The 57,671-nt window shown below is 63.2% G+C and carries 45 protein-coding genes and 2 pseudogenes (2 of these 47 cut by a window edge); 30 read left to right on the top strand and 17 right to left on the bottom strand.

Annotation, left to right across the window (positions count from 1 at the left end; genetic code table 11):
* On the bottom strand, positions 1-413 hold the 5' portion of the coding sequence (locus P3T21_RS16695) for a DJ-1/PfpI family protein (protein ID WP_429257031.1). It extends 169 nt beyond the left edge of the window; 413 of the gene's 582 nt are visible here — the first part of the coding sequence; its start codon is at positions 411-413; its stop codon lies beyond the left edge, outside the window.
* A gap of 211 nt (positions 414-624) precedes the next feature.
* Here P3T21_RS16695 and P3T21_RS16690 point away from each other — a divergent pair, with 211 nt between their 5' ends.
* From P3T21_RS16690 to P3T21_RS16675, 4 genes are all read left to right on the top strand, one after another.
* Positions 625-1,104, top strand: a complete 480-nt coding sequence (locus P3T21_RS16690) for a hypothetical protein (protein WP_429257222.1) — start codon at positions 625-627, stop codon at positions 1,102-1,104.
* A 66-nt stretch (positions 1,105-1,170) separates the two neighbouring features.
* Positions 1,171-1,626 carry an Rrf2 family transcriptional regulator gene (locus P3T21_RS16685; protein ID WP_429257030.1) on the top strand — a complete coding sequence of 152 codons (456 nt, stop codon included), beginning with the start codon at positions 1,171-1,173 and terminating at the stop codon, positions 1,624-1,626.
* Between the two features lie 161 nt (positions 1,627-1,787).
* Entirely contained in the window at positions 1,788-2,435 is a 648-nt protein-coding gene (locus tag P3T21_RS16680) for an NAD(P)-dependent oxidoreductase (protein WP_429257029.1), read from the top strand.
* Between the two features lie 373 nt (positions 2,436-2,808).
* Entirely contained in the window at positions 2,809-5,247 is a 2,439-nt protein-coding gene (locus tag P3T21_RS16675) for a mechanosensitive ion channel family protein (protein WP_429257221.1), read from the top strand.
* Positions 5,248-5,249: 2 nt separating this feature from the next.
* Here P3T21_RS16675 and P3T21_RS16670 read toward each other — a convergent pair whose 3' ends face one another.
* Positions 5,250-5,939 (bottom strand): cysteine dioxygenase, encoded by a 690-nt coding sequence (locus P3T21_RS16670; RefSeq protein ID WP_429257028.1) that lies wholly within the window; start codon positions 5,937-5,939, stop codon positions 5,250-5,252.
* A gap of 131 nt (positions 5,940-6,070) precedes the next feature.
* Between P3T21_RS16670 and P3T21_RS16665 the strand changes: the two genes are divergently transcribed.
* Both P3T21_RS16665 and P3T21_RS16660 read left to right on the top strand, forming a co-directional pair.
* A complete protein-coding gene (locus P3T21_RS16665) occupies positions 6,071-6,544 on the top strand; it encodes an Lrp/AsnC family transcriptional regulator (RefSeq protein ID WP_429257027.1) in 474 nt (157 codons plus the stop codon).
* A gap of 175 nt (positions 6,545-6,719) precedes the next feature.
* Positions 6,720-6,920, top strand: coding sequence for a hypothetical protein (locus P3T21_RS16660; protein ID WP_429257026.1), 201 nt, complete (start codon positions 6,720-6,722; stop codon positions 6,918-6,920).
* A 115-nt stretch (positions 6,921-7,035) separates the two neighbouring features.
* On the opposite strand, the gene P3T21_RS16655 is transcribed toward P3T21_RS16660, so the two are convergent.
* Positions 7,036-9,516 carry an FUSC family protein gene (locus tag P3T21_RS16655; RefSeq protein WP_429257025.1) on the bottom strand — a complete coding sequence of 827 codons (2,481 nt, stop codon included), beginning with the start codon at positions 9,514-9,516 and terminating at the stop codon, positions 7,036-7,038.
* Between the two features lie 207 nt (positions 9,517-9,723).
* Between P3T21_RS16655 and recC the strand changes: the two genes are divergently transcribed.
* From recC to P3T21_RS16640, 3 genes are read left to right on the top strand one after another with little or no spacing between them, the layout of a single operon-like run.
* Positions 9,724-13,092, top strand: coding sequence for an exodeoxyribonuclease V subunit gamma (recC, locus tag P3T21_RS16650; RefSeq protein ID WP_429257024.1), 3,369 nt, complete (start codon positions 9,724-9,726; stop codon positions 13,090-13,092).
* Positions 13,089-16,793, top strand: a complete 3,705-nt coding sequence (gene recB / locus P3T21_RS16645) for an exodeoxyribonuclease V subunit beta (RefSeq protein WP_429257023.1) — start codon at positions 13,089-13,091, stop codon at positions 16,791-16,793. Before recC ends, recB begins: the two co-directional genes overlap by 4 nt.
* Positions 16,790-18,829: an AAA family ATPase gene (locus P3T21_RS16640; RefSeq protein ID WP_429257022.1), complete on the top strand. Its 2,040-nt coding sequence runs from the start codon at positions 16,790-16,792 to the stop codon at positions 18,827-18,829. Before recB ends, P3T21_RS16640 begins: the two co-directional genes overlap by 4 nt.
* A gap of 83 nt (positions 18,830-18,912) precedes the next feature.
* Here the strand turns inward: P3T21_RS16640 and P3T21_RS16635 are convergent, their stop codons facing one another.
* On the bottom strand, positions 18,913-19,554 hold the full coding sequence (locus P3T21_RS16635) for a VC0807 family protein (protein WP_429257021.1): 642 nt from the start codon (positions 19,552-19,554) through the stop codon (positions 18,913-18,915).
* Between the two features lie 251 nt (positions 19,555-19,805).
* On the opposite strand from P3T21_RS16635, the gene arfB reads away from it, so the two are divergent.
* Complete coding sequence (gene arfB / locus P3T21_RS16630; protein WP_429257020.1) at positions 19,806-20,210, top strand: alternative ribosome rescue aminoacyl-tRNA hydrolase ArfB; 405 nt, start codon at positions 19,806-19,808, stop codon at positions 20,208-20,210.
* Between the two features lie 84 nt (positions 20,211-20,294).
* On the opposite strand, the gene P3T21_RS16625 is transcribed toward arfB, so the two are convergent.
* Positions 20,295-21,578: an EAL domain-containing protein gene (locus tag P3T21_RS16625; protein ID WP_429257019.1), complete on the bottom strand. Its 1,284-nt coding sequence runs from the start codon at positions 21,576-21,578 to the stop codon at positions 20,295-20,297.
* 275 nt (positions 21,579-21,853) lie between these two features.
* Between P3T21_RS16625 and P3T21_RS16620 the strand changes: the two genes are divergently transcribed.
* Positions 21,854-22,144: a putative quinol monooxygenase gene (locus P3T21_RS16620; protein WP_429257018.1), complete on the top strand. Its 291-nt coding sequence runs from the start codon at positions 21,854-21,856 to the stop codon at positions 22,142-22,144.
* A gap of 120 nt (positions 22,145-22,264) precedes the next feature.
* On the opposite strand, the gene P3T21_RS16615 is transcribed toward P3T21_RS16620, so the two are convergent.
* The 3 genes from P3T21_RS16615 to P3T21_RS16605 form a co-directional block, all read right to left on the bottom strand.
* Positions 22,265-22,522, bottom strand: a complete 258-nt coding sequence (locus tag P3T21_RS16615; protein WP_228878138.1) for a DNA-binding protein — start codon at positions 22,520-22,522, stop codon at positions 22,265-22,267.
* Positions 22,523-22,684: 162 nt separating this feature from the next.
* Complete coding sequence (locus tag P3T21_RS16610) at positions 22,685-22,915, bottom strand: hypothetical protein (protein ID WP_429257017.1); 231 nt, start codon at positions 22,913-22,915, stop codon at positions 22,685-22,687.
* A 225-nt stretch (positions 22,916-23,140) separates the two neighbouring features.
* Complete coding sequence (locus P3T21_RS16605; protein ID WP_429257016.1) at positions 23,141-23,860, bottom strand: YdcF family protein; 720 nt, start codon at positions 23,858-23,860, stop codon at positions 23,141-23,143.
* Positions 23,861-24,105: 245 nt separating this feature from the next.
* On the opposite strand from P3T21_RS16605, the gene P3T21_RS16600 reads away from it, so the two are divergent.
* Positions 24,106-24,429 (top strand): hypothetical protein, encoded by a 324-nt coding sequence (locus P3T21_RS16600; protein WP_429257015.1) that lies wholly within the window; start codon positions 24,106-24,108, stop codon positions 24,427-24,429.
* A gap of 283 nt (positions 24,430-24,712) precedes the next feature.
* On the opposite strand, the gene P3T21_RS16595 is transcribed toward P3T21_RS16600, so the two are convergent.
* Together P3T21_RS16595 and P3T21_RS16590 are read right to left on the bottom strand one after the other, a co-directional pair.
* Positions 24,713-24,964 carry a hypothetical protein gene (locus tag P3T21_RS16595; RefSeq protein WP_429257014.1) on the bottom strand — a complete coding sequence of 84 codons (252 nt, stop codon included), beginning with the start codon at positions 24,962-24,964 and terminating at the stop codon, positions 24,713-24,715.
* Positions 24,965-25,256: 292 nt separating this feature from the next.
* Positions 25,257-25,652, bottom strand: a pseudogene (locus P3T21_RS16590) (transposase); the annotation flags it as partial.
* Positions 25,653-26,064: 412 nt separating this feature from the next.
* Here P3T21_RS16590 and P3T21_RS16585 point away from each other — a divergent pair.
* The 9 genes from P3T21_RS16585 to truB all read left to right on the top strand — a co-directional run bounded on the left by P3T21_RS16585 (position 26,065) and on the right by truB (position 38,414).
* On the top strand, positions 26,065-26,967 hold the full coding sequence (locus P3T21_RS16585; protein ID WP_429257013.1) for a LysR substrate-binding domain-containing protein: 903 nt from the start codon (positions 26,065-26,067) through the stop codon (positions 26,965-26,967).
* Positions 26,968-27,057: 90 nt separating this feature from the next.
* The gene (locus P3T21_RS16580) at positions 27,058-28,266 is read left to right on the top strand and encodes a pyridoxal phosphate-dependent aminotransferase (RefSeq protein WP_429257220.1); all 1,209 of its coding nucleotides are present in this window, start codon (positions 27,058-27,060) and stop codon (positions 28,264-28,266) included.
* A 285-nt stretch (positions 28,267-28,551) separates the two neighbouring features.
* Positions 28,552-29,613, top strand: coding sequence for an SMC-Scp complex subunit ScpB (gene scpB / locus P3T21_RS16575; protein WP_429257012.1), 1,062 nt, complete (start codon positions 28,552-28,554; stop codon positions 29,611-29,613).
* 61 nt (positions 29,614-29,674) lie between these two features.
* On the top strand, positions 29,675-31,570 hold the full coding sequence (rluB, locus tag P3T21_RS16570) for a 23S rRNA pseudouridine(2605) synthase RluB (RefSeq protein ID WP_429257011.1): 1,896 nt from the start codon (positions 29,675-29,677) through the stop codon (positions 31,568-31,570).
* 419 nt (positions 31,571-31,989) lie between these two features.
* Positions 31,990-32,448 (top strand): ribosome maturation factor RimP, encoded by a 459-nt coding sequence (gene rimP / locus P3T21_RS16565; RefSeq protein WP_133663653.1) that lies wholly within the window; start codon positions 31,990-31,992, stop codon positions 32,446-32,448.
* Positions 32,445-33,920: a transcription termination factor NusA gene (gene nusA / locus P3T21_RS16560; protein ID WP_429257010.1), complete on the top strand. Its 1,476-nt coding sequence runs from the start codon at positions 32,445-32,447 to the stop codon at positions 33,918-33,920. The genes rimP and nusA overlap by 4 nt, the downstream gene beginning before the upstream one ends.
* Before the next feature lie 93 nt (positions 33,921-34,013).
* Positions 34,014-36,917, top strand: a complete 2,904-nt coding sequence (infB, locus tag P3T21_RS16555) for a translation initiation factor IF-2 (RefSeq protein WP_429257009.1) — start codon at positions 34,014-34,016, stop codon at positions 36,915-36,917.
* 159 nt (positions 36,918-37,076) lie between these two features.
* Positions 37,077-37,442, top strand: a complete 366-nt coding sequence (gene rbfA, locus P3T21_RS16550) for a 30S ribosome-binding factor RbfA (RefSeq protein ID WP_429257008.1) — start codon at positions 37,077-37,079, stop codon at positions 37,440-37,442.
* Between the two features lie 36 nt (positions 37,443-37,478).
* Positions 37,479-38,414, top strand: a complete 936-nt coding sequence (gene truB, locus P3T21_RS16545) for a tRNA pseudouridine(55) synthase TruB (RefSeq protein ID WP_429257007.1) — start codon at positions 37,479-37,481, stop codon at positions 38,412-38,414.
* Between the two features lie 105 nt (positions 38,415-38,519).
* Here the strand turns inward: truB and P3T21_RS16540 are convergent, their stop codons facing one another.
* Genes P3T21_RS16540 through P3T21_RS16525 form a run of 4 tightly spaced genes read right to left on the bottom strand, consistent with a single transcriptional unit; the run spans position 38,520 to position 43,494 of the window.
* Positions 38,520-40,076 (bottom strand): DHA2 family efflux MFS transporter permease subunit, encoded by a 1,557-nt coding sequence (locus tag P3T21_RS16540; RefSeq protein WP_429257006.1) that lies wholly within the window; start codon positions 40,074-40,076, stop codon positions 38,520-38,522.
* A 50-nt stretch (positions 40,077-40,126) separates the two neighbouring features.
* Positions 40,127-41,362, bottom strand: coding sequence for an efflux RND transporter periplasmic adaptor subunit (locus P3T21_RS16535; protein WP_429257005.1), 1,236 nt, complete (start codon positions 41,360-41,362; stop codon positions 40,127-40,129).
* Between the two features lie 59 nt (positions 41,363-41,421).
* Positions 41,422-42,921 carry an efflux transporter outer membrane subunit gene (locus P3T21_RS16530; RefSeq protein WP_429257004.1) on the bottom strand — a complete coding sequence of 500 codons (1,500 nt, stop codon included), beginning with the start codon at positions 42,919-42,921 and terminating at the stop codon, positions 41,422-41,424.
* Positions 42,922-42,969: 48 nt separating this feature from the next.
* Positions 42,970-43,494 (bottom strand): MarR family winged helix-turn-helix transcriptional regulator, encoded by a 525-nt coding sequence (locus tag P3T21_RS16525; protein WP_429257003.1) that lies wholly within the window; start codon positions 43,492-43,494, stop codon positions 42,970-42,972.
* Between the two features lie 371 nt (positions 43,495-43,865).
* On the opposite strand from P3T21_RS16525, the gene typA reads away from it, so the two are divergent.
* The 6 genes from typA (at position 43,866) to P3T21_RS16495 (ending at position 53,714) form a co-directional block, all read left to right on the top strand.
* A complete protein-coding gene (typA, locus tag P3T21_RS16520) occupies positions 43,866-45,692 on the top strand; it encodes a translational GTPase TypA (protein ID WP_429257002.1) in 1,827 nt (608 codons plus the stop codon).
* Positions 45,693-46,049: 357 nt separating this feature from the next.
* Complete coding sequence (locus P3T21_RS16515) at positions 46,050-48,911, top strand: 2-oxoglutarate dehydrogenase E1 component (protein ID WP_429257001.1); 2,862 nt, start codon at positions 46,050-46,052, stop codon at positions 48,909-48,911.
* Between the two features lie 136 nt (positions 48,912-49,047).
* Positions 49,048-50,340, top strand: a complete 1,293-nt coding sequence (gene odhB, locus P3T21_RS16510; RefSeq protein WP_429257000.1) for a 2-oxoglutarate dehydrogenase complex dihydrolipoyllysine-residue succinyltransferase — start codon at positions 49,048-49,050, stop codon at positions 50,338-50,340.
* Between the two features lie 123 nt (positions 50,341-50,463).
* Positions 50,464-51,894, top strand: a complete 1,431-nt coding sequence (gene lpdA, locus P3T21_RS16505) for a dihydrolipoyl dehydrogenase (RefSeq protein WP_429256999.1) — start codon at positions 50,464-50,466, stop codon at positions 51,892-51,894.
* An 88-nt stretch (positions 51,895-51,982) separates the two neighbouring features.
* Positions 51,983-53,080 carry a cell division protein ZapE gene (gene zapE / locus P3T21_RS16500; RefSeq protein WP_429256998.1) on the top strand — a complete coding sequence of 366 codons (1,098 nt, stop codon included), beginning with the start codon at positions 51,983-51,985 and terminating at the stop codon, positions 53,078-53,080.
* Between the two features lie 154 nt (positions 53,081-53,234).
* The gene (locus tag P3T21_RS16495) at positions 53,235-53,714 is read left to right on the top strand and encodes a transposase (protein WP_429256997.1); all 480 of its coding nucleotides are present in this window, start codon (positions 53,235-53,237) and stop codon (positions 53,712-53,714) included.
* 105 nt (positions 53,715-53,819) lie between these two features.
* Here the strand turns inward: P3T21_RS16495 and P3T21_RS16490 are convergent, their stop codons facing one another.
* On the bottom strand, positions 53,820-54,275 hold the full coding sequence (locus tag P3T21_RS16490) for a DUF2147 domain-containing protein (RefSeq protein WP_429257219.1): 456 nt from the start codon (positions 54,273-54,275) through the stop codon (positions 53,820-53,822).
* Positions 54,276-54,611: 336 nt separating this feature from the next.
* On the opposite strand from P3T21_RS16490, the pseudogene P3T21_RS16485 reads away from it, so the two are divergent.
* Together P3T21_RS16485 and P3T21_RS16480 are read left to right on the top strand one after the other, a co-directional pair.
* Positions 54,612-54,701 (top strand): annotated as a pseudogene (locus tag P3T21_RS16485) (helix-turn-helix domain-containing protein); the annotation flags it as partial.
* A gap of 104 nt (positions 54,702-54,805) precedes the next feature.
* On the top strand, positions 54,806-55,546 hold the full coding sequence (locus P3T21_RS16480) for a DUF2968 domain-containing protein (RefSeq protein ID WP_429256996.1): 741 nt from the start codon (positions 54,806-54,808) through the stop codon (positions 55,544-55,546).
* 267 nt (positions 55,547-55,813) lie between these two features.
* On the opposite strand, the gene P3T21_RS16475 is transcribed toward P3T21_RS16480, so the two are convergent.
* Positions 55,814-57,004, bottom strand: coding sequence for a low temperature requirement protein A (locus P3T21_RS16475; protein ID WP_429256995.1), 1,191 nt, complete (start codon positions 57,002-57,004; stop codon positions 55,814-55,816).
* Positions 57,005-57,098: 94 nt separating this feature from the next.
* Entirely contained in the window at positions 57,099-57,260 is a 162-nt protein-coding gene (locus P3T21_RS16470; protein WP_429256994.1) for a hypothetical protein, read from the bottom strand.
* A 219-nt stretch (positions 57,261-57,479) separates the two neighbouring features.
* Here P3T21_RS16470 and P3T21_RS16465 point away from each other — a divergent pair, with 219 nt between their 5' ends.
* Positions 57,480-57,671, top strand: partial view of a hypothetical protein gene (locus P3T21_RS16465; RefSeq protein WP_429256993.1) — the 5' portion only. The gene runs 57 nt beyond the window's last position; the window shows 192 of its 249 coding nt (coding positions 1-192); it begins with the start codon at positions 57,480-57,482; its stop codon lies off the right edge, out of view.

Genomic DNA, 57,671 nt, shown 5'->3' with positions numbered 1-57,671 from the left:
GCCGAGATCCGCTTGCCGCGGATCACATCGGCGGCGGCGAGCAACTGGGCCGCGTGACAGACTGCCGCGATCGGCTTTTTTGCTTCGGCGAACTGGCGCACGATGTCGATCACTTTCGGATTCATCCGCAGATATTCCGGCGCACGGCCTCCGGCGATCGCGAGCGCGTCGTACTGGGTCGGATCGACGTCGTCGAAGGTGGCGTTGAGTGCGAACTGGTGGCCTGGCTTCTCGGTGTACGTCTGATCACCTTCGAAATCGTGAATCGCGGTCTTGATGCGGTCGCCGGCTTTCTTGCCGGGGCACACCGCATCAACGACATGGCCAATTGCCTGCAGCGCCTGGAACGGCACCATCGTTTCGTAATCCTCGGCGAAATCACCGGTCAGAAAAAGGATCTTCTTCGCTGCCATCGCATGCCTCCAGTTGTGGGTGGAACACATCGAACGTTCACGCAGTCTACTCCATCGTCCTTGACAGAACCACGACGGACGAGCGCAATGAACAGCGGGAAAAGCCTGCGAAAAGCGGGGCGAAAAGCGCGTGTAACAGGCCGTTCGCGCTACGGCGTATCATTACGGCGTTTCCGTATACCGAAGCCGCGCCACGCGGCTCACTCCTGTGATGATCTCTATTTACACCCACCCTGTGATTCGCCGCACGGCCTTTGCACTGGCGCTGCTCGGCGCGCTTGCCGCGTGTCAGAAAAACGATGCGTCGGCGGGGCAGGTCGGCGGCAAGCTCGACGACGCAGCGCAGGCCGCGGGCCAGAAACTCGACCAGGCCGCGAGCTATGTCGGCCAGCAGGTCGACGCCACGCGCGCGACCGCCGAGCAGAATCTCAATTCCGCCGCGTCGGCACCGACAATCAGGATCGATCCTGCCGGTCTCGCTTCGTCGGCGCAGGCCAACCTGCAGGGCGCCGCCAGCGCTACGGGCGCGGCGATCGATCACGCGGCTTCGATGACGGGGGAAGGCCTGCAGACGGCGGGACGCAAGCTTCAGCAATGGTCGAATCAGAGCGCGGGCACTTCGTCGTCGGCTTCGACGTCGACGTCCACCTCGACGGATTCGACCGACGCCCAGAAGCAGATGGACAAGTGAGTGTGATTTGACGCAGCCGTTAAATGTAATTACCATGGTTACACATCGTCGTCGGATACGGTCGCTGTGAATACGAGTAGCCGGTTTGCCTTTGCTGTGCACGTGCTGGCGCTGCTGTCGCTACAGGAAGGCGTGCCGCTGTCGTCGGACATCATCGCGGGTAGCGTGAACACGAATCCGGTGCTGATTCGCCGGTTGCTGTCGATGCTGTCCGAGGCCGGGCTCACCACGTCGCAACTCGGCGCGGGCGGCGGCGCGCTGCTGGCGCGCGCGCCGGAAGACATCACGCTGCTGGAGATTTATCGAGCCGTCGATGACGCGCAGCTGTTCGCGCTGCATCGCGAGGAGCCGAACCCGGCGTGCATGGTCGGGCGCAATATCCAGGTTGTGCTGCGCGACATCATCGACGACGCGCAGCAGGCGATGGAAGCCTCACTCGCGTCACGCACGCTCGCGGACGCGACGGCGGACGTCGAGCGGGCAGAGCGGCAACGCGAACGCAAAAAGCGTGTGCGCGGCTGAGGCGCCGGGTCGCTGGGGCGGATAGCGCGAGGCGATGTTCAAAGCGAAGTTCAAAGCGAAGTTCGAAGACACACGATTCAGACGGGGGGCGAAGCCCCTCTTTTTTCCGCGTTATATGTAATCGACATGGTTACATATAAGCATTTCAAAGGAGTATCACGATGAGCAAGGCACTGAAAATCGCACTCTTTGGCGCGACGGGCATGGTCGGTTCGCGGATCGCGGCGGAAGCGGCGCGTCGCGGGCACGCGGTGACGGCGCTGTCGCGCAATCCGGAGCGCGTCCCGACGGGTGTGGCGAACCTGAAGGCGGCGTCTGCCGATGTGCTTGACGCGGCGAGTGTTGCGGATGCGGTCCGCGGCGTCGATGTCGTCGCGAGCGCCTATGCACCGCCGCAGTCGGATCTGGGCGCGATCGTGACGGCGTCGAAGGCGCTGGTCGAGGGCGTGCGCAAGGCGGGGTTGAAGCGCCTCGTGGTCGTGGGCGGCGCCGGTTCGCTCGAAGTCGCGCCCGGCAAGCAACTGGTGGACACGGACGGCTTCCCGGACGCGTACAAGGCGATCGCCCTCGCGCACCGCGACGCCCTCGCGTACTTCCGCACCGTCAGCGACCTGGACTGGACGTTCTTCGCGCCGGCCGCGCTGATCGCACCGGGCGAGCGGAAGGGCACGTTCCGCACGGCCGCGAACGTACTGGTCGTCGATCAGGATGGCAACAGCCAGATTTCCGCCGAAGACTACGCGATCGCATTCGTCGACGAACTCGAACAGGGCGGCTTCGTCCGGCAGATCGCGACGGTGGCTTACTGACAGGCCGCTTGTCTGACTGGGCTGACGGTGGGCTGACAGTGGGCTGACAGGCGTGATCTGGCGGGTTTGAGGCGAACGCCAGATCGCGCCGACATGTGCAAGTGTCCTAACATCCGGTTACGCATGTAAATGGGGTTGCGCCGCAACTACGGCTACACTGACGTGTCCCGTTTTGTCACTGAATCTCATGAAGTCATGCCCGTCGCGGCGTGAACCCAGGGCCGCGCCGTCAGGCGACGCGCGACCGGCCGCTCACGCCGCACTTCCGCTATTTCCGGCATTTCCGGCACGTCCTTCCTCCCGCCGCCATTCCGACTCCGGGCGCACCGCATCGTGGCGTGCCGCGTGGTCCGCGTACATGTGGCTGGCCGTGATGCTGTGCGCCGTAGTGCTGACGGCCGCGCCCGGCACGGCGCGGGCGGCCGGTACGCCGGTGATCCCCGCGTTGCAGAGCCTGATCAACAGTGCGACGGCGTCGTCGGCGTCCGCGGGTTCGGCGCCCGCAGCGGCGTCTGCGCCCTCGGCGGCGAGCCAGGCCGAACTGTCGCATTCGCTCGACAATGTCATCTCGACGCTCGATAACGACCGCCAGCGCGCCGCACTCGTTACCCAGCTCAAAAAGCTGCGCGACGTATCGCAGACCGTCGGCCCCGCCGCGCCCGCGCAGCCGGGCCCGGGTCTGCTCGGCGCGATCGCCTCGGGCATCGCATCGGTCGAAACCGACGTGAACAATGGCCGCACGCCGCTGCGTTACTGGGCGGGGCGCTTCAATGCGGCCGGCAACGAGTTTTATACGATCGTCGCCAGTCAGGGGCGCGAGTCGTTCGGCCGTGTGCTGCTCGATATGGTTGCGATGCTGGCGGGCTGGGGCGCATGCGCGGGAGGCCTGATTTTCGTGCAGAGGCGGTTGTATGCGCGCTTTGGCATCGTCTACGAACTGAAGCCGAATCCCACTACGCGCCAGTTGCTGGTTTTCGCGCTACGGCGCGTCGGGCCCTGGATCGTTGCTTTCGTTGCCGCGCTGCTGTTTGCGCGCGCGATGCCCAATGCACTGGGGCGCACGCTCGGCATGGTGATCGCGTATGCGATCGTCGCCGGTGCGGTGTTTTCGTCGATCTGTCTGATCATGTTTTCGCTGTTCGGCTCCGGGCACCGGCGTGTCGCAGTGCGGCTGCTGCTGGAGCGTGGGCGCCGGTTGCTGTTCGTGATCGGCATCTGCAGCGCGCTTGGCGACGCGGCCGTGAATTACGACGTCGCGCATGAGCTTGGCTCGAATCTCGCGGCGCTGGTCTCGACCGCCGCGAACATGACGGCCGCGGTGCTCACGGGCTATTTCGCGCTCGCATTCCGCCGTCCGGTTGCGCATTTGATCCGTAACCGCTCGTATGAGCAGCGGCACAGCCATAAAGCCGCCACCGATGCGTTCGACGTGCTCGCATCGCTCTGGCATCTACCGATGCTGATGCTCGCCGCCGTTTCGGTGGTCGCGACGATCGCGGGCATCGGCACCAGCGAGAACGTGCTGCAGATTTCGGTGTTGACGGCGCTCCTGCTGGTGCTGGCATTCTTCCTGAGCGCGATTGTGATGCGCATCACACGTCCCGGCGACGCGCGGCGCCGGCGTCGCTCACCCTATGTGACGCGGCTGCTGCGCTTCGTCGGCACGCTGATGGTGCTCTTCATCTGGCTCGCGTTCCTCGAATTCGCCGCGCGATTGTGGGACGTTTCGCTCGCGCAAATCGTCGAGGAAAGCGTCGCTGTACGGGGCGTCGCGCACGCGGCGACGGCGATCATCACGACGGTGTTTGTCGCGTGGCTGATCTGGATTCTGGTCGATACGGCGATTCTCGACGCGCTCAACCCGAGCAGCCCGCGCACGAAGGGGCGCAACCCGAGCACGCGTGCGCGCACGATGTTGCCGCTCGTACGCAACGCGCTGCTGGTCTCGATCCTGACGATCGCCGGGATCGTGACGGCCGCGAATCTCGGCATCAACGTGACGCCGCTGCTAGCCGGCGCGGGCGTGATCGGGCTTGCGATCGGTTTTGGCGCACAGTCGCTCGTGACCGACCTGATCACGGGCCTCTTCATCATCCTCGAAGACACGGTTTCAGTGGGCGACTGGATCGACGTCGACGGTGGTCACGCGGGCACGGTGGAGCATCTGACAATCCGCACCGTCCGTCTGCGCGACGGGCAGGGCGCGATTCACGCCATTCCGTTCTCGCAGATCAAGATCGTGAAGAATCTGTCGCGCGATTTCGCCTATGCGGTGTTCGAGGTGCGCGTGCCGTTCTCGGCGGATGTCGATCAGGTGACGCGCCTGATCCGCGAAGTTGGCGCCGATCTGATGGCTGATTTCCGTTATCGGCGTGAGATGCTGGGATCGGTCGAAGTGTGGGGGCTCGACCGGTTCGATCCGAACTGGATGGTCGTCAAAGGACAGATCAAGACGCGGCCGCTGCAGCAATGGAGTGTTGCGCGGGCGTTCAACCTGCGGCTCAAACGCAAGATGGACGACGCGGGCATCGAGATTCCGGTTCCGCAAATGCGCGTGTACACGTCGACGAAGGACGAAGCCGGGGTGGACGTCGCGCAGGAAGAGCTGCATGCGCCGATGCATGCCGCGGGCTCTGGCTCTGGTTCTGGCCGGCCGTCCGGTTCGGGTTCAGGGCCCGGCGGTTCGGCGGGACCGGTTGGGGCGCCGGCGCGCGATGTTTCGCATGCGCCGCGTCCGGCGCCGCCTTCCACGGGTGAAACGGCGCCCGTCGCGCCGCAGATTCCGACTGCCGGCGAGGCCGGCAAAAGCTAGTTTCAGGCGAAGGTGCGATCAACTGCGCCCGCGGTCTCCGCAGCGACGCGCAACAGATCGTTCACATGCGTGGCGATCTGTTCGCCCGGCACGCCGTACAGGTGGAGCGAAACGGCGCGTGCGTTGCAGGCATTCCCAAGCTGATGAATGCCCGAGCGACCGGCGCGTGTGAACGAGACGGCGCCGCTCGCGCGCGGGTGCGTCCGCACCTGGGAGGCGCACTGCGTGGCTTCGCTCCATTCGAAAACCTTCTCGGTCAGCGTGCCTTCGATAACGGCATAGCCGCACCACGTGTGATGCGCATGCACGGGGCTCATCTGACCGGGCATCCACACGAGCGCGGCGACGGCATAGCGGCCGAGCGGATCGGCGGCGAGCAGATGACGGCGGTACGAATCGACCGAGCCTTCGCGCTGTGCGGCCGTCAACAGCGTGGCATCGGCGATGGCGCTGGCCAGGGCGGCGCGCACGGCGCGAGCGAAGGCTGCGCGATGCGATGGCTCGGCGTTGTCACCGGACTGGACTGATTCTTCGAAGGCATCGTCAAGCGAACGACATAGCTGATCGATGGCTGATCGAGGCCGGGTAGCCTGCGTCGCGTGCGAACGGAAATATCCGGCGTCCGCGGCGGGTGCCGCGACGGTGGCGAGGGCGGCACGGTCGAGGAGAATCAGGTCGGCGTGGTGGCTCATGGCGGAGTGGAAAGTCGTTGTTGTGTGGTGATCGAACAATGACATTTATACCGGTTTGCACGGAGAAAGAGTTTCCATATAATTTCATCCAATAGCTTAAAAATAGAATAATTTTCTACCTGGGTGCTCTCATGGGAATGGACCTCATCGACCGGAAGCTGCTGGAATTGCTTCAGGCCGACGCAACAATGCCGATCGCCGAACTTGCGCAGCAGGTGAACCTGTCGCAGACGCCATGCTGGAAACGCGTGCAACGACTCAAGGAAGCCGGCGTGATCCGGGCGCAGGTGGCGCTGTGCGATCCGCGCAAGCTGGGCGTCGGAACGACGGTATTTGTAGCCGTGCGCACGAACCAGCACACGGAAGAATGGGCGCAGACCTTTACGCGGGCCGTGCAGGACATTCCGGAGGTGGTCGAGGTTTACCGGATGAGCGGGGAGACGGACTATCTGCTGCGCGTCGTCGTGTCCGATATCGACGACTACGATCGCGTCTACAAGCTGCTGATTCGCGCCGTGCCGCTTTACGACGTCAGCTCCAGTTTTGCGATGGAGCAGATCAAATATTCGACGGCGCTGCCGGTGCGCGCTGCGGCGATCGCGTAAGTTGCCTCGCGCGAGATGACGCGGTGCGCCTGGCAGGTTTCACGGGGCGCTGCCGATGCGGCGGCACGTGTAGTGGGTGCCTTCACGCGCAATGTCAGGTGCATTGCAAGCAGAGTGCAAGCACTGCGGGCGTAGAATGCCGCTTCCTTCGACACAACCCGCAATCTGATACCCCATGAACGAACCGCGCAAGAAGAATCCGACCTTTGGCATTGCCGTCTTTATCGTGGTCGTCGTGCTGATGGTGATCGGGACGGTGGCCTACAACGCGACCAAAGAAAAGCGTGAGTTCGATCAGCAAAGCACATCCATGCCCAAGGCCGCTTCGCTGACAACGACGACGGGCCCGAACGCTGCGACTGGCGCGTCGCAGTAAAGCAGTTTCAGGTTTCGGGATGTCACGCCGCAGGTTGATGCCGGCGCACGCAGCTTGCAGCTGAGCCGGCCGGAACGGCGCCTCAACTGCGCATCACTTGCGCCGGGTCTTGCGTCTAGTCTTCCGGCAATCGGATCACGCTGGCGTCCTTGCGGATCTGGTGCGACGCGGCGACCATCTGCTTGCATTGATGCGCGAGCTGTTTCAGGTCGTGAACCGCATCCGCCGAATAGTCCGGCGACTGTCCCGCTGCCACCACTGTTGCATCGAGTTCGCGCGTGAGCTGCTTCACGATGTCGGTCTGATCGGACGGCGGCGGGTTACCCGTTTCGGCTTCTGTCAGGCTTTCCCGCACGACGGTGAGTGCCCGTTGCAGCGACTGGAGTGACACGCCGTCCTTTTGCTGCGCGGCCGTGCGCAGCAGCGGCGCCGCGGCCGTGATATGCGACGCAAGCACGTGACTGCGAACCAGCAGATCGTTGAGTTCGGGCACGAACTTCTGCGCCGACTTCGGTTCGAGCATCATCCGCTGGAATGCCTGGCCGAGATTCGCAAACGCGACGTGCACGTTCTTGCGCGCCAGACGATAGCGGAAGTCACGGTCGAGCGCGCTGGCGGCAGCCGCTGCAGCAGGCGACGCCGCAGCAGGCGTAGTGGATGCTTTCGCGGACACACCAGGTACGGCGGCCGCGCTGCCGGCAGTGGGTTTGAGCGCTGCATTGCCGACGACGGACGGCGCAAGCACCGCCGTGTCGCCACCTGCCGGCACAAGCACAACCGCCTCACCGCCTGCCGACGCTTCAGCCATCGCCGCGACGGGTGCCCGTGCGCCGGCTTCAGTCACCGCGGCTGCGGAAATGCCGGCGGCGGCCGCGCCGGGCCTGCCGCTCCACCACCAGCTGGCTTCCAGATACTGCCGCGTCGCCGAGATCATGTCGTTGACGAGCTTGCCCATCAGCCGGTATTCCCAGTACGGGAACAGATGACTCGCGGCGATCGCGATCGCACACCCTACGACGGTATCGATCGCCCGCTCGCCGATGATGTGCAGGCTGCCCGGCGCCAGCAGATGGAACATCAGCAAGACGTACGACGAGGTGAACACGACACTTGCCGTGTAGTTGAATAGCAGCAGGCTGTAGCTCATCACCATCGACGCGAACATCACGATCAGCAGGACGTGCGGTTCCTTGACGAAGATCATCAGCCCGATACTGGCGCCGCAGCCGATCATCGTACCGACGATCCGCTGTCCGTTACGCTGCTTGGTGAGCGAATAACCGGGCTTCAGGATGATGACGGTGGTCATCACGATCCAGTACGCGTTCGTTAGCGGCAATAACCGGCCGAGCCAGAAGCCAACCGCCACGGCGATCGTCACGCGCAGCGCATGCCTGAAACTCGGCGACGCCATGGTCAGATTCGAGAAGATCTGCCGGAACGGCACGCGACGGCTCGAAATGAAACGCGACAGCGCCTGGTCGACGCGGACTTCTGTTTCTGTCACGTCGGCGTCGTCAGAGAGGCTCCTGCGCATCTTGTCTATCAGACGCGTCGCGCTCCAGACGCGCCGGAAGGTGGCGGACACCGCCGCGTAGGCCTCCGGGTTCTTCGATGGCAGATCGTTCTTGCGCAGCAGTTCGATCTCGAATTCGATCGCCCGCAGTTCAGCCTTCATGCTGATGCGCAGCCGCGGCGGCCGGTTACGCAACGCGGCCAGCCCGATGTCCTCGAGATCCGCCGCGACCTTTCGCATCAGATCACGGTAAAAGATGAGCAGGTCCGAGCCGCCAAACGTATTGCGCACCAGTGGATAGTCCGTGTGCGCGCCAACGATCAGTTCATGCAGGTCGACGGTATTGATAAAGAGATTGAACAGTGAGGCCCGGCGGCCATCCAGCTTGCCGCTCTTCAGTTTCGGCAGATTACGCAGCACGATGTCGCGCGCGGCATCCTGACGTTCGACCGCTGCAATCTGCTTCGCGACCAGATTGCGGTAGCACTCGTCGAGGTCGTGATCGAGATCATAGAAATCGGAGCGGGCTAGCAGATAATCGGCGCACGCGAACACGCTCTCCGCCAGCGCCTGCTGTTCAATGCGATGCATCATCCAGTGGCTGACCAGTGTTGCCCAGTACGTGTACCAGAGCCCGCCCAGCAGAATCCACGAAGCATTGACGAGCGCCTGCAGCGGCGTGAAGTGCTCCTCGAGCGTCATGATCATCATGAACAGCGTCGCGAAGCTGATCTGCGGCCAGCGGTTGCCGTAGACAACGATTAACGACAGCACAAAGGTGAGCGGTACGACCGTGCACCAGAGCGCGACAGAATTGACCGTGGCGAGCCCGGTGGCAAGTGCAGACAGAAACCCGATCACGCTGCAGGCAAGCATCTCGTTGTGCTTGTACTTGAGCGGCCCCGGCATGTCGACGACACAGGCGCCGAGGGCGCCGGTCGCGATCGTAAACCCCAGATCGCGGTTGTGGAACACGACGAGACACAGGACGGCCGGTAACGACACGCCCACCGCGATGCGCAGTCCGCCATAGAAGTACTGGCTGTACAAAAATTTCTTGATTTCGACCGAATAGCGCATCGACTGCCTGGGTTTTCCTGAGTTGAGGGAAACGTAAAAACGATTGAGGGGCCAGACTCAAGCTGCGTCGAGTCTAACTGATTTTGCCTGTGCTCTGACCTCATCCGTTCGGCCAGGTTCTATGCGATCGATGCCTTTGTTATGCTGTCGCCTCAATGTCTGTCGTCGTCTTCTGTCGGGGCGGCGGCGCCCGTTTCCATAGGCTCCATGCTCCAGCTCTTCTACTCGAACCGATACGAGACGCTCGCGGCCGCGTTGCTTGACGATCTGTCCGCTGCACCGTCTGATCCGTGGACGGCGCAGTCCGTCATCGTTCCGAGCGCCGCGGTGCGCCGCCAGCTGGAAATCGATATTGCAGAGCGGCATGGCGTCTGCGCCAATGTCAACTTTGGCTATCTCGCGCAGTGGCTGTGGGCGCGCATCGGTGGCGTGATTCCCGTGCCTGTCCATTCGCCTTTCGCGCCTGACCGGCTCGTGTGGCGTTGCTATCGTCTGCTCGGCGAGGGTGACGGCGCGCCATGGAGCGCGTCGCCGCGGCTGCGCAGCTATCTCGATGCGGCCGATTCGCCGATGCGTTACGAACTGGCACGTCGCATCGCCACCGTGCTGGACCACTATCTGACATACCGGCCGGAGTGGCTCACGCAATGGCAGGCGGGCGGTTCGATCTTCGCGGGCGCTTCCGGTCCGGCGAACGATCGCGGTCCGCGGCTCACGGGCGGTAGCGACGCCATCCGCGAGGACGAACGCTGGCAGGCTGCGCTTTGGCGCGCATTGTCGATGGAAGTCGCGGGCGACGTTCAATCGCCGTCCGACGCAACGCCGCCCGCGTATCGCTTTCTTGACGAAGTGCGCAGGCTCGATCTCGACGCCGTCGCGCGGGCGAACTGGCCCGAGTCCGTCAGCGTGTTTGCGCTGCCGACCATGCCGCCGCTGCACGTCGCGCTCCTGCGTGAGCTGTCGCGCTGGGTCGACGTGCGTCTTTATGTGATGAACCCGTGCCGCGAGTACTGGTTCGATCTCGTCAGCGAAGGCCGTATCGAATCGCTCGATGCCGCAGATCAACTCGATTTCCAGGAAGTGGGTCATCCGCTGCTCGCGGAGTGGGGCAGGCAGACCCAGGCGCAACTGCATATGCTTCATGAACTGACGGAGAGCGCTGCGTCGAGCGAAGTGTCGTACTTCGTCGAGAACCCTGCCTCGAGCTGGCTTGCCCGTGTACAGAACGCGATTCTCGATTTGCACGACGAGGCGGGAAGCGAGCCGCCCGTCGAACATGGCGTCGAGGTCCACATCTGTCACAGCCTGTCGCGTCAGCTTGAAGTGCTGCACGACCGGCTGCTAGGCTGGTTCGACGAGTTCGACGACCTTCAGCCGTCGGACGTACTCGTCGCATTTCCCGACCTCGGTGCGGCCGGTCCGCTGATCGATGCGGTGTTCGGCACGGCGCCGTCGGGTGACACGCGGCGCATTCCCTATCGCATCACCGGCTTGCCGCCTTCGCAGGCCAATCCGGTCGCGCGCGTGCTGCTCGACTGGCTTGCATTGCCAGACCGCAGTGTGGGCGCGCCGGAACTGATCGAATGGCTGCGCGTCGATGCGATCGGCGCGCGCTATGGCATCGACGCCGTTGCGCTCGAAGCAGCGCAGGAATGGCTGGCAGCCGCAGGGGCGCGTCGCGGTCTCGCACCCGTCGAGCCGGACGACGCGGCGGTGCCTATCGCGCGCCACACGTTCTCGGACGCACTCACGCGCCTGTTCCTTGGCTACGCAATGCCTGACGGCGGCGATCCCGTCGACGCCTGGTTGCCGGTGGAAGGCGCCGATGGTTCGGATGCGGAACTGCTGGGGCGGCTCGCGCGCTTTGTCGACGATATCGACGCCTTCGCGCGTCTTTGCGAGACCGAGCACACGCCGGCGGAATGGACCCAGCTATTGCTGGAAACGCTCGGTCAGTGCTTCGATGGCGGCGTGCTGTTCGCCGATGCGCTCTCGGACGTGCGCGATGCGCTCGACACCATGGGGGAAGCAATGCACGCGGGCGCGAGGGACGTGACGTTGCCGGCGGCAGTGGTGCGCGCGGCGTTCGCCGAAGCGCTCGATGATCCCGCGCGCGGTGGCGTGCCATGGGGTAGCGTGACGTTCTCGTCGCTGACCAGCCTGCGCGGTCTGTCGTATCGCGTCGTGTGTCTGCTAGGCATGGACGACGGCGTGCTGCCAAGCCTTGCGCGCGCGGACGAATTCGATCTGATGGCTGCGTTCGGCAAGGCGGGGGACCGCCAGCGGCGCGATGACGAACGCAACCTGTTCCTCGACCTGCTGCTGGCCGCACGCGACCGTCTGCTGATTGCCTATACGGGGCGCAGCATTCGCGATAACGCGTCGTTGCCGCCGGCAGCGCTGGTCGACGAGCTGCTCGATCATCTGGCGCGTGTTTCGTCAGGGTCGGATGCGACCCCTGCCGAAACGGATCTCGCGCGGCGCGCATTCATCGTTGAGCATCCTTTGCAGCCGTTCGCGGCTGACTATTTCGAGTCGAACCGCGGGCTCTTTACGTACGATGTGGATCGCGCGGAACTCGCCGGTTTGCTGGCAGCGCCGCATGGCGCAGCCGTTGCGCCATTCTTTGCAGAACCGTTGCCGGCCGAGCCGGCAGCACCCGTCGCGTTCGACAGTTTTCTGCATTTCTGGCGCCATCCAGCGCGCGCGATTTTGCGCGACCGGCTCGGCATCGTACTGTCCGACGCTCAGGGTGAACTGCTCGATATCGAACCTTTTGAACTCGACTACGCGGGCCGGGACGCGCTCGCTGACCGTCTGTTGCCCGGTCTCCTCGAACGCGATGTGGACGATGACGCGTTTGCGCGCGCGCGTCGCGTGGCAGAGGCGAGCCCTGAGTTGCCAGGCGGCGCGACCGGGGCCGTCTGGCGCGCGCGTGAACTCGGCGCGTTGCGACAACTGGCGGACAACGTACGACGCGAACTCACGGCGGGCGTCGAGCGTTTGCACTTCGCGCTCGACATCACACCGCGCTGGCCGGATACCGGTGACGTGGCGTTGTTCAGCGCATCCGACGCCGCGCTACGACAGGCTGCTGAACAAACGCCGTTCCAGCTGCATGGCACGCTCAACCTCCTGACGGAAACCGGTCAGGTGATTTTTCGCTATTCGCGGCCCACGGCGCGCGACTATCTGTCCGCGTGGCTTGCACACCTCGTCTATTGCGCGCAGGATCCGTCCGGCCCGCGGCGCACGGTCTGGCATGGCAGTGGCGATACATTCGAACTCGCGCCCGTCGAGGCTCCTCTTGATGAACTTGCGCCGCTTGCCGCACTGTATCGGGCGGGACGCATGATGCCGTTGCGCTTTTTCCCAAAAAGCGCGTGGGCCAGAATCAATGACAGCGATTCAGCCGCGCAGGGCGCATGGATCAACGACCGCGTGCGCGGCGAATCCGACGACGCGGCGCTGAGGATCGCCTTGCGCGGCACGCCGCTCACGCTCGACGAACCGTTCGGCACGCTCGCCGCGATCGTTTTCAAGCCGCTTGTCCAGCATCTGCGGAGCGCATCATGAGCGGCGCATCGTGGACGCATGCAACGGCGGCGGAAGAACTCGATGTCTTCGCGTGCCCGCTTGATGGCGTGAACCAGATCGAGGCGTCGGCGGGAACGGGCAAGACGTGGAATATCTGCGCGCTGTACGTGCGGCTCCTGCTCGAGAAGAATCTGAACGCCGACCAGATCCTGGTCGTCACTTTCACGAAGGCGGCGACGGCGGAACTGCACGAACGCATTCGCGGGCGGCTGGCCGAACTGGATCGCGCGATCGAAACCGGCGATGATGGCGGCGACCCGTTTATTGCGAGACTGTTCGAGACCACGCTCGCGCCGGAGAACGGCATCGATCTGGGCGATGCGGCGAAGGTCGTGCGTCGCGCGTTACGGACGTTCGATCAGGCGGCCATTCACACCATTCACGCGTTCTGTCAGCGGGCCTTGCAGGAAGCGCCTTTCGCGGCGGCGATGCCGTTCGCCTTCGATATGGAAGCGGACGATGCCGCGTTGCGCTTCGAACTCGCTGCTGATTTCTGGCGACAGCGCGTCGAGCCGGTCGCGGCCGCGCATCCCGCGTTCGCTTCGTGGCTCGTGGCGAAGCACGCGGGGCCGGTCTCTCTCGACCAGCAACTCGCACGACGCCTCAAAAAGCCGCTCGCGCAGTTGCGCTGGGGCGGCCTCGATACGGGCGAAGCGTCCGGCGTGCAGGAGATGCAGGCGCGATTCGACGAAGCGCGTGAGCTCTGGCGAGCCGAACGCGATGCGATCGTCGGTCTGCTTGCTGAAACGCAGGAGCGTCTCAGCAAGACGTCGCACAAGCCGGATGCAGTGAGCGCCGCGATCTCCGCGTGGACCGAATACTTCGCCGGCGACGATCCTCACGAAGCACCGCCGCGCACCGCGCTGAAGCTGACCGCGTCTGCGCTAAAGAAGGCGACAAAGGTCAGGTTCGAGCCACCTGAACATCCGTTTTTCGCGCTGGCGGACGAACTCGCGGCAGCCGTCGTCGCATCGGAGGCCACGCAACGCGCGCGCTGGCTTACGCTGGTCCAGACATGGCTCGACACCGCGCCGGCCGAACTCAGTGCGCGCAAACGTACGCGTCGGGTGGTGTCATTCGACGATCTGCTGTCGAATCTGTATCGTGCGCTCGCAGTCCATCCGTGGCTCGCTGACGCATTGCGCGTCCGCTATCCGGCCGCGTTGATCGACGAGTTTCAGGATACGGACCCGCTCCAGTTCGCGATCTTCAATCGCATTTTCGCGCCGGCAGGGCCGCTCTTTCTCGTCGGCGATCCGAAACAGGCGATCTACAGCTTCCGCGCGGCGGATCTGCACACCTATCTCGCTGCGCGCGATGCCGCGTCCGCACGCTACACACTGGCAGTCAACCAACGTTCGACGTCGCCGATCGTCGAGGCGTGCAACCGGATCTTCGAGGCCAATCCACAGGCGTTCGTGCTGGAAGGTCTCGATTACCAGCCCGTGCGCGTGGGCGCCCGGCAACGTGCGCCGTTCATCGATCCAGACTGGCAGGGTGGCGACTTTCGTATCTGGATGCTGCCGCAAGGCGAAAGCGCGTTGGCTAAACGCGAGGCTCAGCGTCAGGCCAGTGAAGCGTGCGCCGCGGAGATCGTGCGCCTGCTGCGCGGCGCGCGGGAGGGCACGGTGTCGATCGGCGATGTGCCGCTTGCGCCGGGCAATATTGCGGTGCTCGTACAGACGCATCGACAGGGCAGTCTCGTCAAACGGGCGCTTGCCGCGTGGGGCGTCGGCAGCGTCGAACTTGCACAGGCTTCGGTATTTTCGACGCTGGATGCGGAGCAGATCGAGCGCGTGCTGGCGGCGGTCGACACACCCGGCGATCTGCGTCGCTTGCGGGCCGCCCTCGCGACGGACTGGCTCGGGCTCGATGCCGCCGCGCTGTGGCGCCTCGAACAGATCGCCGAGGTGCCGTTGACGCAGAATGACCCAGCACACGCGGCCGATGCGATGAGCTGGGTCGAGCGTTTTTCGCGTTACCGGATGCTGTGGCACGAGCGCGGCTTCGCGGTCATGTGGCGCACGTTGATGCGCGAACTGCGCGTCGCGCAACGGCTGGTTGCAGGCGTGGACGGCGAACGCCGGTTGACCGATGTCAACCATCTCGCCGAACTCGTGCAGTCGCGCGCCGCGACGCAGCCCGGTATTGCGCCGACGCTGCGCTGGCTCGCGGCGCAACGTACCCAGGGCGGCGGCGAGGAAGCACAGTTGCGTCTCGAATCGGACCGCAATCTCGTGCAGATCGTGACAGTCCACAAGTCGAAAGGGCTCGAATACGCGGTCGTGTTCTGTCCGTTCCTTAACGACGGCAAGTTGCGCGAACCGCCTTCATCGGGTCTGCCGGACGCACGCGAATATCACGATGATGAAGGCGCGGCCGTGCTGCACTACGGTTGCGACGACGACGAAGCGGAGCGCGCCCAGCGTTTTGCCGCCCGCGAACAGGCGGCGGAACGCGCGCGGCTCGTCTACGTGGCGCTTACACGGGCTGTGTATCGCTGCTATCTCGTCGGTGGCGTCTACCTTTCGTCGCGTTCGACGAAAGAGTCGCGCCGCAGCGTGCTGAACTGGCTGGTTGCCGGTAGCGGTCACACGTTCGATGCCTGGCTCGCCGGGCCACCGGATGAAAGCGTGTTGCAGACGCGCTGGCGTGCGTTGTCGGGCGGTCCCGTATCGATCGAGGCATTGCCTCCAATGACGCGTCGCGTGCCACTGGAAAACCAGCAGGCTGACGGCACGAAAATGCAGTCGCGGATGAACCGTCGTCTGTTGCGCGATCAATGGCGCATGGCCAGCTTCAGCGGGCTCGTGGCGGCCGGCGCGCGCACCGAAGAAGCTTTCACGCAAACGGAAGATGCACGTCCCGATCACGATGAAATCGTCGATGTCGCTGTGGACGTGAACGCCGCGCCGGTCATCGTGCAGCGCCCGGCACACGCGCCGGACGACATCCTGGCTTTTCCGCGCGGCGCGGCGGCCGGTGAATGTCTGCACCGGATGTTCGAACTGGCCGACTTCGCCGATGCCGGGACCTGGCCGGGAGCGATCGAACGCGCATTGCGGGAGCGACCTGCGCCTGCACTGCCTGAACTCGCGCGGCAGATGCCTTCGATGATGCACAACCTGCTGACCGACGTCGTCACGACCGAACTCGTGCCGGGCATGACGCTCGCCTCGCTGAATCCGCTGCGGCGCCTGAACGAACTCGAGTTTCTGTTTCCCGCACACGCGCTCGACTTTCCAGCGTTGCGTGCGCTGCTGATATCGCACGGTTACCCGGACGTCGCGCTGGAACCGGGTGTATTGCGCGGCTTCGTCAAAGGATTTATCGACATGATCGTCGAGCACGGCGGTCGCTACTGGATCGTCGACTGGAAATCGAACCATCTCGGCGATACGCCCGATGACTACGCTGCGGCGTCGCTCGAAGCGGCGATGGCAAGTCACGCGTATCACCTTCAGGCGTTGCTCTACACGGTTGCGCTGCACCGGTATCTGCGCGCACGCGTGCGCGACTATTCCTACGACACGCATATTGGAGGCTATCTGTATCTGTTCGTGCGGGGTGTACGGCCGCAATGGCGTCACGCGGAAGGCGCAGCGGGTGTCCACGCACGTACGCCGCAGGCGGAGCTCGTGTTTGCACTGGATGCCTTGATGGATGGAGGCGCGGCATGAGCGCATTTGAACAACCGCCACTCGACATCGAAGTCACGCTGCCGACACCCGCGGATTTCAGCACGGCGCTCGCCGAAGGTTTCGCGCGTCGACTGGGCGTGCTGACACGGCGACTCGGCGGCAACGCATCGAGCGTGCGCTGGGCACAGCGCGCGGCGTTCGCGATCAGTCGCGCGACGGCCGAAGGTCACGTCTGTGTGCCGCTCGATGTGCTCGCGAGGCGCTACGAAACATCGGAAGCGGATGCGCGCGCGGCGCTATCGGCGAGCGGTATTGCCTGCGACGGTTCGCAGGAGGCCGCAGCGCTGCGGCCCCTGGTCATCGACGGGCAGGGCAGGCTGTACCTCGCGCGCTATTACGACTATGAACGGCAGCTTGCCCGCGCGCTCGTCGCGCATGCGCACGCGCAGGCGCATGGAAACGGCGAGGCGCCTGCGCCCGTCAGCGACAACGCAGCAGAAAACACGGACGCGCTTCGTGCACGTCTGCTGCGATATTTCGGTTCTTCCCGGGATGACGCGGTCGACTGGCAGCGCGTCGCGGCAGTCATGGCGTTGTCGGGCCGGCTCACCATCGTGAGCGGCGGCCCGGGCACCGGCAAGACGACGACCGTGGCAGGCGTCCTCGCGTGTCTGCTCGACGCCGCGCCGGATCTGCGCGTGGCACTTGCCGCGCCCACCGGGAAGGCGGCCCAGCGCATGCAGGAAGCACTCCTTGCCCGTGCCGGCGATCTGCCGCCCGATATTGCCGCGCGTCTTCCACAGACGTCCTGGACATTGCATCGTCTGCTCGGCAGTGGACCGGGTGGCCGCTTCAGACATCATCGCGACAATCCACTTCCGTACGACGTGATCGTGATCGACGAAGCATCGATGATCGACGTCGCCATGGCCGCGCATCTGCTCGACGCGATCGCGCCGCAGACCCGTCTCGTGATGCTGGGTGACAAGGATCAGCTTGCGGCGGTCGAGGCAGGCGCCGTGTTCGCGGAACTCAGCGCGCGTCCGGCTTTCAGCGCTACAGGTATCGCGCGGGTCGCCGCGGCGCTGGATATCGACGAGTCGCAACTTGTGGCGTCGTTACCTTCGCAGGTGGTGTCAGCAAAGGCGAATGCATCGCCCCTTTCGCCATTCGACGATGATCTGTTCGGAGCGCCGCCGTACGGAGAAGAGCGCAGCGCCAGCCGCGAGCCTGGAGAAACAGCCGCGCCGCTTGCCGATGCCGTCGTCTGGCTCGAACGCAACTACCGCTTCGGTCTGGATTCGGCGATTGGTCAGCTGTCGCTCGCGATTCGTGGCGGCGACCCGCACGCAGTGCTCGATACGCTGGCAACTGATCCTGACTCACCGTGCGTGGCCGCGCTCTACGAAGACGCGTCGCCCACTTTGAGTGACCGCACGGTTGCACGACTTGCGGCCGGTTTCACCCCGTATGCCGACGCGCTCGCAGACGCGCTTGCCGCCCGCTCGCCAGACCCGGCGCTGCTATTCGATGCGTTGAACCAGTTTCGCATCCTGTGCGCGACGCGCTCGGGGCTGCGCGGCGTCGATCAGATCAATACGTTGGTGGCCGCGCAGGTGCGTCGTGTGGCGCGTGTCCCGTTGACGGTCGGAGCGGGCTGGTTCGCGGGCCGGCCGGTCATGGTGACGCGCAACGATTACGCGCTCGGTCTCTTCAACGGCGACATCGGCATCGCACTGCCGGGCGCGGACGGCGCGCTGCGGGTGTACTTCCGCACGGGCGATGGCAGCCTGCGCGCGGTATCGCCAGCCGCGCTACCGCCGCACGATACCGCGTTCGCGTTGACGGTCCACAAGTCACAGGGTTCGGAATTCGAGCACGCCGCACTTATTCTGCCTTCGACGTTCAGCCGCGTGCTGTCGCGGGAGCTGGTCTATACGGCGATCACGCGCGCGCGTCACCGGGTTGAAGTGATCGGTTCGCGCGCAGTGTTGTCGCAGGCGGTCGCAACGCCTACGCAGCGCGACTCGGGCCTCGCGGCCCGCATCGCGGAGGCGCTGGAGCGTGACGCATGACCCGCGTTGTCGAAACGCGTGCCAGACAGACCAGGCTCTCCAGTCAGAGCCGACCGGCCCGGCAGCGCAAACAGACTGGACAGCTACCCGGCGACGCCATCGGCCTCGCTGGCATCTGTCACGCGTCGGCGCATGCCTTTTCGGTACCACACGGTCCACAGCAGCAACGCGCCGTAGATGCCGTAGCTCACGAACGGCGACACGACGAGAAAGCGTTCGACCGGCCACGTCATCGCCATGAAGGCACGCAGCGCGGTTTCGAGCGTCAGGCCCGCGCCCCATACGGCCGTCATCAGTCGAAGCTCGGACGCGAAAGCGGGGCGTTCGTGCCACAACGCGTCGATGTGCGCGGCGCCGTCTGCCTTTTCCCGGGCAACGGTTGCCCGCGCGAGATAGAACACGAGCGGCCGCGGCATCAGGAGCGAAACCAGGAACGCCACGCCGATCGCGCCCGACACCAGCGACTCGCGCAGCAACAGCATGCGCGGCCTGCCGCCCGCCGCCATCGCTGCGATCGACAGCACAATGCCCAGCAATACCAGCACGCTCAGCGCATCGACGCGACGAAAGCGCGCCAGTTCGACAAGGCTCCAGACAACCGGCGGCACCGCCGAAGCGATGAGGCCGCCCGTTTCGCCCCAATGCGGCGCGGCGAGGCGATACGCGAGCCATGGCAACAGCAGGTTGACCACCAGTTCGAGGAAAAAACTCGCGCGTATTTTCATGCGGATCGGTGTGATGTCGAAGTGTCGCAAGTATCGTCAGGGTACCGGACACAGGCAAATGTTTTTTATTCGATGCGCCCGGCCGAGGACGCGGGTAAAGTGCCGCGCAGGTGGCGCCCGGATTGCGGCATGGCGTCGCCGCTGTCGGTCATTCTATCGTTCATTGTCCGGCCGGGCTGCATTTGGCACGCGGCCCGAACGACTGGAATCGATCCGGCTATTCCCGCGTCTGATTGCAAAACACCCGAGCCATGACTTCACGTTACCCGGTCCCACTGAACGAAATCGAATTGACGGCTGTGCGCGCGCAGGGAGCAGGCGGGCAGAACGTCAACAAGGTGTCGAGTGCGATTCATCTGCGCTTCGACGTACGCGCGTCGTCGTTGCCCGAGGTGCTCAAGATGCGCCTGCTCGCGTTGTCGGATCATCGCCTGACGCGCGATGGTGTTGTCGTCATCAAGGCGCAGGAGCATCGCACGCAGGAAATGAACCGTGCCGCCGCGCTTGCGCGCCTCGATCAGCTGATTGAAAGCGTCAGTGTCAGCCGCAAGGCGCGGGTCGCCACGCGTCCAACGCGGGCGTCGAATCTGCGCAGGCTCGACGGGAAAACGAAGCGCGGTGAAATCAAGGCAGGCCGCGGACGCGTGGAGGACTGATCTTTCCCTATGGCTGACCGAAACGCAAGGGACGCCTCCATGCCACCGGAGCGCACACCCACGAACGCACATGCGCACACAATTTCAACGCGCACCCCCGTGCGACCGGTCCGGCAGAAAATCCGCGCAGAACACCTCCGGGCCTTCCGTCCCGTCAGTGCGCTCGATAGCAATCGCGGCCGTGTAGCAATCCTCACCCTCGGTCAGCGAGTAATGAGGTCCCATCATCGCGACGTGTCCCGGTGACGCCATCGCGTGCCGGAAATACGCGCGCCGTGACCAGTTGTTATGCGTATCGGGAAAGAGCGGCGCGAGGCGCGACGGCGGCGGCGCGAGATCCTTCGCCGTCACAGACGGCTGCTCCTGCAACCCGCGCGCGTTGAGCAGGAACACGCGTCGCGCTTCGCCCACGTTGAACACCTGTTCGGCCGCCTGCGTCAGATCGCCGGTCGCTGAATACACGCGTGCGCCCGCGCGGACTGCTTCGGCGAAACTTTCGAAACCCAGCTGCTGGTGATGCGCATTCGCGCGGTCGTAAGCGTCGTACTTGAGCCACATCGATTCGATCAGTTCCGGCGCGCCTGCACCCGCCGCGCGCACGGACGCCTGCGGCATGCCGAACCAGTATCCCTGCACGAAATCGACATCGGCCTGCATCAGAATCATCAGTTCGTCGTCAGTCTCGACGCCTTCGGCGAGCACCAGCGTGCCGGCCTGATGCAGCATCGCGATCAGATGCGTCATCAGCGATTCGTCGCCCTCGCGCTTGCCGGCGCGCGCGATCAGCGAGCGGTCCAGCTTGACGATATCCGGACGCAGTCGCCACACGCGGTCGAAGTTCGAGAAGCCAGTGCCGAAGTCGTCGATCGCGATCAGGAAGTCGCGCGGCCGGGTCGCGGCGAGCGTGCGCGCCACGGCTTCTTCATCGCCGGCAGGTTGCTCCAGCAGTTCGATCACGATGCGCTCTCGCGGAAGGCCGAAGTGCGCAGACAACTCGTCGATAAACGCGCGATGCGGCCAGCGTGTTTCGAAGACCTGTGGCAGCGCGTTCAGAAAAAGCCAGCACGCGTCGATCTTCTGTTCGACGAAATTTGCGACGTGCAGGCAGCGTGAGAGCCGATCGAGAATCGGCGCGTTCGCATGCAGCTGCGCCTGCGAGAAGAGTGCGTCGGGCGTCACGGGATTGCCGGCCGAATCGGTTGCGCGCAGCAGCGCCTCATAGCCGACGATGCGCTGATGCGTGATCGACAGCACCGGCTGGAACACGCTATGCAGTGTGATGGACCGCCAGTTGGCCGACCAGCCGTCCCCATCCCGGACGATGCGGGGCAGGAGGCGGCTGAGTGTTAGTTCGTCGACGGTGGACATCCGGGTTTGCCGTGGGCAACGTGCTTCGACATGCTGCCGGCCGCGGACTCTTAGCGCGCTTCACCGGCGAAAAGCCTCGCGCGAGCGGGGCTGCGTAATCTGTGTCCGAGGGCGTACTCCAGCACCGTCGCGCAGAGCGCCGTGCAGACCCTGGGTCGAAAACAGTCTATCAGGTCATTTGCGTGACGAGTGTTCGGCGAATCACAGAATGGGAGGTGCCCAGCGCGCTCGCGGCGCGGCGGGTATCCTGCTGTCTTTCTGAAACGGAGAGCGATATGTCGGAAGTAGCAGTGGTTGCAATCTCGGTAGCAAAGCCGGGCTACGAAGAGCAGTTGCGTGAAGCGCTGACAGGCATCGTCGGTCCGACGCGCAAGGAACAAGGCGCGCTGCAGTATGACCTGCATCGCGATGTAAGCGAGCCGCGCCGTTTTGTGTTTGTCGAGCGCTGGGAAAGCGAGGCGGCGCTGGCCGCACACGCGAAGTCCGCGCACATCGCCGCCTGCGGGCAGGCGGTGAAGGACTGGGTCGAACACTCGGAAATTCGCGTGGTGTCGAAGATCGCGTGATGGCGCAGCCGGCGCTTCGGCTTTCGCGTGCTGGCTCGAATATTTGATCCGCGAATGGAAAGACGGCGGGCACTTGCCCGCCGTCTGTGGTTCTTGTCGCTTGATCGTGCGAAAGAAGCTTTAGTGCGTCGCCTGTGGGACGTCGAGAATCAGGATGATGGTCCAGTCCGCGTCGCCTTCGTGATGATACTGACGCTCGGCGACGATAAACGGCTGCTGTTTGCCAGCCGGGCCGAGGAACAGCACGTCGCCTTCCATGGGCAGGCATTCGACCGGCGGCAACGCGAGAAATGCTTCCTGGCTGCCGCGTGGCATCAGTTTTTCAATCTTGCGGGACGCTGCTTCGGTCCATTCGATGTCCAGCTGGATGTTGCTCATTCTGTCCTCCGCACCAGGGTGCGCACGGGTTGGGATGGGTGGGTGCGCGACTTTAGCATACCGTTGCCGGGCCGCCGGCAATAAAAAAGCCGAAGCCGGTAACGCCGGCTTCGGCTTTTCCTCCTCGATGCGGCATGGTTTGCCGCGACGCCGGAGCAAATGTTATTCGGCCTTCGGCACTTTCTTGTGTTTCATCGACTTGCCATGATGAGCCGGCATGGGCGCGTTTTCCATGGCCTGCTGTTTGGCTTGCAAATCCTGCGCACGTTGCTCGACGTCAGCGGCTTTCGCCGGATCGGTGCTCATCGTGACGCCGCTGTCGGACTGCGCGTAGGCCGCGCCCGTCGACAACGCGGAAAGGGCAACCAGGACTGCCAGGGACGCTTTTTTCATCGCTACCTCCGTAGAGTGGTTTATGGACCCGAGTAATGCCTGTCCAGTCGGAAAGACACTGCATTCTAGCGAGCAATATCTGCTCCCGCGGACAACCCGTAACAGAATTGACAGTTCGTTACATTCGGTTACATGGCGCGCCGATGCGGTCGATGCGGCTGTGCCAGCACCGATGCGACCAGCGAGTCCTTTAATTAAAGCAGCATTCGCCGTGCCTCGCGTTGATCAGAACCAGCCAATCGCGCGGTAGACGTGAAATTGTGCAATCCCGATCAATTCGTGCAGCGCGATGTTGGCATTGACGAGGTTGATATAGCGCGGCAGCACGCCGGTTTGCGCGCGTCGCGTATTTGAAATAACCGGCTGCGGAAAACTGCCGAAACGGTGGAAGTCCAGCAACGCGCGCGGCATCTGATGCGCGGATGTCACGAGTATCAACGAATCGTAATGTACGTGTTGCAGAATGGTGACGACGAACTTCGCGTTTTCATAAGTCGTGAGGCTGCGGTTTTCGAGCACGATGTCATTGCGCGCGACGCCGCGTTGCAAAAGCCAGGGCAGATAGGTGTCGGCCTCGGTGGCTTCGTGACGCTGCGGATTGCCGCCGCTGACGATGACATCGCAGCGCGTCGCGACGCGTGTACAGCCCGCGTAAAGTTCGGCGGTTTTCTCGATGCGGGCGATGGCATCGCGCTTCGGAATCAGGCGATCGTGATCGTCGTATTCCGTGCCGCTGCCGAGCATGACGATCGCGGTGTGTCCGGCGAAAGTTGCGCGCGCAACGGGACAGGCGCCGTGTTGCGCCCACGCCAGTAAGGGTGCCGTTAGCCATCCGGACGAGAGCAGCCAGAAGAGCGTAAGCGCGATAATGGCGATGATCGAACGCAACCGGCGCAAAAGCAGGAAAGCTGCAAAAAAAAGCGCCAATAAAGTGAATAGAATCAATTTAAATGGGGTAACGTATCACTTTCGGGACAATCTTCGCGCCTGCCATCGCACCGGTACGGAAAGCATCGTGGGCACGGGGAGAGAACGTCAGCAAGGCGTTCGTACGGGGGTCCTGAATATAACAGGCAGCACCCGGTGGCAAACGGAACATCGGGCGAATCCGGTGCTTCGCATCTCACCAGTGGCGCGGTGATTGGCGTTGCGCAAGTCGTGTCATGGCTGCACTTTAAGAAAGAAGTGAGATGACCACGTATTCCAACGAAGCGGTACTTGAAGCGCTGAGGCGGGCGCAATATCGCCAGGTGCCCTGGGCCAGACGCCCCGGTGTTTTCGAATATCTTCGCGCGCTGGGTCTCATGGAGACCGTTCGACAGCGCACGGTTGCCCCGGCGCCGGGCTTTCACGCCCCGGTAGACATCGCGGTGCTGACCGAGCGGGGCAGGGCAGAGTTCGCGCGGCTCGAACGCGACGAACGTTCGCTGCAGTGGCATGCCCACCGGATGAACCATTACATCGCAGTCACGCCTGAGGTGAGCACGGCCACCGCTTTCGAAGCGCGTCCGTAACTGCCGCAGGCTTGCACGAACCCGGCGCTCCGCGTCGGTGAGAACCGATTGCGCAAAAAAAAGCCCGTATCGCGAGATACGGGCTTACCGGAATTACTTCTGCCACGCTGTGCTTATGGCTTGGGTGAGACAATGCCCATTCCCAAGTGGTTCCCGGTATTGTTCGCATGTTTCGCTCACGATCGCCGCGGCCCGCATCACGGCTTGAATTGCGGTCGTGCCCGGCATCGTGGCCTGTTCAGGTTCGGGCATGCGGTGGTCTTCACATCGACATCCGGTAGCGTTAACGCCGGCGTTGACCATTGTCGTGAGAGGGCTCGGGCCGCTCGCGCGCGTTACTCGCGATATCTCCGCGCAGGTCACCACGCGGCGTGGGCGGCGTAAAGCCGTGGCCCGGCGCGTCGTTTTGCCATGCCTTCAGGCTGGCAGGACGTTCCGGATGCAAGTTCCACGTCTGCGGCCGTTCCTGGGCCAGCGTGGGTGCGGCAAGTGTTGAAACCACAATGCCGCACAGAAGCAGGGACATTGGTTTCATGAGGGGCTCCCGTCAAGCCATCGGGAATAGGCTTGTTCGCATACTCATACGGTATGCTCAGGAGCGAAAGCACGCTGTAAATAATGGTAAAGAGATGTTTCGTCAGCGGCTGAATACTGGTCGGGCGCTGCGTGCGCCAGCCGGCTTCCAGCGTTGTCGAAGTATGCAGGGAAGAGCGTTGGAAACGCTGTCGCGGCCGCCGGAAGAGCGAGCGAAATCGACGTGCTGAAGCGGGCGCCGTCAGATGCTCAACGGGCGCCCGAAGGCGCCCGGTGGCATGGGGTTGGCGTCAGGCCATCTTGACCGGCGCGCGCCAGGATTCCGGATTGGTCCAGAATGCGCCGCGCAGTCGATCGCGGCTCGGCGGTGCGGGCGGCTTCGCCGCCGTCGCTCCGATGCGTCCGCGCAGCGAAATTTCGCGGCCGCTCGTGCCCAGTCGCTTAACTATTTCGGCGAGCGTACCATCGGCCTGCCACTCGTCGAAACGACGGCGGCAAGTGGGGGGCGACGGATAGCGGCCTGGCAGTTTGGACCAGCCTTCACCCGTCGACAGCACCCACAGCACAGCATTGACAACCGCGCGGGCTTCCACGCGAGGACGACCGCGTCGTTCGCTTCGTGCTGGCTCCGCACAGAACAACGCCTCGACCAGCGCCCACTCGTTGTCTCTCAAATCGTCGAACAGCATCATGTTTTCACCTCAGCGAAGCTAACTCCGGTGCGCTGCCCCGCGCCGCGCACTCTTCATGCACCCGAATTCGAGTGCCAGGCGGGGTCGGGCTTGCCACGGCGTCTAGAGCGTTTATCAAGCGGCGAGCAGCGCCGACCCAGTATTCACCCTAATGCATGAAGCGTGCCATTTCTTCCGCGAACGCCTCAAAACCCCGTGGCATCAGGCCAGCGCGGGCGCTAGTCAGTGGCGTATAAGAATCCAAAAAACCCATCTCGCAAATCGGGACAATCACCAATCTTGTGCAATCAAGCCCGCCCAGCGTGCGTCTGCGCTCTATTGCTGCATTGCAGCGATTTGTGTTTTGTGCCGTAGCGCGCCGGGAAACAATACAATGCGCATCAAAGATGCTCATTGATGAGGCAATTGGATGAATGTGACATTGCGTCAGTTGCGCGTGTTTATCGAGGTCGCGCGGCTTCAGAGTTTCAGCCGCGCCGGCGACGAAATCGGGCTGACGCAGTCAGCCGTGAGTCGCTGCGTGCGCGAGCTGGAAGCGGAAATCGGTCTCAAGCTGATCGACCGGACGACCCGCGAAGTGCAGCTCACCGACGTCGGCGGCAATCTGGTGGCGAGCGTGTCGCGGTTACTGACGGATCTGGACGACGCGCTGCGCGAGATCCGCGAAATTGGCCAGCAGCGACGCGGGCGCGTCGTGGTGGCGGCAAGTCCGACGATCGCCTGCCGGCTGATGCCGCAGATCATCGCGACGTGTGGCCGGGACTTTCCGTACGTCACGCTCGGGCTGCGCGACGACGTGCAGAGCGACGTGGTGCGCAAGGTGAAGTCGGGTGAAGTGGATTTCGGTGTGGTCATAGGCCCGTTTTCCGCCGACGACCTCACGAGCGAACCGATGATGACCGATTCATTCTGCCTCGTGTCGCGTAGCGATCACCGGCTGGCGGCGCAGCGGCAGGTCGCGTGGATCGATCTGGAGGGCGAGCGGCTCGTGATGCTCGATTACGCGTCGGGGAGCCGGCCAATCATCGATGCCGTGATGGCCGAGCACAACGTCACGGCCACCGTGGTGCAGGAACTGGGGCACTCGGCGACGGTATTCGGGCTCGTGGAGGCCGGCATCGGTGTCAGCGTGCTGCCGTGGCTTTCATTGCCATTGCCGGCGCATTCGTCGCTGGTGGCGCGCCCTCTGGTGCCGCGCGCGGAGCGGACGGTGGAGCTGGTGCGCCGGCGGGACCGCTCGCTGTCGCCGGCGGCCGAAGCCGTGTGGGGGCTGATCCGGCAACTGCCGGCGAGGGCGGAGGATCTGCGTTAAGTGGCGCGCTGCCCGCCCGCCGTCGCGAAAAAACGGTGAACCATTAAACTGACGTTCTCCTGCCTTGCCACGAACCACGTGAACACCACAATGACCGAACCGGATTTCCGCAAACCCTCAGCCCCCGACGCCCGGGACGCCGTCCGCGCGCTGCGGCCTTCGCAGATCCGCGAAGTCGCGAATGCGGGTTTTGGCGTCGAAAACGTGCTGCCATTCTGGTTCGGCGAATCCGACCGCGTGACGCCGCAATTCATCCGCGACGCGGCAAGCGCCGCGCTCGCCGATGGCGCGACCTTTTACACGCACAATCTCGGCATCGCACCGCTTCGCGCCGCGCTCGCCAGCTACGTGAGCGCGTTGCACGGGGCGACGTCGGCCGGACATGTCGCGGTGACGAGCGCCGGAGTGAACGCGTTGATGCTGGCAGCGCAACTGGTGGTCGGCGCGGGCGACAGGGTCGTCGCCGTGACGCCGCTGTGGCCGAACCTCGTCGAAATCCCGAAGATCCTTGGCGCACACGTCGACACCGTTGCGCTCGATTATGGTACGCAGGGCTGGACGCTCGATCTGGACCGGCTGCTGGCGGCCCTCACGCCGGACACGAAACTGCTGATGATCAACTCGCCGAACAATCCGACCGGCTGGGTGATGACGCGGGAGCAGCAACGCTCCGTGCTCGAGCATTGCCGCCGTCACGGCATCTGGATCGTCGCCGACGAAGTCTACGAGCGCCTTTATTACGGCGACGACGCCGGCAGCACCCGCGCCGCGCCATCGTTCCTCGATCTCGCCGCGCGCGACGAACGGGTGATCTGCGTCAACTCATTCTCGAAGGCGTGGTTGATGACCGGCTGGCGGCTCGGCTGGATCGTCGCGCCCGCCGCGTTGATGGACGATCTCGGCAAGCTGGTGGAGTACAACACGTCCTGTGCGCCATCGTTCGTGCAGCAGGCGGGCGTGGCGGCCGTGGAACAGGGCGGGCGTTTCACGCAGCAGCTCGTGGCCGACCTGAAGGCTTCACGCGATCATCTGGTGCAGGCACTGTCGGCGATGCCTGGCGTCGACGTCAAGGCACCGGCCGGCGCGATGTATCTGTTCTTTTCGTTACCCGGCGCGGCGAAGAGCCTTGATTTGTGCAAGGCGCTGGTTCGCGAGGCGGGGCTCGGACTCGCGCCGGGCAGCGCGTTCGGGCCTGAAGGCGAGGGCTTCGTGCGCTGGTGCTACGCATGCGACACCGCGCGCCTCGACGCCGGTGTGGAGCGTCTCCAGCGTTATCTGGGAGAGTGTGGCGCGCGCTGATTTCCGGCGGGCAAAGACGGGCCGGACTTCCGGGAGGCCTCGTGGCCGGTATTTCGCCTTTACGCTTCGATTTTTTTTGCGTAAGATGGCGCTCAGTCACGCGATTCCTTACAGGAATTTCGCTGCTCCGTCCGGCTGGGTTTGGCTCGATTAGCCTGTTTCGCCTCCCCCCGGTGCGTGCTCCCATCAATATGACCGATCAGAATCGGGCGAGCGCGTCTTCAGTTCCAAATCGTCTGTCCGATCCGGTTCTTTGACCCTAACTCATAAGGTCGACCTGGCTGCATGAATACCCAAGAGGCGAAAATCGTCCTCGAGACTGCCTTGATCTGCGCGCAGGAGCCCTTAAAGCTCGGCGAGCTGCGCAAGCTCTTTGCCGACGGCGTGTCGGCAGACACCGTTCGCACGTTGCTCGAAGACCTGAGACAGGACTGGTCGGGTCGCGGGGTTGAACTGGTCGGGCTGGCGTCTGGCTGGCGCTTTCAGAGCAAGCCTGCAATGCGCTCGTACCTGGACCGTCTGCATCCCGAGAAGCCGCCGAAGTATTCGCGCGCTGTGCTCGAAACGCTCGCGATCATCGCCTACCGTCAGCCGGTCACGCGCGGCGATATTGAAGAGATTCGCGGCGTGACGGTGAACACGCAGGTCGTCAAGCAGCTCGAAGATCGCGGCTGGATCGAAGTCATTGGTCATCGTGATGTGCCGGGGCGTCCGGCGCTGTATGCAACGACGCGCTCGTTTCTCGACGACCTCGGCCTGAAGGCGCTCGACGAACTGCCGCCGCTCGACGACCCAACGGCGCAGCTGAACGTGAACCTGCTGGGTCAGCACGCGATCGAATTCGCAGATGGCGAAGTCGTAGCGGCTGAAGCGGTCGAAGGATCGGCTGGTGCGGATGCCGACGTGGACGTAGCGTCGGCGGCAGGTGAAGCGGCTGACGTGGCTGGTGCGTACACGGATGGCGCACCGGCACATGTCGCGGCTGCCAGTCCCGAAGCGGAACTATCGTCCACGGAAGTCGCCGAACCGGCGCATCCGGCAGCAACACCCATCGACGACGTGCACCTGATTGCCCACGCGCAATTCGATGCGCCGGTCGCCGAAACAGACGTTGAACCGAAAGCCGGCGATGCTTCGAGCATCGCTGGTCATGCAGAAAATCAGGATCCGGTCTCCCAGGCCGATCCGGCAGCACCCGCGCACGGCTCGGGCGAACTCCGCGAAACGGAGCACGTCATTGAGTCGAACCCGACACGTGCGGCACACGACGATCAGGAAGATCGTGGCGATGCCGCGCGGGACGCAGGCGTTTTGACCGACGACGAAACCGAATCGCGCAGCGCCTGACGTAACCGAACTTTTGCCGCGCCCGCAATGGGCGCGCGCGACCTGACATTTTGAGGTTGTTTTGACACATACCCACGACACCGATTCGTCCGAATCCGAGCGCGCCGTGAAATCTGCACGTCCCGACGAGGCGCGCGAGTCGCAGGCATCGGCCGGCGAAAGCGATCGCACGGGCGAAACCGCAGGCGCCGAAGGCGAAGACCGTCCGCGTCGCGGCCTGCGCCGCGGTCCGCGCAGTCTGATCGCGCGTCGACGCGCAGGAGCGAAGGCGAAGGGCGCCGAAGGCGAACCGGCGCAAGGCGAACCGGTCGCGACGGAAACGGCGCAGGACGGCGAGGTCGTGGCGCAGCCGCGACCGCCGCGCAAGGAAGGCGCCCCGAGACAAGGTCAGGGGCAAGGTCAGGGCCAGGGACAACGCCGGAACGCAGGCGGCAAGCGGGCCAATGCGCCGCGCGACGGTGCGCCGCGCGAAGGCGGTCAACGTGATGGCGCGCCCCGCGAAGGCGGACAACGCCAGAGGAACCGTCGCGGCGAGGCGCCGGCTGTTGCCGTTGCAGTCGCAACCGAGGCTTCCCCGGACGATCTGTTTTCATACGTGACATCCCCGGCGTTCGATGCTGACAACAGCACCACTGGTGGCGTGCGCGCCCCGATGCTGCGCCGTGGCCGGGCCGCCGCGCCGAAACGCGTGCTCTCGCCGGACGACGATGCGCCCAAGCTGCATAAGGTGCTTGCCGAAGCTGGCATGGGCTCGCGCCGCGATATGGAAGAGCTGATCATTGCCGGACGTGTGTCCGTCAACGGCGAGCCGGCGCACATCGGCCAGCGCATCATGCCGACGGACCAGGTCCGCATCAACGGCAAGCCGGTCAAGCGCAAGCTGGCGAACAAGCCGCCGCGCGTACTGCTGTATCACAAACCGACGGGTGAAATCGTCAGTCACGCGGATCCGGAAGGCCGTCCGTCGGTATTCGACAAGCTGCCGCCGATGAAAACCGCCAAGTGGCTCGCGGTCGGCCGTCTCGACTTCAACACCGAAGGTCTGCTGATGCTGACCACATCCGGCGATCTGGCGAACCGCTTCATGCACCCGCGCTATAGCGTCGAGCGTGAGTACGCGGTGCGTGTGGTGGGTGAGCTGGCCGAAGGGATGCGTCAGAAGCTGCTGCACGGCGTCGAGCTTGAAGATGGCCCGGCGAATTTCCTGCGTATCCGCGATGGCGGCGGCGAAGGCACGAATCACTGGTATCACGTCGCGCTGGCCGAAGGCCGTAACCGCGAAGTGCGTCGTATGTTCGAAGCGGCTGGCCTGATGGTTAGCCGTCTGATCCGTACGCGTCACGGTCCGATCTCGCTGCCGAAGGGGCTGAAGCGTGGTCGCTGGGAAGAACTCGAAGACAATCAGGTGCGCAGCCTGATGGCGTCGGTTGGCCTCAAGGCGCCTGCCGAGGAAAAAGGTGGCCGCAACGCAGCGCCAGAGCGTCGTCAGCCGGATCCGATGCAGACGTCGATGGGTTTCATCAACCGTGAACCGGTGTTGATGTCGCACGGTCGTCTCGCCGACCAGCAGCCGCGTGGCCAGGGCCGTCGCGGTGCGGCTGGCGGTGGCTTCGGTGGCGGGTTTGGCGGCGGCGCGTCATCGGGTTTCGGCACGGGTACAGGCGGCTATGGCGGTCGTGGCACGGGTGGCGGTCGTGGCGGCAATCCGGGCCCACGTGGCGGACGCGATATCGACGGAAACCGGGCGCCTTCGGGCAATGGCGGTAACCGTGCGGCCGGCAGCGGTGCTGGCGCAGGCGGCGCAAACCGCGCCGGCAGCGGCGGCAGCAATCGCGCGCCGGGCGGTAATCGCGGCGGCAGCGGCAATGCGGGCAACCGCACCGGCGGCAACCCGAATGCTGCAGGCAACCGCGGCGGCCCGCGCGGCACGCCGCGCAACCGGACCCGCGGTCGCTGAGCGATTGACCGGATCCTGGATCCAGCGTCGCCGTGCAGCCTGGCTGCAGTCGACGGCGGATCCAGATCACCGCGCAACCGCTATCTCGCGGCTTCGCTAAAACGCGAAGTAAACCGCGAAATTCCTGTTAAAACAGGCTTCAGCAGGCGTTCTACGGGCATCGCAGGTTTGCGTTTGTCCTGAAAAATGCTACAATCGCGAAGTCGCTGGACGTGCGGCTTTTCTTGTGCGGCTCAGGTGCGACCACCGGCAATAAGATGATGGGCGTTTCGCCCATTTTTTTTTGCCGCTTCAGTTTGTGGTTCTGCATCCCGGGTAGCACGAACGTGCGCCAGCCTGGCGCGCGGCCCGCAGGTGTAATCGCTGGCAACCCGGTTGGCAACCCGCAGGCTCGCCGCGCGAACATCTTAGAGGGCACTGTGCAACTGACGGAACTGATTGAAACCACGGTCGTGGGCCTCGGCTACGAGCTCGTCGATCTCGAGCGCACCGGGCGCGGCATGCTGTGTGTGTATATCGACCAGCCGGCCGGCATCGCAATCGAAGACTGCGAGAAGGTCACGCGTCAGCTCCAGCACGTTCTGACGGTCGAAAACATCGATTACGAGCGGCTTGAAGTGTCGTCGCCCGGTCTCGACCGTCCGCTGAAAAAACTGGCGGACTTCGAACGCTTCGCGGGCAGCGAAGTGGTTATCACGTTGAAAAAGCCATTGGACGGACGGAAATCGTACCGGGGCATCCTGCATGCACCCGAAGGCGAAACGATCGGTCTGGAATTCGAAGGGAAGGAAGGTGCCGCGATGCTCGATTTTACGGTCGCAGATATCGACAAGGCGCGCCTCGTCCCCAAAGTTGACTTTAGGAGCCGCAAACAATGAGTCGCGAAGTGTTGATGCTGGTGGATGCGCTGGCACGCGAGAAGAACGTCGACAAGGACGTGGTTTTTGCCGCCCTTGAGGCGGCGCTCGCTTCGGCCTCCAAGAAACTCTTCGAAGAAGATGCGGACATCCGCGTCCATATCGACCGTGAAAGCGGTGAGCACGAAACCTTCCGTCGCTGGCGCGTGGTGCCGGACGAAGCCGGTTTGCAGGAACCGGATCAGGAAATTCTGCTGTTCGAAGCACGCGAACAGAAGCCTGAGATTCAACTCGACGAGTTCATCGAAGAGCCGGTGCCGTCGATCGAATTCGGCCGTATCGGCGCGCAGGCCGCCAAGCAGGTCATCCTGCAGAAGGTGCGTGACGCTGAACGCGAGCAGATCCTGAATGACTTCCTGGAGCGCGGCGAACACATCATGACCGGCTCGGTCAAGCGCCTCGACAAGGGTAACTTCATCGTTGAAACCGGCCGTGTCGAAGCGCTGCTGCGCCGCGACCAGCTGATCCCGAAGGAAAACCTGCGCGTCGGCGACCGGGTTCGCGCATATATCGCGAAGGTCGATCGCACCGCACGCGGTCCGCAGATCGAACTGTCGCGCACCGCGCCCGAATTCCTGATGAAGCTCTTCGAAATGGAAGTGCCGGAAATCGAGCAGGGCCTGCTGGAAATCAAGGCGGCGGCACGTGATCCGGGCGTTCGCGCGAAGATCGGCGTGGTCGCGTACGACAAGCGTATTGATCCGATCGGTACCTGCGTCGGGATTCGCGGTTCGCGCGTGCAGGCGGTCCGTAATGAGCTCGGTGGCGAAAACGTCGACATCGTGCTATGGTCGGAAGATCCCGCTCAGTTCGTGATCGGCGCCCTCGCGCCGGCAGCCGTCCAGTCGATTGTCGTCGATGAAGAGAAGCATTCGATGGACGTCGTCGTAGACGAAAACGAACTGGCGGTCGCAATTGGCCGTAGCGGTCAGAACGTGCGTCTTGCCAGCGAACTCACAGGCTGGCAGATCAACATCATGACGCCGGACGAATCTGCACAAAAGCAGAATCAGGAACGCAGCGTACTGCGCGACCTGTTCATGGCGCGTCTCGATGTCGACGAGGAAGTGGCCGACATCCTGATCGATGAAGGCTTTACGAGCCTCGAAGAGATTGCCTATGTGCCGCTCAACGAGATGCTCGAAATCGAAGCCTTCGACGAAGACACTGTGCACGAATTGCGCAATCGCGCCCGCGATGCTTTGCTGACGCAGGCGATTGCAAACGAAGAGAAGGTCGAAAACGTAGCGCTCGACCTGAAGAGCCTTGATGGCATGGATGCCGACCTGCTCGCAAAGCTGGCGGAACACCAGATCCAGACCCGCGACGAACTCGCGGAACTGGCGGTGGACGAGCTGACCGAGATGACAGGTATGGAAGAAGATGCCGCCAAGGCGTTGATCATGAAGGCCCGTGAACACTGGTTCCAGTGAATATGACCATGACCCACTGACCTGAAAGCGGCCGTCAGGCCGCATGACCCGATGCTAACCGCAAGGAATCGGTCCTTGCATTAAGAGGAATGAATGGCGAGTAACAACGTAGCCCAATTTGCCGCGGAACTGAAAATGCCTGCCGGCGTGCTGCTCGAGCAGCTGCAGGCGGCGGGCGTCACAAAAGCGAGCGAGGACGACACCCTGTCCGAAACGGACAAGGCGCGTCTGCTCGACCACTTGCGCAAGTCGCACGGTTCGACTGATGCCGACAAGCGCAAGATCACGCTGACAAAACGGCACACGTCGGAGATCAAGCAATCCGACGCGACGGGCAAAGCTCGCACCATTCAGGTCGAAGTGCGCAAGAAGCGCACGTTCGTCCGCCGTGACGAAGCGGCTGGCGAAGGCGGTGAAGCATCGAACCATGTGGCTGAGGATGTTGCCGAGGTCGATGACCTCGAACTCCAGCGTCGCGAGGAAGAAGCGCGGCATGAGGCCGAGCTGCTCGAAAAGCAGGCGCAGGAGCTGAAGGCACGTCAGGAACAGCTGGAACGCGAAGAAGCAGAGCGCCAGGCACGCGAACAGGCGGCCGAGGCGGAGCGTCGTCGCGCGGAAGAAGAAGCAGCGAAGAAGCGCGCAGCGGTTGCGGAAGCGGCTGCCCGCGTTGAAGCGGAGCAGGCTGTGCAAACCGTGCGTCCGGGCGAACAGGACGACGAACGCGCTGCCGCGGAGCGTGCAGCGCAACGCGAAGCGGCGAAGAAGGCGGAAGACGCCGCTCGTCAGGCCGCCGAAAAGACGCGTGCGGAGCAGGAAGAGGTCGGCAAGCGCCGTGCGGCGGCCGAAGCCGAAGCGCGCGCGATTCGCGAAATGATGAACACGCCGCGCAAGGCGCAGGTCAAGGCGCCGGAACCGGCGCCGAAGCCTGCTGAGCCTGCGAAGGCAGCCGAAGCCAAGGGCACGCTGCACAAGCCGGCGCGTCCGGCGGGCGAAACGACGGCCCGTCCGGCTGCGAAGAAGCCTGCGGCTGCACCGGCCGCGACGGCAGCGCCGTCGTCGGTTGGCGACAAGAAGAAGCCGGGCGGTGGCAAGGGCGGCTGGCAGGACGACGCAGCGAAGCGCCGTGGCATCAAGACGCGCGGTGATTCGAGCGGTGGTGTCGATCGCGGCTGGCGCGGCGGTCCGAAGGGTCGTGGCAAGCATCAGGATCAGAACACCACGTTCCAGGCGCCGACCGAACCGATCGTGCGCGAAGTGCATGTGCCGGAAACGATTACGGTCGCCGATCTGGCCCACAAGATGGCCGTGAAGGCTTCGGAAGTCATCAAGTCGATGATGAAGCTGGGCCAGATGGTCACGATCAACCAGATGCTGGACCAGGAAACGGCGATGATCATCGTCGAGGAACTGGGCCACCACGCCGTCGCGGCGAAGCTGGACGATCCGGAAGCGATGCTCGTCGAAGGCGAAATCTCCGACGCAGAAGCGCTGCCGCGTCCGCCGGTTGTGACGGTCATGGGTCACGTCGACCACGGCAAGACGTCGCTGCTGGATTACGTCCGTCGTGCGAAGGTTGCCGCGGGCGAAGCCGGCGGTATTACGCAGCACATTGGCGCGTATCACGTTGAAACGCCGCGTGGCGTGATCACGTTCCTCGACACGCCGGGTCACGAGGCCTTCACGGCCATGCGTGCCCGCGGTGCAAAGGCAACGGACATCGTGATTCTGGTGGTTGCAGCCGACGACGGCGTGATGCCGCAGACGAAGGAAGCGATCGCCCACGCGAAGGCAGGCGGTGTGCCGCTCGTTGTCGCGATCAACAAGATCGACAAGCCGGATGCGAATCCGGAGCGCGTGAAGCAGGAGCTCGTCGCGGAAGGCGTCGTGCCGGAAGAATACGGTGGCGATTCGCCGTTCGTGTCGGTGTCGGCGAAAACCGGCGCGGGCATCGACGATCTGCTCGAAAACGTGCTGCTGCAGGCCGAAGTGCTGGAACTGAAGGCACCGGTCGAAGCGCCGGCCAAGGGTCTCGTCATCGAAGCGAAACTCGATAAGGGTAAGGGTCCGGTTGCAACGATCCTCGTCCAGTCGGGTACGCTGAACCGTGGCGACGTCGTTCTTGCAGGCAGCGCCTACGGCCGCGTGCGTGCAATGCTCGACGAAACCGGCAAGCCGACGAAGTCGGCGGGTCCGTCGATCCCGGTCGAAATCCAGGGTCTGTCGGAAGTGCCACAGGCGGGCGAAGAAGTCATCGTGATGCCGGACGACCGCAAGGCGCGTGAAGTCGCACTGTTCCGTCAAGGCAAGTTCCGCGACGTCAAGCTGGCGAAGCAGCAGGCCGCGAAGCTCGAAAACATGCTGGAACAGATGGGCGAAGGCGAAGTGCAGTACCTGCCGCTTATCGTGAAGGCGGACGTGCAGGGTTCGCAGGAAGCACTGGTCCAGTCGCTGCTCAAGCTGTCGACCGACGAAGTTCGCGTGCAGGTCGTGCACAGCGCAGTGGGTGGCATCAGCGAATCCGACGTCAATCTGGCGACGGCTTCGAAGGCGGTCATCATTGGCTTCAACACGCGTGCGGATGCGCAGGCGCGCAAGCTCGCGGAAGCCAATGGCATCGACATCCGCTACTACAACATCATCTATGACGCAGTAGATGAAGTGAAGGCTGCGATGTCAGGCATGCTGGCGCCGGAGAAGCGCGAAGTGATCACTGGTATGGTCGAAGTCCGTCAGGTCTTCAAGGTACCGAAGATCGGCGCAGTGGCCGGTTGTATGGTCACGGATGGTGTGGTCAAGCGTTCGTCGTCGGTGCGCGTGCTGCGCAACAACGTCGTGATCCACACCGGCGAACTCGACTCGCTGAAGCGCTTCAAGGACGACGTCAAGGAAGTCCGTCAGGGCTTCGAATGCGGTATGTCGATCAAGAACTTCAACGATATCGTCGAAGGCGACCAGTTCGAAGTCTTCGAAGTCACGGAAGTCGCGCGTACGCTGTAAGTCTGGCGCAACGCTCAAAGGGCGGAGCGGGCGCTTGCCCGGCTCCGCCCTTTGTTTTTGTGTCGGCGTTTGCGTTTGCTTTCGAGTTGCGGCGGGTAACCACTACCACCGTTTCGACGTAAGCGCATCACCGCCGACAAACCGAATCACGGATTCACCATGCCGAAAAAACGTTCCTCTCCCAATCGCAACGTGCAGATCGCCGATCAGATCCAGCGAGATCTGTCGGAGTTGCTGCGCGAAGTCAAAGATCCGCGCATCGGGCTTGTTACATTCCAGAGCGTCGAACTGACGCCGGATTACGCCCACGCGAAGGTGTTCTTCACGACGCTGACGGGCGATCCGCAGCAGACGCAGGACGCGCTCAATCACGCGGCGGGTCATCTGCATAACCAGCTGTTCAAGCGCCTGCACATTCACACGGTGCCGACGCTGCATTTCCATTACGACAAGACGATCGAGCAGGCTGTCGAGATGTCGCGTCTGATCGACGAAGCGAACGCTTCGCGCGCGAAAGACGAGTGATCTCGCGTACTTCATACCAGCCAGCGTTCGATTGACATGACTGCACCTCAACGCCCGCGCATTCCGCGCCGCGCGCTCGACGGCGTGCTGCTGCTCGACAAGCCCATCGGGTTGTCGAGCAACGACGCGCTGATTCGGGCCAAGCGTCTCTATCTCGCGAAGAAGGCAGGCCACACCGGCACGCTCGATCCGCTCGCGTCCGGTCTGCTGCCCCTGTGTTTTGGCGAAGCCACCAAGTTTTCCCAGGATCTGCTCGAAGCCGACAAGACGTACGAAGCGACGATGCGTCTCGGCATCCGCACGACCACGGGCGACGCCGAAGGCGATGCCGTCGATACGCGCGATGTCACGTGCGATCAGGCTGCAGTGGAAAATGCGATGGCGCAATTCCGCGGCGATATCGTCCAGATTCCGCCGATGTATTCCGCACTGAAACGCGACGGCAAGCCGCTGTACGAGTATGCGCGCGCGGGTCAGGTGGTCGAGCGGGAAGGGCGGCAGGTGACGATTCACGCGCTCGAACTGATCGCGTGCGCGTTGCCCGATGTCACGTTCCGTGTGACGTGCAGTAAAGGTACTTATGTTCGCACGCTCGCCGAAGATATCGGTGAAGCGCTGGGTTGTGGCGCGCATCTGGTGGCGTTGCGTCGCACCGGCGTCGGTGCGTTGACGCTCGAACATGCCGTCACGCTCGATGCACTTTCCGACGCTACGGAAACCGAACGCGACGCGTGGTTGCAACCCGTCGACGCACTGCTTTCGACGTTCCCGTCCGTACAACTCGACGCTGAAGCCACGCGACGCTTCCTGCATGGCCAGCGTCTGCGCCTCGCAGATCTCGCCATTAGCGAAGAAATCGTGAAGCAGGAGCCGCGTATGCGCGTGTATGGCGAAGGCCGGCTGCTGGGCGTCGCGAAGGCGGCGGAAGGCGTGCTCGCGCCGGAACGGCTCGTCGTTACCGCAGCGAACTGAAGCGCGAGCCGAAAGGCGACGCGTACAAAAAAAGCGGTGCCGCATGTTTGATCGCGGCACCGCTTTTCATTACACGGCGCATCGAATGCGTCGTGGAAGCAACCCTCAGTGCGCCGCAGCCGCAGCCGCACCCGCATCGCCACCGGAACGCTCCGGCTTCGTCACCCAGATCAGCGCGATCAGCGCGACAAAGATCCCGGCCGAGACAAAGAACAGATCGTTCACACCCAGTTGCGCGGCCTGCTGCGTCGCCATCGTGTTGAACAGACCATAGGCCTGCGGCTGACTGAACCCCGCCCCGCCGAACTGCTGCATCGAATGATCGAACACCGGGTTGTACGCGTTCGCCTGCTCGGCGAGTTGCGCGTGGTGCATGATCGTCCGGTGATCCCACGCGGTCTGGAAGATCGAAGTGCCGATGCCGCCACACATGATCCGCACGAAATTCGACAGACCCGACGCAGCCGGAATCCGGTTGCCCGGCAAACCTGACAGCGTGATGGACACCAGCGGAATGAAGAAGCCGGCCATGCCGATGCCCTGGATCAGCGTCGGCACGAGCAGCGAGTAGGTGTCCACGCCTGTGGTGTAGCGCGAGCGCATCCAGAAGCACAGCGCGAACACGAGGAAGGACGCCGTCGCGATATAGCGCGGGTCGGTGCGCGGCAAAAACTTGCCGGTAACGGGCGACAGCAGCACCGCGAACAGACCGACCGGCGCCATGACGAGGCCCGCCTGGGTGGCGGTGTAGCCGATGTCGGTCTGCAGCCACAACGGCAGCAGCACGAGATTGCCGAAGTACAGCCCATAGCCGATCGACAGCGCAACCGTGCCGCCCGTGAAATTGCGTTTCGAGAAGAGCGACAGGTCGACCACCGGATGTTCCGCCGTCAGCTCCCAGACGATAAAGAACGCGAGCGCGATCACGGCAGTCAGCCCAAGCACGACGATCGTCGTCGACGAAAACCAGTCGAGGTCCTTGCCCTTGTCGAGCATGACCTGCAGCGAGCCGACCCACGTGATCAGCAGCGCAAGCCCGACGCCGTCGATCGGTGCCTTTCTGATCACCGAATCGCGGTTGCGGAAAATCGCCCACGTCGCGGCCGCAGCCACGATGCCGACCGGGATGTTCACGTAAAAGATCCACGGCCACGAAATATTGTCCGAGATCCAGCCGCCGAGAATCGGGCCGGCCACTGGCGCGATCAGCGTGGTCATTGCCCACATCGAGAGCGCCATCGGCGCCTTCGCGCGCGGGTAGCTGGCGAGCAGCAACGTCTGCGAAAGCGGAATCATCGGGCCGGCCACCGCGCCCTGGAACACGCGCGACGCGAGCAGGAATGGCAGCGTCGGCGCAAGCCCGCACATCCATGAAGAGATCACGAACAGGATGATCGACGCCATGAAGAGGCGCACCTGGCCGATACGGTCGGTGAGCCAGCCGGTCAGCGGCACGGAGATCGCGTTCGCCACCGCGAACGACGTGATCACCCACGTGCCCTGATCCGACGAGACGCCGAGATCGCCCGAAATCGACGGGATCGACACGTTCGCAATCGACGTATCGAGTACGTTCATGAAAACCGCGAGCGACACGGCGATCGTGCCGATCACCAGTTGCGCACCCTCGAGCGGAGGGTGCGGGACTTGAGCCTGAGCCATGAAACCCTTTTCGAGTGTGACCGGTATGACGAAAAACGCGGTGACGCCGCTTACATCAGCTTCGCCGCGCCTTTCGCGCCGCGGTCCGCTGCTTTCTGCGCGCCGCTGTACTGGCCGCCATTCGGGCCGGCGTTCGCCGCGATGATGCGGGCGATTTCGGCGTCGGCTTCGTCGCCGTACTTGTCGAACACGCTGGTCTGATAGACCGTGTTCGGTGCATTGCCGAGCTGGCCGCCGTTGTCGTCCTTGATCGTGACGTCAGCCTGCATCGACAGGCCGATACGCAACGGATGCGCTTCGAGTTCCTTCGGATCGAGCGCGATCCGCACCGGCAGACGCTGCACGACCTTGATCCAGTTACCCGTCGCGTTCTGTGCGGGCAAGAGCGAGAAAGCCGACCCCGTGCCGGCCGAGAAGCCCACCACCTTGCCGTGGAACTTCACGCTGGAACCATAGACGTCCGCCGTCAATTCGACCGGCTGGCCGATGCGCATGTGCTTCAGCTGAACTTCCTTGAAGTTTGCGTCGACCCACACGCCGTTCAGCGGCACGATCGCCATCAGTGGCGTGCCCGGCGACACGCGCTGGCCAACCTGCACCGAGCGCTTCGCGACATAACCCGTGACGGGCGCCGGCAGCGTGTTGCGCGCGTTGTTCAGATACGCGTCGCGCACCTTGGCGGCAGCGGCCTGCACGTTCGGGTGATTCGCGATCGTCGTGTTGGCGGTCAGCGCGCGGTTCGCGGCGAGTTGCTGCTGCGCGGCGTCGACAGCGGCCTGCGCGCTCTTCACGGCGTCGCGGGCGTGCGAGATCTCTTCCTGCGACACGGCGCCCGTCTGCGCCACCGTCATGCGGCGCTTCAGGTCGTCCTGCGCGCGCGACAGATCGGACTGACGCACGGCGACCTGGGCCAGATACTGGCTGTCGTCGGCGAAGAGACCGCGCACCTGGCGCACGACCTGCGCCAGATTCGCTTCGGCGGATTCGAGCGCGACGCGCGAATCCGCCGGGTCGAGCACGACGACCGGGTCGCCCATCCTGACGGTCTGCGTGTCGTCGGCGTTCACCGAAACGACGGTGCCCGTGACCTGCGGCGTGATCTGCACGACGTTGCCGTTCACGTAGGCGTCGTCGGTGTCTTCATGGAAGCGCGCGTCGAGGAAGTAGTACAGGCCGTACGCAATCGCGGCGATCAGGATCACGATGACGAGCAGCGTCATCATCCGCTTGCGCTTGCCGCTGTTTGCCGGTTGCGTGCTGGCGGCGGGCTGTTGGGGGGTGCTCATTGATGTGCTCCGTATTCTCTCAGTCTTCGTCGTTTATCCGGATGGGCGTTCGGTCCGGCTCAGTTCGATGCGTGTGCAGCGGAAGCGGGTGCGTCGGTCGGCACCACGAGGCCCGTCTGCGTTGCGTCGAACCCGCCGCCTAGCGCCTTGATCAGCGCGATCTGCAGGTCGCGGCGCTTCATCTTCAGGTTCGTCACCGTCTGTTCGGCGGCGAGGCGGTTCTGGTCGGCGGTCAGCACCTGCAATTGCGGCGACAGACCCGCCTTGTAGCGGATCACCGCCAGCTCCCACGCTTTCGACGATGCATCGAGCGCACGCTGTGCGTCGCCCGATTGCCGGTCGACCGAGCGGATCGACGACACCTGCGTCGCCACATCCGACAGCGCGTTGATCAGCGTCTGGTTGTAGTTTGCGATGTCCAGATCGAAGTCGGCGTAGCGGCCCTTCAGTTGCGAACGCAGTGCGCCAGCGTCGAAGATCGGCAGATGGATCGCCGGGCCGAACTGGATCTGCCGGCTCGCGGACGTCAGAAAGCGGCCCCAGCCGAACGCGTCGAAGCCGAAACCGGCCGCGAGGTTGATGTCCGGGAAGAACTCCGCCTTCGCTTCCTTGATGTCGTGTGTCGCGGCTTCGACCTGCCAGCGTGCAGCCACGATATCCGGTCGGCGCGACACGAGATCGGCCGGCAGGTTGTCCGGCAGCACGACGCTCGCGCCAGCGTTCATCACCGGCTTCGCGATCTGCAGGCCGCGGTCCGGCCCTTTGCCGAGCAGCGCGCCGAGCTGGTAGCGCACCGTCGTGATTTCGCCATCGAGTTCCGTCAGGTTCGACTGGCTGGTCGCGATATTGCCGTTCGCGGTCTGCTTTTCGACGTTCGTATCGAGACCCGCAACGACGCGGCCATCCGTGATCCTGCCGATCGTCTGACGATTGTCGATTTCGCGCTGGGCGATATCGCGCAGCGCGTAGATCTGTGCCAGCTGGTTGTACGTGCGCGCCACCGACGACGCGAGCGCGACGCGCGCCTGCTGCATGTCGGCTTCGGCAGCCTTTTCCTGCGAGACGGCCTGGCCAAGCTTTTCACGGTTCTTGCCCCACAGGTCCAGATCCCACGACGCGCTCGCGAGCGCGTTGTTCTCACTGTACCAGGTGCCTCCGAACGGAGGCGGGAAGAGGGCGTTCGCGGAATACAGTTCACGCGTCCACGAATAGCTGGCATCAGCCTTCGGATAGAGGTTCGAACGCGTCCTTTCGATGTACGACGAGGCCTTCGCAATCCGTGCCTGCGCCTGAGCGATCGACGGGCTGCCTTCAAGCGCTTCGCTGATCAGCGCCGGCAGCTGCGGATCGCCGAACTGGTTCGCCCAGTCGAGCGACGGCCACTGGCCGCCCTGTGCGGGAACGCTTTGTGCCGACTCGTACTGCGCCGGCGACGCCATCTGCTTGTCGCTCTTGATGCCGATGTAGTTCGCGCAGCCCGACAGGGCGAGCGCCGTGACCGCAGCGGCGACGGCGGCCCGGCTCGACAGCGCCGGCGCGGACAGGGAAAGGGATTTCATTCGCTCGACTCTTCTATGAGTGATGGTAATGATGGACGCTGCAACTAATTATCGGGTCTCGGGCGGGGTTGTCGCCGGGGTCGCTGTATCGCGCGATAACCACGTTGCGTCGCCGCTGTTGGCGAGCGCACGGCGAAGCATGCTCTTGAGAAAGCCCACTTCCTCAGGGGTGAAGCCGGCCAGCAGTTTGTCTAGCGTGCCGCCGAAAATGGCGGGCATGCGGGCTGCCATTGCCTGGCCTTCAGGCGTGAGGGCGAGACGCACGACGCGGCGATCCTCGTTGCTACGCACTCGCGTGAGCAGGCCGCGTTTCTCCAGACGGTCGACCAGACGGGTAACAGCGCTCGCGTCGATGCCGTATTCACGGGCCAGTTCGGCGGCGAGCAGACACTTGCCGCTTGCAACCATGAACAGGATGCTGCACTGGGTGCTCGTAATACCGAGTTCGGCTAACGTGCGCTGCGTGATCATGTTCGACATTGTCGATTTCACGCGCGAGAGCAGGTAGCCGACGCTTTCGCCGAACTGGTATTCGCTGATTTCGGGCGGTAACGCCGGATTCGGATCAGTCATGATTCTCTGCGACAGCAATGATTGACCAGGCAGGATTATAGGTGCGGTTAGTTGACGCGGCAAGCGTTATTACAGCTTAGGCAAGGAACTTTCCTTGGCAAGGACCATAATCGAATCGATGCCTGCCCGCAGCGGTGGGACGGCCGCTGCGGGCAGGTCAGGCGGGGCGCTATGGCGATTTCGAGGCCGCATTGAAGTATCCAATAAGCGCTAAAAACGCCGGTCGTGATGCTTCCGGGCAGGCGATACAACGCTACAGGTCAGAAAGCTTAACGTCCGCGTGCTATAATTTCAGGTTCCCAAAAGTGCGCTTTGGGCTTGTTGGCAGTTTCAAGAAGCGATCTGGCGCACTCAACTGTCTCCAGGTTCCTATGACCCGCGCCCTTCGTAATATCGCCATCATTGCCCACGTCGACCACGGCAAGACCACGCTCGTCGACCAGCTCCTTCGTCAGTCCGGCACGTTCCGCGAAAACCAGCAGGTTGCCGAGCGCGTCATGGATTCGAACGACATCGAAAAAGAACGCGGCATCACAATTCTTGCGAAGAATTGCGCGGTCGAGTACGAAGGCACGCACATCAACATCGTCGACACCCCGGGCCACGCCGACTTCGGCGGTGAAGTGGAGCGCGTGCTGTCGATGGTCGACTCAGTGCTGCTGCTCGTCGACGCCGTCGAAGGTCCGATGCCGCAAACGCGCTTCGTGACGAAAAAAGCACTGGCGCTCGGCCTGAAGCCGATCGTCGTCATCAACAAGATCGACCGTCCGGGCGCGCGTATCGACTGGGTGATCAACCAGACGTTCGACCTGTTCGACAAGCTCGGCGCGAGCGAAGAACAGCTCGACTTCCCGATCGTCTACGCTTCGGGCCTGAATGGCTACGCGGACCTCGATCCGAGCGTGCGCGAAGGCAACATGCGCCCGTTGTTCGAGGCGATTCTCGAACACGTGCCGGTTCGCCCGGCGGATCCGAACGGTCCGCTGCAGCTGCAGATCACGTCGCTCGACTATTCGACGTATGTCGGCCGTATCGGCGTTGGCCGCATCACCCGCGGCACGATCAAGCCGGGCATGGCTGTCGCCGTGCGTACGGGTCCGGACGGCGCGATCCTCAACCGCAAGATCAATCAGGTTCTGTCGTTCAAGGGCCTGGAGCGCGTGCAAGTGGAATCGGCGGAAGCCGGCGACATCGTGCTGATCAACGGTATCGAGGAAATTGGCATCGGCGTGACCATCTGCGCCCCGGACGTGCCGGAAGCGCTGCCGATGATTACCGTCGACGAACCGACGCTCACGATGAACTTCCTCGTGAATTCGTCGCCGCTGGCTGGCCGTGAAGGCAAGTTCGTGACGAGCCGTCAGATCCGCGACCGCCTGTTCAAGGAACTGAACCACAACGTGGCGCTGCGCGTGAATGAAACTGGCGACGAAACCACGTTCGAAGTGATGGGTCGCGGCGAGCTGCACCTGACGATTCTGGTTGAAAACATGCGTCGTGAAGGCTACGAACTCGCCGTGTCGCGTCCGCGCGTGGTGATGACGGAAGTCGACGGCGTGAAGCACGAGCCGTACGAAAACCTGACCGTCGACATGGAAGACGCGAATCAGGGTGGCGTGATGGAAGAACTGGGTCGCCGCAAGGGCGAAATGCTCGACATGACGTCGGACGGCCGTGGCCGTACGCGTCTCGAGTACCGGATTTCGGCGCGTGGCCTGATCGGCTTCCAGTCGGAATTCCTGACGCTGACGCGTGGCACGGGCCTGATGAGCCACACGTTCGACTCCTACCAGCCGGTCAAGGAAGGCGGCGTCGGTGAGCGTCGTAACGGCGTGCTGATTTCGCAGGACGACGGCGCTGCCGTCGCATACGCGCTGTGGAAGCTGCAGGACCGCGGCCGCATGTTCGTGTCGCCGGGCGAGCCGCTGTACGAGGGCATGATCATCGGTATTCACAGCCGCGACAACGACCTCGTCGTGAATCCGATCAAGGGCAAGCAGCTGACGAACGTGCGTTCGTCGGGTACGGACGAAGCGGTGCGCCTCGTGCCGCCGATCCAGATGTCGCTGGAATACGCGGTCGAATTCATCGACGACGACGAACTGGTCGAAGTCACGCCGCAATCCATCCGTCTGCGCAAGCGCTACCTGAAGGAACATGAGCGCCGCAGCGCCAGCCGTAAGGGCGCAGTGGACTGAGCACGATTCGCGTCAATACGCGTGCTGATGTCAGACAAAAGCCACCTTCGGGTGGCTTTTGTCGTTTTCTGGCGCCAACGTGGCGAGTGCGTTTCACGTCTCGGGGCGGCCTGCCGGGTGCGTCGAAAGACGCCGAAAATGGGCGCGCAGATGCAGCAAACCCCCGTTCTGACAAGACTTCAGCCCACCGTGCCAGCTATGTAGAGTATGCGTTCTGTGCTATCCTTTTCGGGATGCAAGTTAAGGTCCTTCCAAGCAAGACTTGATTCGCGCAATCCGCCAAACGGTCAGGCCGTGTCGCGGAAGGTTGAGTAACCCGCTATTTCTCGAGAAACTCGAAGAAAGGTGAGCGTAAAAATGATGAAGCAATTCCAGCTGAACTCTTATCTGTTCGGCGGCAACGCTCCGTATGTAGAAGAGCAGTACGAGGCGTATCTCGATAATCCGGCGTCAGTGCCCGAGACCTGGCGTGAGTATTTCGACGCGTTGCAAAACGTTCCGGCATCGGACGGCAGCAACGTGAACGACGTGGCCCATGGCCCGATCGTCGAGTCATTCGCCCAGCGGGCGAAGGCGAACGCCTTCATTCCGCGCACCGCCACAGGCGGCGAAGATCTCACCACTGCGCGCAAGCAGGTCTTTGTGCAGTCGCTGATCGGCGCATATCGCTTTCTCGGCTCGCAATGGGCCAACCTCGATCCGCTGAAGCGTCGCGAGCGTCCCAATATTCCTGAGCTTGAACCTGCGTTCTACGACTTCACTGAAGCCGACATGGACCAGACGTTCAACGCGAACAATCTGTACTTCGGTTACGAACAGGCATCGCTGCGCGACATCATCAAGGCGCTGCGCGATACGTACTGCGGCACGATCGGCGCCGAGTACATGTACCTGAGCGACCCGGAACAGAAGCGCTGGTGGAAGGAAAAGCTCGAGTCGATCCGTTCGACGCCGAACTTCTCCGTCGACAAGAAAAAGCACATCCTGAACCGTCTGACGGCAGCCGAAGGCCTCGAGCGCTTCCTGCACACCAAGTACGTCGGCCAGAAGCGTTTCTCGCTGGAAGGCGGCGAGAGCTTCATCGCATCGATGGACGAGGTGGTGCGTCACGCAGGCGCGAACGGCGTGCAGGAAATCGTCATCGGCATGGCCCACCGTGGCCGTCTGAACGTGCTGGTCAATACGCTCGGCAAGATGCCGGCTGACCTCTTCGCTGAATTCGAAGGCAAGCACGTCGACGATCTGCCGGCTGGCGATGTGAAGTACCACAAGGGCTTTTCGTCGGACGTGTCGACGGACGGCGGCCCGGTTCACCTGTCGCTCGCATTCAACCCGTCGCACCTCGAGATCGTGAACCCGGTGGTCGAAGGTTCGGCGAAGGCGCGAATGGACCGTCGCGGCGACGACAACGGCCTGCAGGTTCTGCCGGTGCAGATCCACGGCGACGCGGCCTTCGCAGGCCAGGGCGTCGTGATGGAAACGCTGAACCTCGCGCAGACGCGCGGTTACGGCACGCACGGCACGCTGCACATCGTCATCAACAACCAGATCGGCTTCACGACGTCCGACCCGCGCGATGCGCGTTCGACGCTGTACTGCTCCGACGTCGTCAAGATGATCGAAGCGCCGGTGCTGCACGTGAACGGCGATGATCCGGAAGCGGTCGTGCTGGCGACGCAACTCGCCATCGACTACCGGATGCAGTTCCACAAGGATGTCGTGATCGACATCATCTGCTTCCGCAAACTCGGCCACAACGAGCAGGACACACCGGCCGTCACGCAGCCGCTGATGTACAAGACGATTGCGAAGCACCCGGGCACGCGCGCGCTGTACGCTGAAAAGCTGGTACAGCAACGCGTGATCACCGCCGAAGACGCAGACAACTTCGTCAAGGCGTACCGTCAGGCGATGGACGAAGGTCATCACACGATCGATCCGGTGCTCTCGAACTACAAGAGCAAGTATGCGGTCGACTGGGTGCCGTTCCTGAACCGCAAGTGGACTGACGCTGCCGATACGGCTGTGCCGCTCGCCGAACTGAAGCGCCTCGCGGAACGCATCACGACGATCCCGGAAAACTTCAAGGTTCATCCGCTCGTCGAGCGCGTCATCAACGACCGTCGCGCGATGGGCCGTGGCGACGCGAAGCTCGACTGGGGCATGGGCGAACATCTGGCATTCGCATCGCTGGTCGCATCGGGCTATGCAGTGCGCCTGACCGGTCAGGATTCGGGCCGTGGCACGTTCACGCACCGTCACGCGGTGCTGCACGACCAGAACCGCGAACGCTGGAACGACGGCACGTACGTGCCGCTGCAGAACATCGCCGAAGGTCAGGCGAAGTTCACGGTGATCGACTCGGTGCTGTCCGAAGAAGCCGTCCTCGGCTTCGAATACGGCTACTCGACCGCTGAGCCGAACACGTTCGTCGCGTGGGAAGCGCAGTTCGGCGACTTCGTCAACGGTGCGCAGGTCGTGATCGACCAGTTCATCTCGTCGGGCGAAGTGAAGTGGGGCCGCGTGTCGGGCCTCACGATGCTGCTGCCGCATGGCTACGAAGGTCAGGGTCCGGAGCACTCGTCGGCGCGTATCGAGCGTTTCCTGCAACTGTGTGCTGATCACAACATGCAGGTCGTCCAGCCGACCACGCCGGCGCAGATTTTCCACCTGTTGCGTCGCCAGATGATCCGGTTGTTCAGGAAGCCGCTGATCGTCGCTACGCCGAAGTCGCTGCTGCGCCACAAGGAAGCCGTGTCGGACCTGTCCGAACTGGCGAAGGGCGCGTTCCAGCCGATTATCGGCGAAGTGAGCGACGACATCGACGCGAAGAAGGTCAAGCGCGTCGTGGCGTGCTCCGGCCGCGTGTATTACGACCTCGTCGCGCATCGCCGCGAATCGAAGTCGAATGATGTCGCAATCATCCGTATCGAACAGTTGTATCCGTTCGCGCACAAGCAGTTCGAAGCGGAAATGAAGAAGTACGACAACGCGACTGAAGTGGTCTGGGTGCAGGACGAGCCGCAGAATCAGGGCCCGTGGTTCTACATTGAGCACCATCTGAAGGAAGGCATGAAGGAAGGGCAGAAGCTGGCGTACAGCGGCCGTCCTGCTTCGGCTTCGCCGGCAGTCGGCTACTACGCGAAGCACTACGAGCAGCAGAAGGCGCTGGTGGAAGGTGCATTCGGCCGTCTGAAGAGCGCGTCGATCGCTAAATAACCACATGAACCGAACCGGGAGAACGCACTGCGTTCTCCCGCGCCGCGTTTGACGGGTTTTTCATGGCGCATACACGGTTTGCAGACGGTTCGCACTGGGTTCACTGAACCCGATACGTATTCAGGAAAAAATCACAATGGCTATTGTAGAAGTCAAGGTTCCCCAGCTCTCCGAGTCCGTCTCGGAAGCCACGATGTTGCAGTGGAAGAAGAAGCCGGGCGAAGCTGTCGCGCAGGACGAAATCCTCATCGAAATTGAAACCGACAAGGTCGTGCTGGAAGTTCCGGCACCGTCGGCAGGCGTGCTCGCGCAAGTCATCGCTAACGATGGCGACACCGTGACCGCCGATCAGGTCATCGCAAAGATCGACACTGAAGGTAAGGCAGGCGCTGCTGCTGTCGAAGCAGAAGTGAAGCCTGCACCGGCCGCCGCTCCGGCACCTGCCGCTGCAGCACCGGCTCAAGCTGCATCCGCAACGGGTGCGAATACGGCGGCATCGCCGGCTGCCAGCAAGCTGATGGCAGAAAAGAACCTGTCGTCGGGCGACGTCGCCGGCTCGGGCCGCGATGGCCGCATCACGAAGGGCGACGTACTGACCGCGGGTCAAGTCACATCGGCCGCGCCGGCTCCGAAGGCGGCACCGGCACCGGCCGCCGCCGCACCGAAGGCTGCGAAGCCGTCGCTGCCGGACGTGAAGGCACCGGCATCGGCCGACCAGTGGCTGAAGGACCGTCCGGAACAACGCGTTCCGATGTCGCGTCTGCGCGCCCGTATCGCCGAGCGTCTGCTGGAATCGCAGCAAACCAACGCCATCCTCACGACGTTCAACGAAGTGAACATGGCGCCGGTGATGGATCTGCGCAACAAGTACAAGGACAGGTTCGAAAAGGAACATGGCGTGAAGCTCGGCTTCATGTCGTTCTTCGTGAAGGCGGCTGTTCACGCGCTGAAGAAATTCCCGCTTGTGAACGCATCGATCGACGGTAACGACATCGTCTATCACGGCTACTTCGACATCGGTATCGCCGTCGGTTCGCCGCGCGGTCTGGTGGTGCCGATCCTGCGCAATGCGGATCAGCTGAGCCTCGCCGACATCGAGAAGAAGATTGCTGAATTCGGCCAGAAGGCCAAGGACGGCAAGCTGTCGATCGAGGAAATGACGGGCGGTACGTTCTCGATCTCGAACGGCGGTGTGTTCGGCTCGATGCTGTCGACACCGATCATCAACCCGCCGCAATCCGCGATTCTCGGCGTGCACGCCACGAAGGAACGCGCGGTGGTCGAAAACGGCCAGATCGTGATCCGCCCGATGAATTACCTGGCGCTGTCGTACGACCACCGGATCATCGACGGTCGCGAAGCGGTGCTGTCGCTGGTCGCAATGAAGGATGCGCTGGAAGACCCGGCGCGCCTGCTGCTCGACCTGTAATTCAGCGCTGTAGTTCTGCGTATTCGTCGTCATATAAGCAGTACGTCTGAAGCATCAGCTTGAACCGGAGCGATGTGCGCCATGAAACATGGCCGCGCATCGCTTCGTCACAAAAGGATTGTCATGTCCAAAGAATTTGATGTCGTCGTGATCGGTGCCGGTCCCGGCGGCTATATCGCAGCGATCCGCGCCGCGCAGCTCGGCAAGTCGGTCGCCTGCATCGAAAAATGGAAGAACCCGGCCGGTACGCTGAAGCTCGGCGGCACGTGCCTGAACGTGGGTTGTATTCCGTCGAAGGCGTTGCTGGCTTCGTCGGAAGAATTCGAAAACGCGCAGCATCACCTCGCCGATCACGGCATCAACGTGTCGGATGTGAAGCTCGATATCACGAAGATGCTGTCGCGCAAGGAAAGCATCGTCGAGAAGATGACGAAGGGCATCGAATTCCTGTTCCGCAAGAACAAGATCACGTGGCTCAAGGGCCACGGCAAATTCACCGGCAAGACGGACGCCGGCGTGCAGATCGAAGTCAGCGGCGAAGGCGAAACCGAAGTTGTCACCGCGAAGAACGTGATCATCGCGACGGGTTCGAAGGCGCGCCATCTGCCGAACGTGCCGGTCGACAACAAGATCGTCGCCGACAATGAAGGCGCGTTGACGTTCGATTCCGTGCCGAAGAAGCTCGCCGTGATCGGCGCAGGCGTGGTCGGCCTGGAACTCGGCTCGGTGTGGCGTCGTCTCGGCGCTGACGTGACGGTGCTCGAAGCGCTGCCGGAATTTCTCGGCGCCGCTGACCAGGCCCTCGCGAAAGAAGCCGCGAAGCAGTTTAAGAAGCAGGGTCTGGATATTCACGTCGGCGTGACGGTCGGCGAAGTGAAGACAACTGACAAGAGCGTCTCGATCGCTTACACGGACAAGGACGGCAACGCGCAGAAGATCGACACTGACCGCCTGATCGTGTCGATCGGCCGCGTGCCGAACACGGACAACCTCGGCCTGGAAGCGATCGGCCTGAAGGCGAATGAGCGCGGCTTCATCGACGTCGACGATCACTGCGCGACGGCAGTGCCGAACGTGTACGCGATCGGTGACGTGGTGCGTGGCCCGATGCTCGCGCACAAGGCGGAAGACGAAGGCGTGCTGGTTGCCGAAATCATCGACGGCCAGAAGCCGCATATCGACTACAACTGCATTCCGTGGGTGATCTACACCGAACCGGAAATCGCGTGGGTCGGCAAGACGGAACAGCAGCTGAAGGCCGAAGGCCGCGAAGTCAGGACGGGCCAGTTCCCGTTTATGGCGAACGGCCGCGCGCTCGGCATCAACAAGGCGGATGGCTTCGTCAAGATGATCGCCGACGCGAAGACCGACGAGCTGCTCGGCGTGCACATCATCTCGGCAAACGCATCGGACCTGATCGCGGAAGCCGTGGTGGCGATGGAGTTCAAGGCGGCGTCGGAAGACATCGGCCGGATCTGCCATCCGCACCCGTCGCTGTCCGAAGTAATGCGTGAAGCTGCGCTGGCTGTCGATAAACGCGCGCTGAACATGTAATGCACGCGGTCAGTTGACCGCACCGGCATCACACAACGAAGGCGGGCGGGTTCACTCCCTCCCGCCTTTCTTTTTTTGCAGCAACACCATGAACGTCACCGAATACTACGAAAAAGAACTGCAGACACGGGGTTATCAATCGGACCCTGCGCAACGCGCGGCGGTCGACCGCCTGCAGCGGTGCTATGAAGAATGGGTCGCGTACAAGTCACGTCGCTCGAACGCGTTCAAGAAGCTGATCATCCATCCGGACCTGCCGCGCGGCGTGTACATGTGGGGCGGCGTCGGGCGCGGCAAGAGCTTCCTGATGGACAGCTTCTTCATGATCGTACCGGTGCAGCGCAAGACGCGTCTGCACTTCCACGAGTTCATGCGCGAAGTGCATCGCGAACTCGAAGAACTGAAAGGGCAGGCCGATCCGCTCGACGAACTCGCGCGACGGGTCGCGAAACGTTACCGGCTCATCTGCTTCGACGAATTCCACGTGTCCGATATTGCGGACGCGATGATCCTGTATCGACTGCTCGACAAGCTGTTCGAGAACGGTGTGCAGTTTGTGATGACGTCCAACTACGATCCGGACACGCTGTATCCCGACGGCCTGCATCGCGACCGCATGCTGCCGGCGATTGAGTTGATCAAGTCGAAGCTCGACGTGATCAATGTCGACGCCGGCATCGACTACCGGCAGCGCACGCTGGCGCAGGTCGAGGTGTATCACACGCCGCTCGGCGCAGCCTCCGACAAGGCGTTGCGCGACGCGTTCTCGCGTCTCGCCGCGGTGCCCGATGAAAGCCCGCTGCTGCATATCGAGAAGCGCGAGCTCAAGGCGCTGCGTCGGGCGGACGGCGTCGTGTGGTTCGACTTCGCGACGCTGTGCGGCGGCCCGCGCTCGCAGAACGATTACCTTGAACTGGCGAGCCGCTTTCACGCGGTGATTCTTTCGGGCGTGCCGCAGATGACGCCGCGCATGCAATCGGAAGCGCGCCGCTTCACGTGGCTTATCGACGTGTTCTACGACCACAAGGTCAAGCTGCTGATGTCGGCCGCGGTGCCGCCGGAACAACTGTACGTCGATGGTCCAATGGCAAACGAGTTCACGCGCACGGTGTCACGGATCGTCGAAATGCAGTCGAAGGAATATCTCGATTCGCCGCGACGCATCGTCGATACGTCGCTGACGTAAGCACGGCGTTGCCACTGGCGTGCGTGGATGATGCACGTCCAGCGCATTCCGCACGGACGTCTCTGTAGCGATTTTCGAGATTCAGATTCTTCTGATTTTCGCGTGCCGGCTGTCTCTATATCTTCTCCTTACGGTTCTGATAAAGGAGAAGCCCGTGACACCTTACCGCGATATTAACGACGAAGAATGGCATCGCATCGCTCCGATGCTGCCCGAACTGCGTCCACGCTCTGAACTGCGTGGACGTCCCCTGGCCAACACACGCTCCGTGCTCAATGGCGTGCTGTGGGTTATCTACAGCGGCGCGACGTGGTCGGCGATGCCGCGTCGCTATCCGTCGTACCAGACGTGCCATCGCCGTTTCAAGGTGTGGCATGAATCGGGCGTGCTCAAGCGCCTGATGGAACAGTTGTATGGCGCAGCCGCGGAAGATCTCTGCGCCATGATGCAGGCCCGCATGCGTGTGCATGCCAATCCGGAGCAGAAGGCGGCACGTCTCGGGTCCGGTTTCGCGCAGCACGCTTCTTCGGGCATGTCGCACGCACAACCGTTCCATGGAGCGGCATCGCAAGGCGCTTCGCAAATCCCTCCGCAGGTTCCTCCATACAAGCTGCCTTACAAGCACGCCGCATGACGAAACCCGACTGCGTTAAACCAGAAAAAAGCGGCCGACGAACATCATCGTCGGCCGCTTTTTTTTTGCGCGTGAAATCTGGATTGCTACCGCACTACGCTGCGCTTATTGCTGGCGAATCCACGTTTGTGAACGTCCGAGCAGCGACACGCCGATATAGCCGCGCACCACCAGTTTCTGGCCGCCGTCTTCCAGGTGCATCTTGCACTTGTACAGCTTGCCGTTCTCCGGATCGAGGATGTGTCCGCCGTCCCAGCCGTCGCCATCTTTTTTCATGTCGTTGATGATCGTCATGCCGAGCATCGGCTGATCCTTGCGCTCGTCCGTGCAAGCCGTGCAGCGACGGTCCGGATTGTCGTTCGGGTTCAGGCCCTTGATGATCTTGCCCATGAGGTTACCGTTGCTGTCAGGGACGATCTGCACGAGGGCTTTCGGTTGACCGGTGTGGTCATCGATGGTTTGCCATGTGCCGACGGCCGTTGCGCTCTGGGCCATCGCAACGACGGCGCTCGCCATCAATACGCCGGCTACGGCGACGTGTTTCGCCGACTTCAGCGCCATCGTGCGGGCGCGCCGGGTCAGATGCGTCAGGTGAGTCATTGTCTTCCTCCTTGTTGAAAATCGTCGCGACCGAAAGTCGCGCGGCGCCGTGGTGAGTGTCAGGCGACGCCATGCCTTGAAAGGGGTCCGGGCAGAATACGTGAAAGCGCGTGCGCCGTTTTATAGTGGAACCTCTAATCAGCGATCAGGCACGCCACTTTCCCGTTGTCAGCATGTGGCAGTCAACGGGTATGAAAACGTGGCGTTGACGCGGGGGGCTGCGCGAAGCGCTTTCGATCGGTGCGTGGGACGTTGCGCGGCGGAAGCGATCGTCGGTCGCAGCAGGTGAGATATGACCGGGCGCGCGTGATTGTCGCGCTGGAGACGAACGGCTGGCGCCGCCAGGACACTGCACGGCACCTCGGCATCAGCCGGAAAGTGTTGTGAGAAAAGATACGCAGGTACCAAATTTTTGATGAAGAACCCGAAACGCGCGAAAGTGAGTAATAATGAGATGGATGACTAAAACAAATGTTCGAGCAAAAAAACATATGGACCATAAGTCAAAAGTTCACCAGTTGAAACTGGCAGGGCTGGCAGGGCTGGTAGTACTCGGGGGGATGCAGGGTGTTTGCGCGCAGACGAGTCCGGATAACAGCGCAAACGTCGCAGTCGCAGGCGAAACTGCCGCACCGCTAGCCGCGGATCCCACGGCGAATTCCGCACTCTCAGCAGCGCCCGTGCAACCCGTCGTGCTGACCGCCGACGAGGCGAAGCAGTCCGCGACAGGCAATGTCGCCGAACTGCAACAGATGATCCACGGATCTGAACTCAGCGAACTGCGCACGACCTACAACGGCAGCTATGGCGCGAGCCTGCTCTTCTACGGCAAGGAGATGACGTGGTACGTCGCCTTGTTCCAGCAGAAGAACTTCTGGCGCGTGATCAAGACGTCGGATGAAGGCCGCGCTGAGGCGATCTATCGCGACTTTGCCCGTCAGACCATCCAGCTTTCCGATGTCGAGATCCGTCGCACGCGACTCGACGCGCAGAAGGCGTTCACGGAACGCATGGTTGCGCTGTCACAGGACCGCGCGAACCGCCTGCTGGCTGACCTGACCGTTGCACGCCAGCAACAGGCCATCGTCGCCGACCAGCAGAAGCAGAATCGCGACGAAGCCGCCGCGCTGCAGACGCAAAAGCTTGCCGCACAGGAACAGTTGCGCTCGGCGCAGCGTCAGGTGCGCGACCTGCAGCGTCAGCTGGAAACCGGTCTGCCGCTTTCGCGCTAAACGCGTAGGGGTCCTGCCGCGGGTTTCCCCCGCGGTGTGGTTCAGCGTGGTTCAGGCACCGAGCTTGCCCCGTCCCGGTTCGCCGTGCGGGGCCTGCTGCGCTCGTGGCCGGGTACGGCGCGGGTTATTCTCGTTTCGCCTGGTTTCGCAAGTCGAGGAGTGCCGTCTCCAGTTTGTTCATTCTCGCGAAGCGGCCGGTGCGCGAGCGCGGACCGGAAAAACGCCCCTGGCGCCATCCCTCTGCCTGAGTTCGGGGCGCACAACGCGCTATTCCGCGCCCACCGTCTCCGCTCGCGCCAGACTGCGCCGCGACACGCTTTCCCACACGGCAACGACGATCATGACCGCGGTTGTGAGGCCGCCCGTCATCAGCAGATCGGTATGGAACGCGAATGGCGTAACGATCGCGAGGAGGGCAAGCCCGACCCAGTGCGACAGCGGAAACCAGCCGTACACGATCCGCTTGTACAGCCCGTTGCCCACGATATAGATTGCCGGTCCGCCGATGAGCAGCCACGCCGTCGCCCATACGATGCGCTGGTCGGGATGCAGGATCACGAGATCGTCGGCGGCTGCGGAGACGATGATCCCGGCGATCAGAACGACATGCACGTAGTGGAAATACGCGGCCATCAGGCCGGGCTCGTCGGACTTCCCGATCGCGCGGCTGCCCGCGCTGCTGCTGGAGTCGAAATACACCCACCACATCGCGACGCTGCCGAGAAAGCACACCAGAAACGCGATGATCGCGGGCGCGCTCCACGCCTCGATGTCCGATAGCGTACCGCCCGTCACCAGCACCGATTCGCCCAGCGCGAGAATCACGAACCCTTGGCAGCGTTCCGCGATATGACCGCCTTCAGCCGAACGCCAATCCGCGGCACCCGAACGGCCGAGACCGGGCAGTGGAAAGCCGAACATCGGTGACAGATATTCGCAGAGCACCGCGACACCCCAGCACGCGAAGCGCGCGGGGCCGTCGAGCAGACCGCCGGCAATCCACGCGACGCCGGAGATCACGAGCCACCCGCAGATACGCCGGAAGTTCGCCGTCAACGCGTGCCGGCCGCCGAGAAAACGCAGCACGACGACACTGCGGCCCACCTGAATCGTCACGTAGCTGATCGCGAACACAAGCCCGCGCTCGCCCCACGCGAGCGGCAGGCTCGCCGCCATCACCATGCCGACCAGCATCACTGCAAACAGCAGCAGCCGCACCTGGATGCGTTCAGGATCGAACCAGTTGGTGACCCAGCACGTGTACTGCCAGCCGAGCCAGACCGCGAACCAGAGAATGAGCGTCTGCAATGCGCCGAACGCGCTCAGGTCGTGGACGAGCCGGTGCGACAGCTGCGTGACCGCGAATGCGTAGATCAGGTCGAAGAACAGTTCGACGTAGGTGACGCGCGCTTCCTGGCCATCGCGTGGACGCAGGAAGCGGGCAGTGCCGGTGGGCATGGTGTCGTTCCTTCTGCTGGGAGCTGGCCGGCCGTCTCGAGGAAAATCGTCCCGGAATTCGTGTGCAACAATCAGCGCGCGTGGCGCGGCGACCTCAGTCTGGCTTCCTTTCGGTGGCCTTGGGCACTTGCCCTTTGTCCTCTTCGGAATGCACGGCGATTGGGTCACTGGCGGGGAAGGTTTCATCGAGCGCCTCGTCGAGACGGGCGTCTGACGGATCGACCGGTTCCGGTGCGCCGGGTTTGGGTTTCGACATGGTAGTGCTCCGCTCGAAGAGGTGGAACGGCCAGCATAGCGCAAAGGCATGCGATGCGAGCAGCCGGCCGTACGACCAGGTTCGCAATGCGTGCCCTGGATGATCGAAGGCTTTCAGCGGAAGCTGAAAAATCGCGCCGCATCGCTCGTCTTCGGTGTGTCACGGTGATGGCACAAGCTGGTGTCATTCGCGTCGACACACGGACAGGGCGACTCTGACATGGACATGAAGACAAAGGGGCCGGCGCAACGCGTTCACGCCTCGCATGTGGTGGAGGCGGAACTGGCGCATCTGGAGTGGGCGACGCGACAACCGGTCGATCGGACGCTGAGCCCTGACTACTGGCAGCGCCGCGTGCTCGCGGTGAAGTACAGGTTTGAATTGACGCCGCAGCAGGGGCAGCGTGTCGAG

The sequence above is a fragment of the Paraburkholderia sp. GAS334 genome (assembly GCF_050436625.1).
In the GTDB taxonomy this organism is placed as follows: Bacteria; Pseudomonadota; Gammaproteobacteria; order Burkholderiales; family Burkholderiaceae; genus Paraburkholderia.
Note: the sequence above shows the minus strand (reverse complement) of the source record. Positions and strands in the feature narration are given on the sequence as shown.

Excerpts from the sequence above, each read along its gene's own strand:
- P3T21_RS16690 (WP_429257222.1), top strand. The coding sequence starts at position 625 with ATGATCTCTATTTACACCCACCCTGTGATTCGCCGCACGGCCTTTGCA.
- P3T21_RS16680 (WP_429257029.1), top strand. The coding sequence starts at position 1,788 with ATGAGCAAGGCACTGAAAATCGCACTCTTTGGCGCGACGGGCATGGTC.
- P3T21_RS16675 (WP_429257221.1), top strand. The coding sequence starts at position 2,809 with ATGCTGTGCGCCGTAGTGCTGACGGCCGCGCCCGGCACGGCGCGGGCG.
- P3T21_RS16670 (WP_429257028.1), bottom strand. The coding sequence starts at position 5,939 with ATGAGCCACCACGCCGACCTGATTCTCCTCGACCGTGCCGCCCTCGCC.
- P3T21_RS16665 (WP_429257027.1), top strand. The coding sequence starts at position 6,071 with ATGGGAATGGACCTCATCGACCGGAAGCTGCTGGAATTGCTTCAGGCC.
- P3T21_RS16660 (WP_429257026.1), top strand. The coding sequence starts at position 6,720 with ATGAACGAACCGCGCAAGAAGAATCCGACCTTTGGCATTGCCGTCTTT.
- P3T21_RS16655 (WP_429257025.1), bottom strand. The coding sequence starts at position 9,516 with ATGCGCTATTCGGTCGAAATCAAGAAATTTTTGTACAGCCAGTACTTC.
- recC (WP_429257024.1), top strand. The coding sequence starts at position 9,724 with ATGCTCCAGCTCTTCTACTCGAACCGATACGAGACGCTCGCGGCCGCG.
- recB (WP_429257023.1), top strand. The coding sequence starts at position 13,089 with ATGAGCGGCGCATCGTGGACGCATGCAACGGCGGCGGAAGAACTCGAT.
- P3T21_RS16640 (WP_429257022.1), top strand. The coding sequence starts at position 16,790 with ATGAGCGCATTTGAACAACCGCCACTCGACATCGAAGTCACGCTGCCG.
- P3T21_RS16635 (WP_429257021.1), bottom strand. The coding sequence starts at position 19,554 with ATGAAAATACGCGCGAGTTTTTTCCTCGAACTGGTGGTCAACCTGCTG.
- arfB (WP_429257020.1), top strand. The coding sequence starts at position 19,806 with ATGACTTCACGTTACCCGGTCCCACTGAACGAAATCGAATTGACGGCT.
- P3T21_RS16625 (WP_429257019.1), bottom strand. The coding sequence starts at position 21,578 with ATGTCCACCGTCGACGAACTAACACTCAGCCGCCTCCTGCCCCGCATC.
- P3T21_RS16620 (WP_429257018.1), top strand. The coding sequence starts at position 21,854 with ATGTCGGAAGTAGCAGTGGTTGCAATCTCGGTAGCAAAGCCGGGCTAC.
- P3T21_RS16615 (WP_228878138.1), bottom strand. The coding sequence starts at position 22,522 with ATGAGCAACATCCAGCTGGACATCGAATGGACCGAAGCAGCGTCCCGC.
- P3T21_RS16610 (WP_429257017.1), bottom strand. The coding sequence starts at position 22,915 with ATGAAAAAAGCGTCCCTGGCAGTCCTGGTTGCCCTTTCCGCGTTGTCG.
- P3T21_RS16600 (WP_429257015.1), top strand. The coding sequence starts at position 24,106 with ATGACCACGTATTCCAACGAAGCGGTACTTGAAGCGCTGAGGCGGGCG.
- P3T21_RS16595 (WP_429257014.1), bottom strand. The coding sequence starts at position 24,964 with ATGAAACCAATGTCCCTGCTTCTGTGCGGCATTGTGGTTTCAACACTT.
- P3T21_RS16585 (WP_429257013.1), top strand. The coding sequence starts at position 26,065 with ATGAATGTGACATTGCGTCAGTTGCGCGTGTTTATCGAGGTCGCGCGG.
- P3T21_RS16580 (WP_429257220.1), top strand. The coding sequence starts at position 27,058 with ATGACCGAACCGGATTTCCGCAAACCCTCAGCCCCCGACGCCCGGGAC.
- scpB (WP_429257012.1), top strand. The coding sequence starts at position 28,552 with ATGAATACCCAAGAGGCGAAAATCGTCCTCGAGACTGCCTTGATCTGC.
- nusA (WP_429257010.1), top strand. The coding sequence starts at position 32,445 with ATGAGTCGCGAAGTGTTGATGCTGGTGGATGCGCTGGCACGCGAGAAG.
- infB (WP_429257009.1), top strand. The coding sequence starts at position 34,014 with ATGGCGAGTAACAACGTAGCCCAATTTGCCGCGGAACTGAAAATGCCT.
- rbfA (WP_429257008.1), top strand. The coding sequence starts at position 37,077 with ATGCCGAAAAAACGTTCCTCTCCCAATCGCAACGTGCAGATCGCCGAT.
- truB (WP_429257007.1), top strand. The coding sequence starts at position 37,479 with ATGACTGCACCTCAACGCCCGCGCATTCCGCGCCGCGCGCTCGACGGC.
- P3T21_RS16540 (WP_429257006.1), bottom strand. The coding sequence starts at position 40,076 with ATGGCTCAGGCTCAAGTCCCGCACCCTCCGCTCGAGGGTGCGCAACTG.
- P3T21_RS16535 (WP_429257005.1), bottom strand. The coding sequence starts at position 41,362 with ATGAGCACCCCCCAACAGCCCGCCGCCAGCACGCAACCGGCAAACAGC.
- P3T21_RS16530 (WP_429257004.1), bottom strand. The coding sequence starts at position 42,921 with ATGAAATCCCTTTCCCTGTCCGCGCCGGCGCTGTCGAGCCGGGCCGCC.
- P3T21_RS16525 (WP_429257003.1), bottom strand. The coding sequence starts at position 43,494 with ATGACTGATCCGAATCCGGCGTTACCGCCCGAAATCAGCGAATACCAG.
- typA (WP_429257002.1), top strand. The coding sequence starts at position 43,866 with ATGACCCGCGCCCTTCGTAATATCGCCATCATTGCCCACGTCGACCAC.
- P3T21_RS16515 (WP_429257001.1), top strand. The coding sequence starts at position 46,050 with ATGATGAAGCAATTCCAGCTGAACTCTTATCTGTTCGGCGGCAACGCT.
- odhB (WP_429257000.1), top strand. The coding sequence starts at position 49,048 with ATGGCTATTGTAGAAGTCAAGGTTCCCCAGCTCTCCGAGTCCGTCTCG.
- lpdA (WP_429256999.1), top strand. The coding sequence starts at position 50,464 with ATGTCCAAAGAATTTGATGTCGTCGTGATCGGTGCCGGTCCCGGCGGC.
- zapE (WP_429256998.1), top strand. The coding sequence starts at position 51,983 with ATGAACGTCACCGAATACTACGAAAAAGAACTGCAGACACGGGGTTAT.
- P3T21_RS16490 (WP_429257219.1), bottom strand. The coding sequence starts at position 54,275 with ATGGCGCTGAAGTCGGCGAAACACGTCGCCGTAGCCGGCGTATTGATG.
- P3T21_RS16480 (WP_429256996.1), top strand. The coding sequence starts at position 54,806 with ATGGACCATAAGTCAAAAGTTCACCAGTTGAAACTGGCAGGGCTGGCA.
- P3T21_RS16475 (WP_429256995.1), bottom strand. The coding sequence starts at position 57,004 with ATGCCCACCGGCACTGCCCGCTTCCTGCGTCCACGCGATGGCCAGGAA.
- P3T21_RS16470 (WP_429256994.1), bottom strand. The coding sequence starts at position 57,260 with ATGTCGAAACCCAAACCCGGCGCACCGGAACCGGTCGATCCGTCAGAC.